The 57,474-nt window shown below is 75.4% G+C and carries 50 protein-coding genes (2 of these 50 cut by a window edge); 21 read left to right on the top strand and 29 right to left on the bottom strand.

What is annotated here, in order from left to right:
* From JOE68_RS25780 to JOE68_RS25810, 7 genes are all read right to left on the bottom strand, one after another.
* Positions 1 to 921, bottom strand: the 5' portion of a protein-coding gene (locus tag JOE68_RS25780) for an oligosaccharide flippase family protein (protein WP_204844870.1). Its footprint begins 486 nt before the window's first position; only the first 921 of its 1,407 coding nucleotides appear in the window; the start codon lies at positions 919 to 921; its stop codon lies off the left edge, out of view.
* Positions 918 to 2,357 (bottom strand): glycosyltransferase 87 family protein, encoded by a 1,440-nt coding sequence (locus JOE68_RS25785; protein WP_307819895.1) that lies wholly within the window; start codon positions 2,355 to 2,357, stop codon positions 918 to 920. The genes JOE68_RS25780 and JOE68_RS25785 overlap by 4 nt, the downstream gene beginning before the upstream one ends.
* Positions 2,358 to 2,701: 344 nt before the next feature.
* Positions 2,702 to 3,784, bottom strand: coding sequence for a hypothetical protein (locus JOE68_RS25790; protein ID WP_239562351.1), 1,083 nt, complete (start codon positions 3,782 to 3,784; stop codon positions 2,702 to 2,704).
* Positions 3,781 to 4,845: a glycosyltransferase gene (locus JOE68_RS25795; RefSeq protein ID WP_239562352.1), complete on the bottom strand. Its 1,065-nt coding sequence runs from the start codon at positions 4,843 to 4,845 to the stop codon at positions 3,781 to 3,783. The genes JOE68_RS25790 and JOE68_RS25795 overlap by 4 nt, the downstream gene beginning before the upstream one ends.
* Positions 4,820 to 5,998, bottom strand: a complete 1,179-nt coding sequence (locus JOE68_RS25800) for an O-antigen ligase family protein (RefSeq protein ID WP_204844871.1) — start codon at positions 5,996 to 5,998, stop codon at positions 4,820 to 4,822. Before JOE68_RS25800 ends, JOE68_RS25795 begins: the two co-directional genes overlap by 26 nt.
* Entirely contained in the window at positions 5,995 to 6,933 is a 939-nt protein-coding gene (locus tag JOE68_RS25805; protein WP_204844872.1) for a polysaccharide deacetylase family protein, read from the bottom strand. The genes JOE68_RS25800 and JOE68_RS25805 overlap by 4 nt, the downstream gene beginning before the upstream one ends.
* Positions 6,930 to 7,760 (bottom strand): hypothetical protein, encoded by an 831-nt coding sequence (locus JOE68_RS25810; RefSeq protein ID WP_307819897.1) that lies wholly within the window; start codon positions 7,758 to 7,760, stop codon positions 6,930 to 6,932. Before JOE68_RS25810 ends, JOE68_RS25805 begins: the two co-directional genes overlap by 4 nt.
* 445 nt (positions 7,761 to 8,205) lie before the next feature.
* Between JOE68_RS25810 and JOE68_RS25815 the strand changes: the two genes are divergently transcribed.
* Positions 8,206 to 9,645 carry a GMC family oxidoreductase gene (locus tag JOE68_RS25815; RefSeq protein WP_204844873.1) on the top strand — a complete coding sequence of 480 codons (1,440 nt, stop codon included), beginning with the start codon at positions 8,206 to 8,208 and terminating at the stop codon, positions 9,643 to 9,645.
* A 9-nt stretch (positions 9,646 to 9,654) separates the two neighbouring features.
* Here JOE68_RS25815 and JOE68_RS25820 read toward each other — a convergent pair whose 3' ends face one another.
* From JOE68_RS25820 to JOE68_RS25835, 4 genes are all read right to left on the bottom strand, one after another.
* Positions 9,655 to 10,977 (bottom strand): family 2 encapsulin nanocompartment cargo protein terpene cyclase, encoded by a 1,323-nt coding sequence (locus JOE68_RS25820; protein WP_307819898.1) that lies wholly within the window; start codon positions 10,975 to 10,977, stop codon positions 9,655 to 9,657.
* 112 nt (positions 10,978 to 11,089) lie between these two features.
* Complete coding sequence (locus JOE68_RS25825) at positions 11,090 to 12,571, bottom strand: sugar ABC transporter ATP-binding protein (RefSeq protein WP_204844874.1); 1,482 nt, start codon at positions 12,569 to 12,571, stop codon at positions 11,090 to 11,092.
* Entirely contained in the window at positions 12,571 to 13,617 is a 1,047-nt protein-coding gene (locus tag JOE68_RS25830; protein ID WP_204844875.1) for a sugar ABC transporter substrate-binding protein, read from the bottom strand. Before JOE68_RS25830 ends, JOE68_RS25825 begins: the two co-directional genes overlap by 1 nt.
* Before the next feature lie 26 nt (positions 13,618 to 13,643).
* Positions 13,644 to 14,669 carry an ABC transporter permease gene (locus JOE68_RS25835; protein WP_204844876.1) on the bottom strand — a complete coding sequence of 342 codons (1,026 nt, stop codon included), beginning with the start codon at positions 14,667 to 14,669 and terminating at the stop codon, positions 13,644 to 13,646.
* A gap of 147 nt (positions 14,670 to 14,816) precedes the next feature.
* Here JOE68_RS25835 and JOE68_RS25840 point away from each other — a divergent pair, with 147 nt between their 5' ends.
* A complete protein-coding gene (locus JOE68_RS25840) occupies positions 14,817 to 15,623 on the top strand; it encodes an SDR family NAD(P)-dependent oxidoreductase (RefSeq protein WP_204844877.1) in 807 nt (268 codons plus the stop codon).
* A gap of 110 nt (positions 15,624 to 15,733) precedes the next feature.
* Here the strand turns inward: JOE68_RS25840 and JOE68_RS25845 are convergent, their stop codons facing one another.
* On the bottom strand, positions 15,734 to 17,176 hold the full coding sequence (locus JOE68_RS25845) for a flavin monoamine oxidase family protein (protein WP_204844878.1): 1,443 nt from the start codon (positions 17,174 to 17,176) through the stop codon (positions 15,734 to 15,736).
* Positions 17,177 to 17,351: 175 nt separating this feature from the next.
* Entirely contained in the window at positions 17,352 to 19,115 is a 1,764-nt protein-coding gene (locus JOE68_RS25850; RefSeq protein ID WP_204844879.1) for a sigma-70 family RNA polymerase sigma factor, read from the bottom strand.
* Positions 19,116 to 19,280: 165 nt separating this feature from the next.
* Between JOE68_RS25850 and JOE68_RS25855 the strand changes: the two genes are divergently transcribed.
* The gene (locus JOE68_RS25855; RefSeq protein ID WP_204844880.1) at positions 19,281 to 20,075 is read left to right on the top strand and encodes a hypothetical protein; all 795 of its coding nucleotides are present in this window, start codon (positions 19,281 to 19,283) and stop codon (positions 20,073 to 20,075) included.
* Positions 20,072 to 21,241, top strand: a complete 1,170-nt coding sequence (locus JOE68_RS25860) for a helix-turn-helix domain-containing protein (RefSeq protein ID WP_204844881.1) — start codon at positions 20,072 to 20,074, stop codon at positions 21,239 to 21,241. The genes JOE68_RS25855 and JOE68_RS25860 overlap by 4 nt, the downstream gene beginning before the upstream one ends.
* A 42-nt stretch (positions 21,242 to 21,283) precedes the next feature.
* Here JOE68_RS25860 and JOE68_RS25865 read toward each other — a convergent pair whose 3' ends face one another.
* Positions 21,284 to 21,844: an HD domain-containing protein gene (locus JOE68_RS25865; protein ID WP_204844882.1), complete on the bottom strand. Its 561-nt coding sequence runs from the start codon at positions 21,842 to 21,844 to the stop codon at positions 21,284 to 21,286.
* A gap of 8 nt (positions 21,845 to 21,852) precedes the next feature.
* The gene (locus tag JOE68_RS25870; protein WP_204844883.1) at positions 21,853 to 22,902 is read right to left on the bottom strand and encodes a helix-turn-helix domain-containing protein; all 1,050 of its coding nucleotides are present in this window, start codon (positions 22,900 to 22,902) and stop codon (positions 21,853 to 21,855) included.
* A gap of 89 nt (positions 22,903 to 22,991) precedes the next feature.
* On the opposite strand from JOE68_RS25870, the gene JOE68_RS32285 reads away from it, so the two are divergent.
* Together JOE68_RS32285 and JOE68_RS25880 are read left to right on the top strand one after the other, a co-directional pair.
* On the top strand, positions 22,992 to 23,618 hold the full coding sequence (locus JOE68_RS32285) for a hypothetical protein (RefSeq protein ID WP_307819899.1): 627 nt from the start codon (positions 22,992 to 22,994) through the stop codon (positions 23,616 to 23,618).
* Between the two features lie 15 nt (positions 23,619 to 23,633).
* Positions 23,634 to 24,062: a hypothetical protein gene (locus JOE68_RS25880; RefSeq protein WP_204844884.1), complete on the top strand. Its 429-nt coding sequence runs from the start codon at positions 23,634 to 23,636 to the stop codon at positions 24,060 to 24,062.
* Between the two features lie 89 nt (positions 24,063 to 24,151).
* Here the strand turns inward: JOE68_RS25880 and JOE68_RS25885 are convergent, their stop codons facing one another.
* Positions 24,152 to 25,582, bottom strand: coding sequence for an APC family permease (locus tag JOE68_RS25885; protein WP_204844885.1), 1,431 nt, complete (start codon positions 25,580 to 25,582; stop codon positions 24,152 to 24,154).
* Positions 25,583 to 25,717: 135 nt separating this feature from the next.
* On the opposite strand from JOE68_RS25885, the gene JOE68_RS25890 reads away from it, so the two are divergent.
* A complete protein-coding gene (locus JOE68_RS25890) occupies positions 25,718 to 26,323 on the top strand; it encodes a TetR/AcrR family transcriptional regulator (RefSeq protein WP_204844886.1) in 606 nt (201 codons plus the stop codon).
* A 1-nt stretch (position 26,324) separates the two neighbouring features.
* Positions 26,325 to 27,398 carry a DmpA family aminopeptidase gene (locus JOE68_RS25895; protein ID WP_204844887.1) on the top strand — a complete coding sequence of 358 codons (1,074 nt, stop codon included), beginning with the start codon at positions 26,325 to 26,327 and terminating at the stop codon, positions 27,396 to 27,398.
* Positions 27,399 to 27,646: 248 nt separating this feature from the next.
* Here the strand turns inward: JOE68_RS25895 and JOE68_RS25900 are convergent, their stop codons facing one another.
* Positions 27,647 to 28,483, bottom strand: a complete 837-nt coding sequence (locus JOE68_RS25900) for a zf-HC2 domain-containing protein (RefSeq protein WP_204844888.1) — start codon at positions 28,481 to 28,483, stop codon at positions 27,647 to 27,649.
* A gap of 64 nt (positions 28,484 to 28,547) precedes the next feature.
* On the opposite strand from JOE68_RS25900, the gene sigC reads away from it, so the two are divergent.
* Positions 28,548 to 29,117: an RNA polymerase sigma factor SigC gene (gene sigC, locus JOE68_RS25905; protein ID WP_204844889.1), complete on the top strand. Its 570-nt coding sequence runs from the start codon at positions 28,548 to 28,550 to the stop codon at positions 29,115 to 29,117.
* A 35-nt stretch (positions 29,118 to 29,152) separates the two neighbouring features.
* On the opposite strand, the gene JOE68_RS25910 is transcribed toward sigC, so the two are convergent.
* The 4 genes from JOE68_RS25910 to JOE68_RS25925 all read right to left on the bottom strand — a co-directional run bounded on the left by JOE68_RS25910 (position 29,153) and on the right by JOE68_RS25925 (position 34,306).
* Positions 29,153 to 30,277: a hypothetical protein gene (locus tag JOE68_RS25910; protein WP_204844890.1), complete on the bottom strand. Its 1,125-nt coding sequence runs from the start codon at positions 30,275 to 30,277 to the stop codon at positions 29,153 to 29,155.
* A 483-nt stretch (positions 30,278 to 30,760) separates the two neighbouring features.
* A complete protein-coding gene (locus tag JOE68_RS25915; RefSeq protein ID WP_239562353.1) occupies positions 30,761 to 31,354 on the bottom strand; it encodes an HD domain-containing protein in 594 nt (197 codons plus the stop codon).
* Positions 31,355 to 31,404: 50 nt separating this feature from the next.
* The gene (locus JOE68_RS25920) at positions 31,405 to 32,970 is read right to left on the bottom strand and encodes a PH domain-containing protein (RefSeq protein WP_204844891.1); all 1,566 of its coding nucleotides are present in this window, start codon (positions 32,968 to 32,970) and stop codon (positions 31,405 to 31,407) included.
* A gap of 409 nt (positions 32,971 to 33,379) precedes the next feature.
* The gene (locus JOE68_RS25925; RefSeq protein ID WP_204844892.1) at positions 33,380 to 34,306 is read right to left on the bottom strand and encodes a TauD/TfdA dioxygenase family protein; all 927 of its coding nucleotides are present in this window, start codon (positions 34,304 to 34,306) and stop codon (positions 33,380 to 33,382) included.
* A gap of 319 nt (positions 34,307 to 34,625) precedes the next feature.
* Between JOE68_RS25925 and JOE68_RS25930 the strand changes: the two genes are divergently transcribed.
* From JOE68_RS25930 to JOE68_RS25960, 7 genes are read left to right on the top strand one after another with little or no spacing between them, the layout of a single operon-like run.
* The gene (locus JOE68_RS25930) at positions 34,626 to 35,816 is read left to right on the top strand and encodes an ROK family transcriptional regulator (RefSeq protein ID WP_204844893.1); all 1,191 of its coding nucleotides are present in this window, start codon (positions 34,626 to 34,628) and stop codon (positions 35,814 to 35,816) included.
* A complete protein-coding gene (locus JOE68_RS25935; RefSeq protein WP_204844894.1) occupies positions 35,813 to 37,372 on the top strand; it encodes an ABC transporter substrate-binding protein in 1,560 nt (519 codons plus the stop codon). The genes JOE68_RS25930 and JOE68_RS25935 overlap by 4 nt, the downstream gene beginning before the upstream one ends.
* Complete coding sequence (locus tag JOE68_RS25940) at positions 37,369 to 38,328, top strand: ABC transporter permease (RefSeq protein WP_204844895.1); 960 nt, start codon at positions 37,369 to 37,371, stop codon at positions 38,326 to 38,328. Before JOE68_RS25935 ends, JOE68_RS25940 begins: the two co-directional genes overlap by 4 nt.
* Positions 38,325 to 39,122 (top strand): ABC transporter permease, encoded by a 798-nt coding sequence (locus JOE68_RS25945; protein ID WP_204844896.1) that lies wholly within the window; start codon positions 38,325 to 38,327, stop codon positions 39,120 to 39,122. The genes JOE68_RS25940 and JOE68_RS25945 overlap by 4 nt, the downstream gene beginning before the upstream one ends.
* Before the next feature lie 16 nt (positions 39,123 to 39,138).
* The gene (locus tag JOE68_RS25950) at positions 39,139 to 41,427 is read left to right on the top strand and encodes an arylsulfatase (protein WP_204844897.1); all 2,289 of its coding nucleotides are present in this window, start codon (positions 39,139 to 39,141) and stop codon (positions 41,425 to 41,427) included.
* Positions 41,414 to 43,072, top strand: a complete 1,659-nt coding sequence (locus JOE68_RS25955) for a dipeptide ABC transporter ATP-binding protein (RefSeq protein ID WP_204844898.1) — start codon at positions 41,414 to 41,416, stop codon at positions 43,070 to 43,072. The genes JOE68_RS25950 and JOE68_RS25955 overlap by 14 nt, the downstream gene beginning before the upstream one ends.
* A gap of 17 nt (positions 43,073 to 43,089) precedes the next feature.
* Positions 43,090 to 43,344, top strand: coding sequence for a hypothetical protein (locus JOE68_RS25960; RefSeq protein WP_204844899.1), 255 nt, complete (start codon positions 43,090 to 43,092; stop codon positions 43,342 to 43,344).
* A gap of 197 nt (positions 43,345 to 43,541) precedes the next feature.
* Here the strand turns inward: JOE68_RS25960 and JOE68_RS25965 are convergent, their stop codons facing one another.
* Entirely contained in the window at positions 43,542 to 43,997 is a 456-nt protein-coding gene (locus JOE68_RS25965; protein WP_204844900.1) for a DUF4383 domain-containing protein, read from the bottom strand.
* Between the two features lie 224 nt (positions 43,998 to 44,221).
* The gene (locus JOE68_RS25970; RefSeq protein ID WP_204844901.1) at positions 44,222 to 45,526 is read right to left on the bottom strand and encodes a M28 family metallopeptidase; all 1,305 of its coding nucleotides are present in this window, start codon (positions 45,524 to 45,526) and stop codon (positions 44,222 to 44,224) included.
* A 530-nt stretch (positions 45,527 to 46,056) separates the two neighbouring features.
* On the opposite strand from JOE68_RS25970, the gene JOE68_RS25975 reads away from it, so the two are divergent.
* On the top strand, positions 46,057 to 47,244 hold the full coding sequence (locus JOE68_RS25975) for a PLL family lectin (protein ID WP_204844902.1): 1,188 nt from the start codon (positions 46,057 to 46,059) through the stop codon (positions 47,242 to 47,244).
* Positions 47,245 to 47,326: 82 nt separating this feature from the next.
* Here JOE68_RS25975 and ligD read toward each other — a convergent pair whose 3' ends face one another.
* Positions 47,327 to 48,271, bottom strand: a complete 945-nt coding sequence (gene ligD / locus JOE68_RS25980; protein WP_204844903.1) for a non-homologous end-joining DNA ligase — start codon at positions 48,269 to 48,271, stop codon at positions 47,327 to 47,329.
* A gap of 40 nt (positions 48,272 to 48,311) precedes the next feature.
* Positions 48,312 to 49,517, bottom strand: a complete 1,206-nt coding sequence (locus JOE68_RS25985) for an ROK family transcriptional regulator (RefSeq protein ID WP_204844904.1) — start codon at positions 49,515 to 49,517, stop codon at positions 48,312 to 48,314.
* A 163-nt stretch (positions 49,518 to 49,680) separates the two neighbouring features.
* Here JOE68_RS25985 and JOE68_RS25990 point away from each other — a divergent pair, with 163 nt between their 5' ends.
* Entirely contained in the window at positions 49,681 to 50,418 is a 738-nt protein-coding gene (locus tag JOE68_RS25990) for a GntR family transcriptional regulator (RefSeq protein WP_204844905.1), read from the top strand.
* A gap of 199 nt (positions 50,419 to 50,617) precedes the next feature.
* Here JOE68_RS25990 and JOE68_RS25995 read toward each other — a convergent pair whose 3' ends face one another.
* Positions 50,618 to 54,079, bottom strand: coding sequence for an indolepyruvate ferredoxin oxidoreductase family protein (locus JOE68_RS25995; RefSeq protein ID WP_204844906.1), 3,462 nt, complete (start codon positions 54,077 to 54,079; stop codon positions 50,618 to 50,620).
* A gap of 158 nt (positions 54,080 to 54,237) precedes the next feature.
* Here JOE68_RS25995 and JOE68_RS26000 point away from each other — a divergent pair, with 158 nt between their 5' ends.
* Positions 54,238 to 54,699: an Lrp/AsnC family transcriptional regulator gene (locus tag JOE68_RS26000; RefSeq protein WP_204844907.1), complete on the top strand. Its 462-nt coding sequence runs from the start codon at positions 54,238 to 54,240 to the stop codon at positions 54,697 to 54,699.
* A 9-nt stretch (positions 54,700 to 54,708) separates the two neighbouring features.
* Here the strand turns inward: JOE68_RS26000 and JOE68_RS26005 are convergent, their stop codons facing one another.
* Positions 54,709 to 55,278 (bottom strand): TetR/AcrR family transcriptional regulator, encoded by a 570-nt coding sequence (locus tag JOE68_RS26005; protein ID WP_239562355.1) that lies wholly within the window; start codon positions 55,276 to 55,278, stop codon positions 54,709 to 54,711.
* A 91-nt stretch (positions 55,279 to 55,369) separates the two neighbouring features.
* Here JOE68_RS26005 and JOE68_RS26010 point away from each other — a divergent pair, with 91 nt between their 5' ends.
* Entirely contained in the window at positions 55,370 to 55,633 is a 264-nt protein-coding gene (locus JOE68_RS26010; protein ID WP_204846401.1) for a hypothetical protein, read from the top strand.
* 84 nt (positions 55,634 to 55,717) lie between these two features.
* Here the strand turns inward: JOE68_RS26010 and JOE68_RS26015 are convergent, their stop codons facing one another.
* Entirely contained in the window at positions 55,718 to 56,233 is a 516-nt protein-coding gene (locus tag JOE68_RS26015; protein WP_204844909.1) for an OsmC family protein, read from the bottom strand.
* Positions 56,234 to 56,460: 227 nt separating this feature from the next.
* Here JOE68_RS26015 and cph point away from each other — a divergent pair, with 227 nt between their 5' ends.
* The gene (gene cph / locus JOE68_RS26020) at positions 56,461 to 57,282 is read left to right on the top strand and encodes a capreomycin phosphotransferase (RefSeq protein WP_204844910.1); all 822 of its coding nucleotides are present in this window, start codon (positions 56,461 to 56,463) and stop codon (positions 57,280 to 57,282) included.
* Here the strand turns inward: cph and JOE68_RS26025 are convergent.
* On the bottom strand, positions 57,273 to 57,474 hold the 3' portion of the coding sequence (locus tag JOE68_RS26025) for a hypothetical protein (RefSeq protein WP_204844911.1). The gene runs 29 nt beyond the window's last position; the window shows 202 of its 231 coding nt (coding positions 30-231); the start codon falls outside the window, past its right edge — the gene reads right to left on this strand; it ends in the stop codon at positions 57,273 to 57,275. The two genes, cph and JOE68_RS26025, sit on opposite strands and share 10 nt — an antisense overlap.

Consider the following 57,474-nt stretch of genomic DNA (forward strand, 5'->3'; position numbering starts at 1 on the left):
CACGCGGTCGGCCAGCGCCGCCGTCACGGTGTAGAGGCCGCCGGTCACGACCAGCGCCGCGTGCGTGAACCGGGCGTTGGCGGCCGGCAGCCCGGCCCGGTCGCCCTCGCGGATCAGCTTGGCGCACAACGGGAACACCACCCCGCCGAGCACCACCGCGACCAGGATGTAGGGCACCCAGGCGATCCGGTAGGCCAGCGAGTAGACGCCCACCGCCTCGGTGCCCAGCACGTGCCCGACGGCGAGGTAGTCGACGTTCACCAGCAGCACCGCCACCAGCGCGCCCGGCCCCACCACCGCGATCCACCGGGCCGCCTCCGCCGCCGCGCCCGCGTCCCACACCGGCCGCACCCGCACGCCCGCCACCACCCCGAGCACCGGCTGCGCGACGGCCGTGCACAGCAACCCGACCACCAGCGCGTGCGGGCCGGAACCCAGCACCGCCAACACGATCGTCACCACCGCGCCGAGCACGGCGCTGCCCGCGTCGGGCAGCAACCGCCGCCGGAAGTCCAGGTCCCGGTGCATCAGGCCCAGCTGCACGCCGCCCGCCGCCGTGAACGGCAGGCCGGCCGCCGCCAGCGCGACGAGCGGCGCGACGCCGGGCGCGCCCACGGCGGCGGCGACCCGGCCGGCCGCCGCGCCCAGCAGCACGGCCAGGGCGGTCCCCGCGCCGACGCTGAGCACCAGCAGCGTGCCCGCCACCCGGCGCGGGTCCAGCGCGGTCCGGCTGATCACGTCGTAGACGCCCATGGACTGCACGACCTGGCCGATGTTCACCACCGACACGGTCAGCGCGACCAGCCCGAGCCCCTCCTCGGTGAGGAACGCGGCCAGCACCAGCGTGACGGCCATCTGGCTGCCCTTGCCGACCACGTTGGCCAGGAACAGCCACAGCGAACCGCGGACCGCACCGGTCACGACGGTTCGGCGGTGGCGCGCCCGCGCCGTCGGGCGTGCACGACCAGCGCCACCCACGCGAGCACCAGCGCGACCCCGTCCACCGTCACGCTCGCCCGCGAACCCACCAGGTCGCGCACCGCCGCGTCGACGAAGTGCAGGTGCGCGAACGGCACCAGCAGCGCCACCACCGCGACCCCCGGCCACGCCCGCGGGTCCCGCCACCACGACACCGCGGCCAGGGCCAGCGCCGGCACGGCGATCAGCACGTCGCCGGGCTGGTGCACCACCGCCACCACGACGGCGGCGCACGTCAGCAGGTCCGCGACCGGCGACCGGCCGGCCCGGTCCAGCCGCCGGACCAGCACCGCGCTGACCGCCAGGACGGCCACCAGGGCGAACGCCTCCGCGCCGGGCGGCAGCCAACCGGTGAGCCGGAAGAAGACCGCGGCCACGTCGACGCGTTGCGCGGTCAGGGAGTCGACCGCGCCGTAGTGGGTCGCCGAGGCGTGCTCCAGGTTCGCCCGGACCACGTCGAGGAACGCGCCCACGCCACCGCCGCCGACGATCACCGGCGCCACCACGGCCAGGCTGGCGACCGCCGCGACGGCCGTGCCGCCCAGCGCCACCTTCCACGAGCCGCGCGCGAGCAGCAGCACCGCCAGCGGCAGCCCGAACTGCGGCTTGAGCCACGCCAGCGCCAGGGCCAGCGCCGCCCACCGGGGGTGGCTGGTGCGCGCCAGCAGCGCGCCCGCCGCGCCGACGGCGACCAGCGGGTTGACCTGGCCCACGTAGAGCTGCGCCTTGCCGACCTGGCTGGTGACCAGCAGCGCGCCGACCACGGCGGCGGCGGGCAGCAGCGGCGCCCGCAGGCGCCCGGCCGCCAGCACCGCCAGGAACACCAGCAGCAGCAACGAGACCACCGCGAACGCCACCGCGCCGAGCCGGTAGCCCGGCAGCGCGAACGGCGAGTGCAGCACCAGGTGGTAGGGCTGGTACAGGTTGAAGTTCTGCCGCACCGGCCAGTGCGCGAACATCGCGGCCGGGTCGTACGGGTTGCCGCCGGCCAGGAACTCGCGGATCGGGAAGTACAGCGCGTCGCGGAAGTCCTGCATCCGCTCCTCGGGCAGGTTCGCCGCCGTGGGCAGCGGGACCTCCCACGACGGCCGCAACGCCCGCCACGCGCCGACCGCGCCGACGACCGCCGCCATGAACGCGACGACCCCCTGCCCGCCACGACCGGCCCACCACCGCCCGCGCGGCCGGGGCGCCCGCTGCGGCTCCTCGGCCACCCGCACGGCGACCTCGCCGCCCGCCGCCGCGCCCCCGGCCCGGCCTTCGCCCGCCCCCGCGCCGACCGGCTCCCCGACCGCCCCCGCGCCGGCCCGCTCATCGCCCGTCAGGTCGCCAGGACCACCGGACCGGCTGCCGCGCACCGGGTCGTGGCCGCCCGCCACGTCGACCCCACCGGCCCGATCCTCGCCCGTCCCGTTCCCGCCCGTCCCGTTCCCGGCCGTGCCGTTGCCGGCTGTGCCGTTTTCGGCTGTTTTGCCGCCCGTCCCGTTCCCGGCCGTGCCACCGCCGGCCGTTCCGTTCCCGCTCGTTCCGTTCCCGCTCGTTCCGTTTTCGGCTGTTCCGTTTTCGGCTGCGCCACCGCTGACCGTTCCGCGCCCGGCTGTCCCGTTCCCGGCCGCCAAGTCGGCGGGTGGCTGGTCGCCGTCGGCCGGGAGGCCACCGCGCACCGAGCCACCGCCGGCCCGCACCGCCCCGTCCTCCGACCGGTCCTGCCGGATCTCCCGCGTCATACCAGCACCACCGCCACCACCGCCGTGCCGGCCGGCAGCGCGCCGACCACGCTCGCCAACCCGTCCTGCCGCCGGCCGGCCGGGGCCACGGCGATCAGCGCCTCGCCGGCGCCGGGCCCGGTCGCCCCGTCCGGCAACCGCCCCGCCAGCGCCTCCGCCCGCCCGACCAGGTCCGGCGCCACCGCCACGACCCGCGCAGGGCGCGTCGCCGCGGCGCAGAGCACCGCCAGCCGCGCCACGACGTCGGGGTCGTCGTCGCGCACCACGGCCACCGGGTGCGCCACGCCCGCCGCGGACAGCGCCGCCCGCACCCCGTCCACCACGCGGGTCCGCCGCAGGCGGACCGCCACCGCCGCCGCCGCGGCGGCGACCACCGCCGCCGCGAGCGCCAGCCCGAGCGCCAGCGGCCAGTCCGGCGCGACCCGGATCACCTCGGCCCGGTCCAGCACCCGCAGCTTCGCCGCCGGCGCGAGCAGGTCGGTCTCCACCACGGCCTTCGCCACCGCCGTCGCCTCCCGGCTCGCCTGCTGGGCCGACGGCGCCCGCACGGACACCCGCGCCAGCCCCGACGCGGGCACCAGCTCCACCGACACCCGGTCCGCCGCCGTCCCGGCCCGCGCCAGCACGGAGGGGCTGCGCGCCACCTCCACCAGGGCCGGCAGCGACAGCGCGACCACCTCGCCGTACTGGGGCGCGTCGGGGACGGGCCCCGCGAGCAGGCTCACCCGCCCCTGGTGCTGCTCACCCCTGAGGACCACCGCGAGCAGCACCAGCGCCCCCACCAGCAGCCCCGCGCCCGCGCACCCGCCGACCGCCCGCCACCGCACCGCCGCCCGCGCCACCCGGGCCCGCGCCACCCGGGCCCGCACCGCGGACCACGCCCCCCGCGCCCGCGCCGCCGACCTCCCCGACCACGTCCCCCGCGGCTCCACCGCCGGTCCCCCCTCCCGCGACCGCACCGCCGGCCCCTCCGCGCGCGCCCGCGCCGCCGACCTCTCCGCCGGCCTCTCCACCCGCGGCTTCACCGCCGACTTCCGCGCCCGCGACTTCACCGCGGACCTCCCCGCCTGGGACTTCACCGCCGACCTCCCCACCCGCGCAGCAGCTCGTCGTAGGACCGCATCAGCGCCCGCGGGTCGTGCGAGCGGGCCACCGACGCCCGCCCGGCCGCGGCCTCCGCCGCCCGCCGGGCGGGGTCGAACAGCAGCGCCCGCAACGCCTCCGCCGTCGCCGCCGGGTCGCGCCGGGGCACCACGACCCCGCCGCCGCCGGCCAGCGCCTCGCCGACGCCGTCCACGTCGGTGGCCACCACGGGCCGCCCGGCGGCCAGCGACTCCAGCACCGCGACCGGCATCCCCTCCCAGTCGCTGGTCAGCACGGTCACGTCGGCCGCCGCCAGCAGGTCCGGCGCGTCGGGCCGGTTGCCCAGGAACCGCACGCCCGGCAGCCGCGCCGCCCGCTGCCGCAGCGGCCCCGCCAGCGAGCCGTCGCCGGCCAGCCACAGCTCCGCGCCGCCGCCGAGCAGTGCCCACGCGTCCAGCAGCACGTCGTGCCGCTTCTGCGGCTCCACCCGGGCCAGGCACAGCGCCACCGGCACGGCCGGGTCCGCGCCCAGCGCCGCCCGCACGGTCGCCCGGTCGACCCGGGGCTCCTGCGGGAACACGGCGTTGGGGATGACCACCGGGTCCGGGGCGAGGCCGGCCTCCCGCAGCCGGGCCGCGGTCGCCTCCGCGACGGTCACCACCGCGCCCGAGGTCCGCCGCAGGATGCGCGCCGCGCCGGCGTAGTCGTCGTCGGCCACCCCGTGGAACACCGTCAGCAGCGGCACCCGCCGGGGCAGCAGCGCCAGCCGCGCGACCATGCTCGCGGACACGTTGTGCGCCAGCACGACCTCGGGCCGGAACCGGCGCACCGCCGACCGGGCCGCGGCCGTCGCCCGCAGGACGCCGGCCGCCCTGCGCCGGGCCACCGGCACCGCGAACGTGGGCACGCCCTGCCCGCGCAGCGCGTCCGCCCGGTGCCCGCCGCCGCTCGCGACGGCGGTCTGCCAGCCGAACTCGCCGCCTGCCCGGGCCATCCCGGCGACCAGGGCCTCGGCACCGCCGGTGCCCATCTCACTGATGACGTGCAGCACGCGCATCGGTTCCCCTTCGACGCAGATCGGCCGCGGCGACGACCGCGACCAGGGACCACAACGGCAGGTAGTACTGCTGGGACAGGAAGGTCGACGCCACCGCGACGGCGACCAGCGAGGCTTGCACCGCCGCCATCGGCCGCCGCGCGCCCGAGCGCAGCACCCGCTCGGAGGCCACCGCGGCGACCGCCAGCAGCCCCGCGAACAGCCCGAAGCCCGGCAGTCCCAGCTCGGCCGCCACTTCGAGGTACATGTTGTGCGCCACCGGGGTCTGCTCGTCGACCTCGGCGTCGTGCGAGGCGGCGGCGTACCCGCCGCGGAACCCGCCCGGCCCGACGCCGAGCACCGGGTGCTCGGCCACCATCCGCGCCGCGGCCTGCCACCGCAGCTCGCGGGTGTCCACGTTGGTCCCGGCAATGTGGGTCTTCTCCTGCACCGCCCGGTCCAGCGCCGGCCCGGCCAGCAGCAGCACGCCGCCGCCCAGCGCCAGCACCGCCGCGACGCCGACCGCCGCGGCCCGCACCGGCAGCGCGCGCCGCGCCACCAGCCACGCCAGGGCGGCGGCCAGCGCCAGGGCGCCGCCCCGGGAGAACGTCGCCGCCGCGCCCGCGACGAGCACCAGCGCGGCCGCGGCCAGGCCGAGCGCGCGCAGCCGGGAGGCGCCCGCGCCGGCCAGCGCGACCAGCAGGGGCAGCGCGGCGACCAGGAAGTAGGCCAGGTCGTTCGGGTCCTCCAGCGGCCCGGTGGCGCGCGTGCGGCCCTCGGCGACGAGGCTGTGCAGCGCTCCCAGCGCGGCCACCACCGCGCCCGCCACGGCCGACCAGAGCAGCGCCGGGAGGGGCACCTCGCGGGAGGCCACGTCCACCAGGACCACCGTGACGACCAGGAACGGCAGCCACCGCAGCAGGTAGTCCACCGCGTACGGCCCGCCCGCGTGCAGCGCCGCGGAGGCCAGCAGCACCACCAGCAGCAGCGCGAGCACCGCGTGCACCGGGTGCGGCGCGGGCGCCCGCCGTTCGCGCAACCGCGCCACCAGCCACACGGCGGTCAGCAGGGCCGGCGCGACCTTCGCGAGCTGCCCGTGCACCTGGAGCAGGTAGCCCTCCACCGGGGCCAGCGCGACGGTCGCGCACGCGAGCGCGCGCAGGGTCCGCGTCATCCCGCGCGGTCCAGCTTTCGCGCGCCCCGCAGGACCCCTTCCAGGCGGGCGACGTGCTCGCCGGTGCCCACCACGTCGAAGTGCCGCCGCAGCGCCGCGAGCACCCAGCCCAGCAGCTCGACCTTGCGCGCGGCCGGGACGCCCATGCCGGGGAAGAACTCCATGCCCGGCGCCTCCGCCGCGCCCAGCACGTCGGTCGGGTGCAGCAGCAGCGACGGCGACACCCCGCGCGCCCGGCACAGCAGCAGCGCCGCGCGGAAGTGGGCGCGCGCCAGCGCGGGGGAGACCTGGTGCAGCTGCAGCAGGTACGACCCGTGGATGGGCACGCGCAGCAGCGGCATCGTCGTCACCGGCAGCTCGACCAGGCCGTTGGCCCAGCGGTGGGCGCGGTTGGGCGCGAACACCCGGCCGAACCCGCCGAACAGCTCGTCGCTGTCCTCTGTGGAGGGTGCGGAGCGGTTGTGGTAGAAGCGGGCCAGGGGGCCGATCCAGGTCGGCAGGGTGCTCGCGTCGTAGCGGTAGCCGCGCTCGGCCAGCACGGCCAGCAGGTCGGGCGTCACGCTGTAGCCGGGGCCGCGGAACCCGACCGGGCGCGGCGCGCCGGCGGCGGTGATCGCGTCCTCGGTCCGCGCCACCTCGGCCGCGACCTCGGCGCGCGAGTAGCGGTGCAGCCAGGGCTCGTGGCCGAAGGAGTGGTTGGCGACCTCGTGCCCGGCGGCGGTGATCGCGGCGACGGCCGCCGCGCCGTCGTCGCGCACGGCGTCCGCGCCGACCACGAACACCGTCGTGGTCAGGCCGTGCTCGCCGAACACCTCCAGCAGCCGGGGCGTCGCGACGGGCAGGAAGCTGGGCATCCGCTCCCACCCGGGATCGCCGTGGGTCTTCAGGTACGCCCAGAGGTTGTCCAGGTCGAGCGAGACGCTGGCGACGGTCACGCCGCCTCCTGGCGCGCGGTGACCGGCGCGGGGGCCGACCGCGAGGCGAAACCCAGGGCCAGCACGCCGAGCACGACGAGCGCGACGCCGACCGCGACCCACCAGCCCCGGCCGGGCGCGACCCGGTCGCCCAGCGCCAGGACGCCGACCGCCGAGGTGACCACGACCGTCACCGAGTCCATGGTCGCGACCGCCGAGGTGGCCGAGCCCCGCTGCAGCGCGGCGGCCATGCCGGCCTGCCCGACCAGCGCCGCGGCCACCATCAGCCACGTCAGGGGGTAGTGGGGCAGGTCGAGCAGCGGCTCGTCGGCCAGCGACCGGCCGGCGATCGCGACGACGGCGTAGGCCAGGCCGGCCGCGACGGCGACCGGCACGGCGCCCCGGGCCCCGCGCGTCACCGCGAGCACCGCGACCAGCGGCGCGCCGAGCACCAGCAGCCCGGTCCCGACGGGGATCTCCTCGGCCACCGACGGGGTCGACGCGCCGGCCAGCAGCAGCAGGCCCAGCGCCATCACCACCAGCACGGCGACCTCCAGCGACCGGACCCGCCACCCCAGGGCGAGCACCCCGAAGAGGGTGGCCACGCCGACCGCGCACGACGAGCCCGCCTGCACCAGGTACAGCGGCAGCTCGGCGCGGGCGAGGAAGGCCAGCGCGAACCCGCCGACCTGGCCCGCGAACCCGACCAGGTAGAGCCGGTCGGCGGCCAGCCGGGCGAGCAGCCGCAGCCCCCGGCCCGGCTCGGCGCGGCGGGCGGCGACGGTCTGCGCCACGATGCCCAGCGCGTACATCGCCGTGGCCGCAGCGAGTGCGAGGTAACCGGGCACGCAACAACTCCTGGGAGAGGCGGGGTCGACGTGCGGCAGCGTAGGACCGGCGAATTCGCGTCCTGATCGGGCGATATTCCAATTACTCGAATGAGTGAAGAATGCTGATCCGGCACAGCACGGCGTCACCGCCCGGGGCCTGCTCGGGCGACGGCGGCCGGTGCGCGCGCCCGTCGGGCGCCCCCCGCTCACCGCGCCCGGAAGCGGGGCCGGAAGCGGACCGGGAGTGGGCCGGGAGCGGGGCCTGAAGCGGACCGGGAATGAAGCCGGGAATGGGGCCGGGAGCGGGCCCGGGGTCGTGCCGCGGTCGTCCGGGACCGCCCGACACCCGCGTGGCACGGATCCGGGCCGCAGTCCTGCGGTCCGGGTGGGACGATGCGCGGCCGGTCAACGGCCGTGCGCTGCGGTTCAAGGAGGCCGGCCGCCGGTTTGCTGGACTGGGCGCATGGTCGACGCGGACTTCGTGGTGGTGGGCGGGGGCACGGCCGGTTGCGTGCTGGCGCGGCGGCTGCTGGACCTCACCGAGGGCACGGTGCTGCTGCTGGAAGCCGGCGAGCGGGACACCAACCCGGCCATCCACGACCCGGCGCGGATGCACGAGCTGTGGGACAGCGCGCAGGACTGGGGCCTGCGCACGGTTCCCCAACGGGACGCGGCGAACCGCCCGCTGCACCTGCCGAGGGGTCGGGTGCTGGGCGGTTCGCACGCGCTGAACGCGATGATCCACGTCCGGGGCAACCCCGCCGACTACGACGGCTGGGCCGCCGCCGGCAACGCGGGCTGGTCCTGGGCGGACGTCGAGCCGGTGTTCCGGCGCATCGAGAGCGGCCCGCTGACCATCCTGCGCGACACCGCCCTCGACCCCGTCCAGGAGGCGATCCTGGCCTCCGCGCAGCAGGCGGGCGTGCCGTTCAACCCGGACTACAACGGCGCGGACCAGACCGGCGTGAGCCGGATGCAGTTCACCATCGCCGACGGCCGGCGCCACACCACCGCCCGCGCCTACCTCGCCCCCGTGCTGGACCACCCGAGGTTCACCCTGGTCACCAACGCCCACGTCCGCCGGCTGCTGATGTCCGGCGACCGCTGCACCGGTGTCGAGTGGACCGAGTACGACCGGGTCCGCCGCGCGCGGGCCGGCGAGGTGGTGCTCGGCGCGGGCGCGATCGGCTCGCCGCAGGTGCTGCTGCGCTCGGGCATCGGGCCGGCCGACGAGCTGCGCGCCCTGGGCGTCGACGTGGTCGCCGACCTGCCGGGCGTGGGCGAGAACCTCCAGGACCACTGGCTGGTGCCGACGGTGTTCAGCGCGGCCAAGCCGATCACGCACGCGCCGGGCCTGCCGCCCGCGCAGACGCACCTGTTCTGGCGCAGCCGGCCCGGCCTGCCGACGCCGGACCTCCAGCCGCTGCACTTCAGCGCCCCGCTGTACGAGAAGTGGATGTCCGGCCCGGACAACGGCTTCTCGCTGATGGCCGGCCTGATCCGCCCGCGCAGCACCGGCCGGCTCACGCTGTCGAGCCCCGACGGGCCGCCGGTGATCGACCCGCGCGTGCTCTCCGAGCCCGCCGACCTCGACGCCCTGGTGGAGGCCGTCCTGCTGTGCCAGGAGATCGGCCACGAGCGCGCCCTGGAGGAGTGGGGCGCCGACGAGCTGTACCCGGGCAAGCTCGAACTGCGCGACTACGTGCGCCGGTCCGTGGTCACCTACCACCACCAGGCGGGCACCTGCGCGATGGGCTCGGTGGTGGACGCGGAGCTGCGGGTGCGCGGCGTCGCCGGGCTGCGGGTGGCCGACGCCTCGGTCATGCCCACCGTCGTGTCCGGCAACACCAACACGCCCACGGTGATGATCGCGGAGAAGGCCGCCGAGCTGATGGCGGGCTGACCGGCGCGGTCAGCTCCGGTAGCGCGGGTTGGTGTTGTGCCACTCGAAACCGCCGCCCATCCACGCCCGCAGGCCGCGCAGGAACCGGTGCAGCTCGGGTGAGGGCAGCGCGGCCAGCTCGCGGTGGTCCGCCTCGAAGTCGCGGACCAGCCGGTTGTGCAGGTCCACGGCGACCTCGGTGGCCTCGGCGAGCGAGCACCGCCGGTCGGCGGCGACCTGGAGCACCAGGTTGCACACCTGCACCTCGTCGGCGGCGTCCTTGGCCACCGACATCAGGTCGTTGACGATCACCGCCGCGGTGCCGGCCCGGAACGCGGCCTGCCGCACCCGCGGGTCGTAGTAGAGGTTCGCGGGCAGCTCGTACCCGCCGACGACGTCCACCACCGTCATCGACGTGTAGAAGCTGTCGTGCTGCCGCGCGGCCAGGTACTCCCAGGCGGGCGGGTACTGCCCGGTGTGCCGCCAGGCCGCGTAGGCGTCCCAGCTGACGAACATCGCGAAGGTCGAGTAGCACACCCGCTGGACCTGCGCCGGGGTGCCGTGCCGGGCGAGGTGGTCGACCGCCGAGCGCAGCGCCACCAGCACCGGCTCCGAGCGCAGCGCCTCCTCCAGGGGCGCGGTGAACCGCCCGGTGGGCGGCACCGGGTCCATCGCCGACATCACCAGCGCGAGCCGGGGCGGCAGCGCGGCGGGCGTCGCGCCCATCCCGCTGTCGTCGGCGTAGAGGTCGTCGGCGGCCCACCAGGCGGCGTTGAGCCGGGCCGCGACCAGCAGCCGCTGCGGGTCGTCGGTGTCGGTGTGGGTGAGCACGGCCAGCCACCCGAACCCCGCGGCGCGCAGCTGGTCCAGCTCCTCGCCCCGGAAGCCGCACTCCCGCCCCCAGTCGACCAGCAGGTCCTCCACGACCTCGGTGAGGGCGTCGTCGACCCGCTCGGCCACCGGCACGTACAGCGGCGGGGCCGAGCCGTCGCCCCAGGGGCGCTCGGCGTAGGCCGGGTCGGTGACCGCGCCCACCGGCGCGGTCGGGGCCGTGGCCAGGGCCTGCGTGATCGACGCGGCCGACGCGCCGGGCAGGACCTGCGTGACCGGCACGGTCCGGGTGGGCGCGGTGATGGGCGCGGTCGCGGCGGCGGTGGCGGGCGGGGCGGCCGGCGGCTGCGCGCCGACCGGTGCCCCGGCCGGCGGCTCGGGCAGGGCCTGGGCGAACCGCGCCGCGACGCGGGCCGCGGAGGTGCCCAGCCCGCTCGGCGCGGTCCAGCCCGGGACCGGACCGGCCGCCTGGTCGGGGGTGCGGCCGTCGGCCGAGGGCGCAGCGGGGGCGGTGTCCGTCACAAGGGTCGAGGGTGGCAGCGCGCGCCCCGGCCGGCCATCCGCCAGCCGGGGGCGAGCCTCGCACCAACGAGTGGTTCCGACCGGCCGGCCGGGTGCGGCGCGTGAGGGCCGGTCAGAGCTGCCCGGTGTTCATCGTGCGCAGGATGGTGTGCTGGTCGATCCGGTCGCCGGTCAGCTCCGCGCACACCCGGCCCTTGTGGAACACCACGACCCGGTCGCACGCCGAGACCAGCTCGTCCAGGTCGGTCGAGCACATCACCACGACCTTGCCCTGCTCGGCGACGCTGCGCAGCAGGGCGTGGATCTCGTTGCGCGCGCCGAGGTCCACGCCGCGGGTCGGGTCGTCCAGCAGCAGCACCGACGGGTCGGCCGCGAGCCACTTCGCCAGCACCACCTTCTGCTGGTTGCCGCCGGAGAGCAGGCCGGCCCGGGTGTCCACGGTGGGCGGCTGGACGCGCACCCGCTGCGCCAGCTCCCGCGCCGAGTCCCGCAGCGCGCCGGTCCGCAGCAGCGGCGCGCCGGCCATCGCCACCGGCTTGACCTGGGCGATGTTCTCCCAGACCGGCTTGTCCAGCATCAGGCCGACGCGCCGCCGGTCACCGGAGACCAGCGCCACCCCGGCCGCGATGGCCGACCGGAAGCTGCGGGGCGTGCCGCCGCCGGGCAGGCTCACCGAGCCCGCGGTCGGCCGCCGGATGCCGGCGACGACCTCCAGCGCCGAGGTGTGCCCCGAGCCCGCCAGCCCGGCCAGCCCGACGATCTCGCCGCCCGAGCAGGTCAGGTCGACCTCGGTGAGCCGGTCGGGCACGCTGACCCGCCGCAGCTCCAGCTTCGCCGCCGACGGCGTGCCGGTGGTCCGCACCGGGGTGGGCAGGTCCTGGCCGAGCATGGCGTGCACGACGTCGCCGATGTCCAGCTCGGCGCGCGGCCGGGCGTCCAGCACGGTCCGGCCCTCGCGCAGCACGGTGATCTCGTCGCACAGGTTCATCACCTCTTCGAGGATGTGCGACACGAACACCACCGCGACCTGCCGGTCGCGCAGCACCCGCAGGACGTCCAGCAGGCGGCCGGAGCTGTCCTTGTCCAGCGCGGAGGTCGGCTCGTCCAGGATGAGCACCCGGGGCTCGACGATCAGCGCCTTGGCGATCTCCACCAGCTGCCGCTGCGCCAGCGACAGCGAGCCGAGCTTCGCGCGCGGGTCGACGTCGAGCCCGAGCTGCTCCAGCACCGGCGTCGCGCGGGCCTGCATCACCGCCCGGTCGACCAGCGCGCCCCGGCGCGGCTCGCGCATCGGGTAGAGGTTCGCCAGCACGTCCAGGTCGGGGAACAGGTTCAGCTCCTGCGACACCACGGCGACGCCGTTGGCCGCCGCCTGGGCCGTGCTGGCGAACGCGACGTCCGCGCCCGCCAGCCGCAGCGTGCCCGAGTCCGGCGCCACCGCCCCGGTGATCACCTTGATCAGCGTGGACTTGCCCGCGCCGTTCTCGCCGAGCAGCGCGTGCACCGAGCCGGGGCGCAGCGTCAGGTCCGCTCCGGCCAGCGCGGTGACCCCGCCGTAGGTCTTGGTGATCCCCTGCGCGGTGAGGGCGTGCATCAGTTGGCCTCTCCGATGGGCTTGATGTGCTTGGACGGGTCGGCCAGCTGCTTCTCGCCCTCGGCCTGGAAGGCGGCCTTGCGGGAAGCCTCGTCCTTCTGCCGCTCCATGATCTGGTCGATGTTGGCCGCGTTGACCACCAGCGAGCCGGTGTTCCACCAGCCCTTGGGCAGCTCCTTGCCGGTGCGCTTGTGGTCGGCCAGCAGCCGCAGCGCGATGTAGCCCTTCATCCAGTGCTCGGGCGAGGCCAGGGCGAACACGTAGCCGTCCTTGACCGCCTGCAGCGCCGCCACGTCCGGGTCGCACGAGCCCGCGAGGAACTTGCGGCCGGTGTTCTTCTGGATCAGCGCCAGCGACACCGCGTCCTGCGCGCCCACGCCGAGGTAGGCGATCGCGTCCGGGTGCGCCTTGACGATGTCGTTCCACTTGGTGAAGTTCGACGTGGGCTCCGAGCCGGAGTCGAACGGGCCGCTGATCGTCAGGTTCGGCCGCTTCTCCTTGATCACCGACGTCATGCCGTCCAGCCGCTGCTGCAGCAGGGTCAGGCCGGGGATCGCGTTGCCCAGCACGACCTCGCCGGTGGCGTCCTCCGGCACCTGCTTGACGAACTCCTCGCCGAGCAGCCTGCCCACCTCGGTGTTGCTGTTGCCGATGTAGAGGTCGACCTTGGTGCCGGCCGGGGGAGCGGTGTCCACCGCCACCACCGGCACCTTGAGGTCGGCCGCCTGGTTGAGCGGGCGCACGAACAGGTCCGGCGTCAGCGTCTCCAGCGCCACCCCGTCCGGCGAGTTGCGGATCGCCGACTGGAACAGCGAGACCTCCTGCGGACCGTCCACGCTGGACGGCGCGCTCAGGGCCAGGTCGACGTTCCCGGCGTCGGCCGCGCCGGCCTTCGCGCCGAAGGCCATCTCCTGGAACGGGTTCTGCGTCGAGGTGGCGTAGACGAACGCCATCTTGAGCGGGCCGTCGGAGCCGGACTCCGCCGTGCCGCAGCCGGCCAGCAGACCGGCGACGGCCAACGCCGCCACGTACCGATGGGGACGCATCAGGGACCTCTTTCCTACGCGGGGGTTCACAGGCCGAGCATCGATTCGCGCGCCCGCTGCCGACTGCGCAGCGCGCTGTCCACACCGACCGCCAGCAGGACGACCAGGCCGGTGGCGAAGCCGCTCCAGTTCGCGGGGATGCTGAAGTACACGAGCCCGCTGGAGACCACGCCCAGCAGGATCGCGCCGAACACGGCGCCGACCACGGTCGCGACGCCGCCGCGCAGCGGCGTGCCGCCGATGACCGCCGCGGCGATGGCCTGCAGCTCGAACCCGACGCCGATGTTCGGGTCACCGGAGGTGAAGAACGCCAGGCCGAGCACGCCGGCCAGGCCCGCGACCGCGCCGACCATCACCAGCACGTACAGCCGGGTGCGCGCGATGGAGATGCCGGAGAACGCCGCGGCGTCCGGGTTGGACCCGATGGAGCGCACCCGGTAGCCGAACGGGGTCCAGCGCAGGACCACGGTGAGCCCCGCGGTGACCGCGATGAGGATCCACACGCTCACCGGCAGCCCCAGCAGCTCGCCGCCGAGCACGGTGAAGAACGAGTGCTCCAGCGGCAGGCCGGTGACCTGCTGCCCGTCCCCCAGCGCCACCGCCAACCCCCGGTAGAGCTGCATCGTGGCCAGGGTCGCCACGAACGCCGGGATCGCGATGTGCTGCACCACCAACGCGTTCGCCAGGCCCAGCACCGCGCCCAGCACGATCCCCGCGCCGCACGCGAGCCACGGGTCGAACCCGTCGCGCATCAGCAGCGCCGTGGTGATCAGCGAGAGCCCGAACATGGCGCCCACGGACAGGTCGATCTCGCGCATCGCCAGCAGGAAGGCCATGCCCGCCGCCAGCAGCGCCACGTACACCGAGTTGTTGAGCACGTCCTTGAGCTGCCCGACGGAGAGGAACGTCGGTCGCAGCGCGCCGATGACGAGCACCAGCAGGATCGTCGCGATCAACACGCTGCTGGACTCCGCGCGCAGCACCCTCCTGCCGAACCCGACGACCCCGCCTCCGTCGCGCGCCGTCGTGATCCGTCGGTCCACCTCGGTCATGCCGCCTCCGTCCGCCCGGTACGGCCATCAGAGTGCGACGGCGACCACACCAGCGCTTGCCCGATGGCGAACACCCGTTGACCGCCAGCGCACCGGCTGTGGCCGAGCCCACAGCCGGTGGCCGGCCCCTCACTAGCGTCTGCGGGCATGGGCAGCATCGAGGGCAAGGTGGCGCTGGTGACCGGCGCCGGTTCGGGGATCGGCGAAGCGATCGCCCGCCGACTGGACGCGGAGGGCGCGCGGGTGGCCGCGCTGGACGTGGACTCGACCGGCGCCGAGATCACCGCGGGCCTGCTGACGCGCGGCATGGCGGTGGTCGCGGACGTGGCCGACTCCGCCCAGGTGGACGAGGCGGTGCGCTCGGTCGTCGAGACCTACGGCCGGCTGGACATCCTGGTCAACAACGCGGGGATCCGGGGCGGCCAGGAGGCCGACGAGGCGTTCGGGCGGCTCGCGACGCGGCTGGCGGAGACGGCGGCCGGCACGCCCTCGACCGCCCTGGAGGCGACGGTCAACATCAGCGATGAGGCGTGGCACCGGATGCTGGGAGTCCACCTGGACGGCACGTTCTACGGCACGCGCGCCGCCCTGCGGCACATGCGCGCCGGCTCGGTGATCGTCAACGTGTCCTCCGTCTGCGGCCTGACCGGCTGCGCGCACATCCCGCACTACTCGGCGGCCAAGGCGGGCATCGAGGGCTTCACCAGGGCGGTGGCCCGGGACGTCGCGCCGCAGGGCATCCGCGTCAACTGCGTCGCGCCCGGCTACATCGACACGCCGCTGGGCGACGTGATGGCGCCGGTGGTGCGGCAGGACCTGGAGCGGCAGATCGCGCTGGGGCGGTTCGGCCTGCCCGCGGAGATCGCCTCGGCGGTGGCGTTCCTGGTCGGGCCGGACGGCTCCTACCTGACCGGGCAGACGTTGAGCCCCAACGGCGGTTTCGTCATGGAGTGAGCGCCGGCGCCGACCCCGTCCACAGTGGACCGGCGTTCCCGCGGTGGTGACGCCGGTCCACTGCGGACCGAGTGGTCGGTGTGGTCGGGGTGGTCACACCCCCGCACCGGTCAGTCCCGCCACGGCATCTCGTCCCGCATCCCGGAGTGGATCGCGTAGGCGTTCTTGACCGCGGCCTTCAGCGCGCCCTCCACCCAGCGCCGGTGGCGGCGGTCGCAGGCGTCGTTGGCGAACCACACCCGGTTCACCGGCCGGATCACGTCGTCGTAGAACGACTCGCTCATCTCGTACGCCCGGAACAGCGGCCCGATGCCGCAGGCGAACCAGTCCAGCGCCCAATCCTTGTAGACGCCGTGCTCGAAGGTGTCCCGCGCCTCGGGGTGGATCTTGGTCAGGTCCTCCAGCGCCTGCGCGACGCACTCCTCGCCGGCCAGCGGCGTGTAGGGCATGCTGTCCTGCTCCCAGCAGTAGGACGCGATCATCACGCCCTTGCGGAACCGGGTGTCCTGCCCCGCCGGCGGGTAGACGATGTTGCGGATCGCCAGGTCGGTCACCGTCAACCCGTGCGTGATGCCGTACGAGCTCTCCCACCACCGCTCGCTGAACTGCATGAAGAGCTTGTGCGCCCGCCCGTAGTAGGTGTTGCGGATCGCGTACCACTTGTCCGGGTCCAACCCGCCGATCTCCATGTGCCGCAGGCTCGCGAACGGCACCGTCACGATGCACTCGTCGGCGACGACCTCGTAGGACCGGCGGCCCGCCCGGTAGTGCACGCGCACGTCGGTGTCGGACTGGTCGACCGCGTGCACCTGCGCGCCGAACCGGATGTCGTCCATCAGGTACGGCTCGAACGCCCTGGGCAGCGAATCGGCCCCGTCGGTGATGTAGACGAGTTGGCCGAACACGTCCTCGTAGTAGTGCGAGAACCACTCGACCAGCGAGAAGTGGTACCGGCCCTCCAGGTTGAACAGCGGGCCCAGCATGGCCAGCGCGCCGTCGCCGAGGCCGCGCTCCTTCAGGTAGCCCAGCAGCGTGTACTTGTCGTACTCGTCGAGCAGCCGGTGCCAAGCCTTGCCCTCGTCCTCCTGCTCCATGACGTCCACCAGCGGCTGCACGGTGTGCCGCAGCAGGTCGTGCGGCGTCCGGGACGCCTCGTCGGGGGTCAGGTCGAAGGCGAACGAGTCGGCCTGGAAGTCCCGCCGGCGCACCCCCTTGCCCTGCAGGTAGATGAAGGTGTCCTCGTCGTACATCGGGAACGGCCGGGTGTCCAGGCCGAACTTCTCCTGGATGAGCCACTGGGCCATCGGGTGCTGGAGCGGGAAGCGCATCGCCCCGAACTCGCCGTACATGTCGCCGGCGAAGTCGCGGTGGGTCAGGATGCGCCCGCCCAGCCGGTTCTGTCCTTCCAGGACGGTGACGTCGTGGCCGGCCTCCTTCAGCAGCAGGGCGGCGGTGAGGCCGGCCATCCCGGCGCCCACGACCACGATCCGGCGGCGGGGTGCGGCGGTGTCCGGCAGTCCTTCTCTGAGCAGCGCGAGGGCGTCGAGTTCCATGAGCAACAGTCGCCCCGCGTGAGACCGCGCCACAAGGCGCGCCCCTCGAACGACTGACGTTTTCGCTCGGTCCGGTAACGGTCCTCGGGACGGCTCGACACCCGATGACGCACCGCTGCCGGCGAGCTGTGACATCCGGGTGCCGATTTGTGCGGACACCGTCCCCCTGTCGGGTTCACCTCTTCGGCGTGATCGAGAGGGTCACCACCACCCGCGTCGCCGGGAGCGCGCCGGCCGTGGCCGTGCCGCCGATCGTGCCGCCGCCCGCCTTCGGCCCGGCGAGCAGGCGCAGGACGAACGTCACCGAGCCGCCGGGCGGCAGCTGCCGCTCGGCCGAGCAGGTCACCGCGCCCCGGCCCGCCGGGCACCCGACGGTGGGCGCCGCGCCGTCCAGGCGCAGCAGCCGGCGCCCGGCGAGGGCGTCACCGGGCCCGACCACCTGGACGCCGTCGGGCAGGGACAGCGTGAGCGTCGGCGCGGGGGCGGGTGCGCGACCGGTGTTGCGCAGGGTCACCGGCAGCTCGGCCGGGGGTCCCCCGGTGCGCAGGGTGAACGCCTCGGGCACGACCGGCTCCAGCGGTTCGGCCGCCGCCGGCGGCAGCGGGTCCGACGTGCCGGCGGGGGCCGGCGGGCCGGTCTCCCCGGTCGCGGCCCGCGTCGTCGCGCCCGTCGCGGGGTCGGTCGTGGCGCCGGCCGTCGCGGTGGTCGCGGTGGTCGCGCCGGCGCCGGTCGTCGGCGGGGCCGGTGCGGTGGTGCCGGTCGCCGGGCCGGGCACGGGCGGCTCGGCCCACGCGGGCGGCGCGCCCGGCTGCGGCCCCGCCCCGATGCTCCACACGGTGGCGGCCACCACCGCGGTCGCGGACGCCACCGCGCCGAGCCAGTGCCCGACCGGCCCCGCTCCCGAACCCGCGCCCGCTGTCGCGCCCGCTGTCGTGCCCGTCCCTGCGCCCGCCCCCGCGCCTGCTGTTGTGCCCGCCCCTGCCCCCGCCCCTGCGCCTGCTGTCGTACCCGCTCCTGCGCCCGCCGCCGCCCCCGCCGCAGCTCCGGCCTCCGCGGCCCCGGCGGTCGCGACCAGGTGGCCCGCCACGCCGGAGCCCAGCAGCACCGGCGCGACGACCGCGCGCAGGGTGCCGTTGACGTCGGCCAGCTCGGCCGCCAGCGCGCGGCACTCGCCGCACCGGTCGAGGTGCGCCTCCACCTGGGTGGTCTCCCGCCGGGCCAGGCCGCTGCGGGTCCACGCGCCCAGCCGCGCGACCGTCGCCCGGCAGCGGCCGGCCGGGTCGCGCTCCAGGTGCGCCTGGAGGTAAGCCTTCTTCAGGCCCTCGCGCGCCCGGTGCGCCAGCACGGCCACCCCGTTGGTGGTCAGCCCGAACCGCGGCGCCAGCTCGGCGGGCGACCGGCCCTCGACCTCGGTCTGCCACAGCACCGCCTGCCACCGCTCGGGCAGGCTCGTGAACGCGCGGCAGGCCAGCGACCGCTCCAGCGTCGCCACCGCCGGGTCCTGGAACGGGACGCTGGTGACCTCCTCGACGCCCGCCACCGCGCCCACGTCGTCGGCCAGCCGCAGCCTGCGGTCCCGCCGCGCCCGGTCGTAGGCGGTGTTCCGCAGCGCGGTGAGCAGGTAGGCGCGGAACGCCGTCTCCGGGCCGCCGCCCGCCCGCAGCGCGTCGAGCACCTTGGCGAACGCGTCCGCCACCAGGTCGTCGGCCTCGGCGGCGGAGCCGGCCAGCTGCCGGGCCAGGGCGCGGGCGGCGTGGACGTGCCGCTGGTAGAGCTGCCCGTAGTCCCGCACCGCGCCGCCCCGCACGGACTCCACCAGCTCGGCGTCGGAGGGCGGTCGCGGTCCGGCTGCCGGGCGCGGCGCCCGGTCGAGGTCGTCGGGCGGGGCGTCCGCGTCCCGCCACCGCTCGACGTCCTCCTCGTCGGGCTGCCCGATCACCGGACGTCCCCCTCCCGGTACGGTGTGTCAAGTGACGTGCGCGACCATATAGAAGGCCCGCGAGCCTGCCACCGGGGCATCCCGGGGGTGCGGCGCGGCGGCGCGACACGCCGGTCCGGTTCAGTTCCGCGCACGAATTGCTGGTTGCGGGGTAGGTTGGCGGCCATGACGGAACAGCAGCAGGTCATCGCGGACTTCGGGGCGGCCGGTGTGCTCGCGGGGCTGCGCTGGGCGTACCTGTCGGCGACCACCCGCGCGCTGGAGGACTACTCCGAGGCCGACGGCCACGACGCCGCCTGGCTGGGCAACACCCGGTTCACGCTGTTCCGCAACCGGTTGGACCGGGTCTTCCACTGCGAGCGCTACGCCGCGCCCGAGGAGCACTCGGGCCTGGACGAGCTGTACGCCCGGCTCTCCGGGCGCGACATCGACACGATGCCGCGCGTGCGGCCCGGCGCGGTGCGGCGGTCCAACCTGAACAACAGCCCCGGCTGGGCGGTCGGCGACCGGCGCTTCCTGCTCGCCGCGGGCGAGTTCGGCAAGCTCGACGAGCTGGCGTGGCTGCGGCGCAGCACCACCAAGCAGCGGGTGGCCCTGCAGCGCGAGCCGCAGCCGGCGCAGCCCTCGCTGTTCGAGCACCTGGCCGAGGAGGAGGTCGGCGGCCTGTTCGCGCTCGGCGCGCGGAGCCTGGACCTCGACACGTTCGTGGTCGCCCACAGCCTCGACCCGGTCAGCCGGCAGGCCGAGCTGGTCCTGGGCCGCGCCCGGCTCAACGCGGGCGGCGGCCCGGCGTGGGCGTGGCGGGTGGACGTCCTGCGGCTGCCCGCCGCCGGCGCGAGCCGCCGCGCCACCCGCGCGGTGCCCGTCGCGCCCGACACCGCGCCGGACGCCCCGGTGCGCCTGCGCGACCGCTCCGCCGAGCAGCCCGGCGCCGACCGGCGTGCCGGCGGTGGGCGTTGAGCCCTCGCACGCCCACGCGGGCGGCGGACGTCGCCCCGCTGTTCGACGGGTCCCGGCTGACGCTGGCCCGCAGGCTCGCCGGGCTGCGCAAGAGCGAGCTGGCGGGCCGGGTGGACAAGAGCCCGACGGCCGTCGCGGCGTGGGAGTCGGGCGCCAAGCGCCCCACGCCCGCGACGGTGGCGCAGCTGGCGCTGAGCCTGTCGGTCGACCCGGGCTTCTTCGCCGTCCGCGCCGACGACGTGGCCGCGCTGAGCACCGCGCCGCACTTCCGGTCGCTGCGCTCCACCAGCCAGCTCGCCCGCGACCAGGCGTTCGCCTACGGCCAGGTGGCGGTGGACGTGGCGGCGAGCCTGGAGCGGCACGTCGAGTTCCCCGAGCCGGACGTCCCGGTGCTGCCGGTGGCGGCCGACGACCCGGGTGGCGACGGGCCCGAGCGGGCCGCGCGACTGGTCCGCGAGCGGTGGGGCATCGGGCCGGGCCCGGTCGGGCACCTGGTGCGGCTGCTGGAGAACCACGGCGTGCTGGTGGTGTTCAGCCCGCCGCAGGCGGCGTCGGTGGACGCGTACTCGTTCGACAGCGGCCTGCGCCCCGTGGTGGTGCTCAACCCGGTGAAGCACGACTACTACCGCCAGCGGTTCGACGTGGCCCACGAGCTGGGCCACCTCGTCATGCACGGCGACGCCGAACCCGGCGGCCGGGTGGTGGAGGACCAGGCCCACCGGTTCGCCGCCGAACTGCTGATGCCCGCCGACCAGGTCCGCGACCTGCTGCCCGCGTCGATGGGCGGCGCGGTGTGGAAGTCCCTGGCGCGGCTCAAGGAGCAGTGGGGCGTGAGCCTCCAGGCCCTGCTCTACCGCGCCCGCTGGCTGGGCGCGCTCGGCGACGTGTCCTACCGCAACGCCATGGCCACCATCTCGGCCCGCGGCTGGCGGCGCAGCGAACCCGGCCTGGTGGCCGCGATCGAGCAGCCCTCGCTGCTGCCGCGGGCGGTGGAGCTGCTGGCGCAGGAGGGCGTCGACGACACCCTGCTGATCGACCAGTGCCGCGTCCCGGCCCCCCTCTTCCACACCGTCACCGCCCGCACCCCGGACCCGAACCGGGCCGGACCGGGTCCGGCCGGCGCGCGAGTGATGTCCATTTTGGACCGGAAGCCGCCGGAGGGGTGAGGCCCGCGCCGAGCGGGCACCAGGCCGGCGCCGGTGCAGCGGCTACCGGTTGCGCCACGCGAGTGGCGACGTCGTGACGGCGGCCTCCGCGATGCCCCGCGCGGTCGCGGTCTTCAGGTCCTTGCGGGCCGAGTCGATCCAGCCCTCGACCCGTTGGACGCCCACGTCCCGGTACTCGACTGCTTGGAGCAGCATCTCCAGCTTGTCCGCGTCGCCGGCGCACAACGCCTCGGGGGACCGGGCGGCCTCGTACTCCTCCACCGCGTTCCGGACGACCTCGCGGGACCGTTCCGGGAGGTCGGCCGTCTGGTCCGCCGTGATCCGCCGTGGGTCGGGTTTGGCGAGGTAGCCCTTCACGGTGTGCGGGAGGTCGCCGGTCCTGGTTTCCTGCGTGTCGTGCCAGAGCGCGAGGAACGCGGCCCGTGCCGGGTCCGCGCCTTCCTCGGCCGCGATCAGCGCGGCGAGTTGCGCGACCCTCGCCGTGTGCTCGGCGACGGATTCCGGATCGCGCACACCGGCGTGCCACCACCCCGAGCGGCGAACCCTCTTCAGCACCCCGAGTTCGTAACCGAACGCGGCTAGCTCAACGGCCTCGTCTGACACGTGTGCTCCTAGTGGTTCGAGATGCGCAACGCGTAGTTGAGCATGTCGACGTGACTGCTGCCGAGACGGGTAAGAGTACCGCTGGAGGCCAGTCGGTCCAGCGCGCGTGCGAGCTTTTCCTGCACCTGGGGCCCGCTTTTGAGCAGGGCGGGTCGTGACGCCACGAGTACCTGCAAGGTGTGCAGGTTCAGCGGCAGGTGAGGTGAATTCGGGTCCAGTCGACCGGTGAGGTGGGAAAGCAGGCGCACACCTGTCCACGCTCGCCTGTCCTGGGCGAGCATGAACGAGTCGTCGGTTCGCGTCCCGTCGAGTTCGCCGACCCAGTGCGCCCAGTAGTTCAGGTTGGCGAGTTCGGCCTTCGTGTCGTTCGTCTTGACGACGAAATCATGGACGTGGTCGCCTTCGCCTGCCGAGGCGAGGGCCACTGAAGCGGAGCGGGCTTCGAGCAGACCCGTCACGTCGTCGGACCGGAAGGTTTTCCGTCCGGCGCGCTGCCACTCCGCGCGGAGCCAGTCGACCACTTCGCGCCGTTGGTCGAATCCGAGCAGGTACACCGCTTGCCTCCGCAACAGCGCGTCCTCGGCGTTCCTGCTGTGGTCGGCGACCAGTTGCAGGTGGTCGAAGAACCTGTTCCGCTCATCGGCGCCGAGCGACGGGTATGTCGCCGCCGGACCGCGCCTCGGGCGTTTCGGGATGAACGCCGACAGCTGTGGCGGCGTGCTCCGGGTGAACGGCCAGGTGATGAGGTTGGTCAAGCTCTTGCGGTGGACGCAGGCGGCGAGGGGGTGCAGGTCCGGGTCCACCCGACCGCGACCGGCTTCGACTCCGGTCGAGAGCACCAGGTCGGCCTCGACCGCCTCGCGCAAACAATTCCCCGTGGAGGCCGGGGCGCCTGCTCGGACCAGTCGCGCGGCTATCCGCATGAAGTCGCCGGTCCCTATCGCGGACATGGGGCGGCGGCCCGACTCCCACCCCTGGACCGTCGTGACGTCCACGCCGAGGAGTTCGGCCAGTTGTTCTTGGGTGAGGCCGGCGGCGTGCCGACTCGACTTCAACACGGAGCCCGAGACGATCCCGATTGATCGCCGACCCTGACTGCGGGTCGGGGTTGTGGCCCTGCTCGCCATGGTTGCCTTCCGGAGCGGCCGTGATCGGTCGCGACACTCGCACCACCGGTCAGTTCTTCCCGATCAAGGCTGATCGTAGCGTTGCCGCCAAGCGTTCCACACGCCCGTGGACGCTCGAACGAGGCGAGATGGCCAGTGGGTGTCCTGTTTTCCACGTCCTCGACTGCTCGACCACTGTCACGCGGGACCGGCGAGCGCGATCGGGCTCGGGCGCGGTGGCGTTCGCATTCTCGGCTGGGCGCACGCCTGGCCGACCAGGCACTCGCGCCGGCTGTCCGGAGGTGCTGATGTCGTACACGGTGAGACTTCGTCTCAAGGCGTTCGAGGAAGGATCGTTGTCGGCGGGCTTCACCTCTGATTACGGGCTCGCCCGTGCGATGGGTCTCAACCGTTCCACCGTGGGGAGGGTCAGGGGCGGCGGACTCCAGCCGGGCCCCGCGTTCATCGGGGGTGCGCTGATCGCCCTCGCCCCCATGGGGTTCGAGGAACTGTTCGAGGTCATCGAGTCCGAGAACGAGGAAAAGTGCCACGAGCGCACTTCGCCGGCCGATCGGCCCATCGGTCCAGCGGCGTGGCGGCCCGCGCGCGCAGCGGCCCCGTCGGGCATCGGGCCTCGCGCGATTTTTCGTGGGAAAACCGAGAAGTGAGGAGTGGTGCCAGGTATGGGAACGAACTCCGCGCCCGTCGGCGGCAGCTTGCGGGCTGCTCCCGACCACGCCCCGTCGGTAGCCGCGCGGGACGGGTCCCGGTTCGGCGACCCGATCACCGCGGAACCGCGGACGACCGGCGCCACCGACCCGGAACCGCTGTGGGACGCGGCCGGGTTCATCGCCTTCCTCGAAGGGCTCGCCACCGACGACGCTCCCCGCCTGTTCGCCATCGCAGTGGAGTACGGCTGTCGCCACGACGGCTACATCGCGGCCTACGGCATGGCCTTCGACGACCACGCCGAGGTGGTGTCGAGGAGCGGCGACTTCCGGGCGCTGGTCGTGGAGCCGGGATCCGCCCTGCGCTACTTCGAGGAGGGGAACGGCACCAAAACCCACCTGCTGTGGCTGACCGGCGAGCCGGGAGCGTCACCCCGACCGTGACGACTCGGGCCGGGGACGGTCGGTTCCCTCTCCGCGGTGCCGAGTACCGAGTGCCGGTCGGTGGGTGGTTCGCCGACCGCGACCGCGGTTCAGGCGTCGTCCTCCGCTCCCTTCAGCTCCCACGCCCCGCGTCGCCGCACCACCAGCAAGTAGTACAGCGCCGACACCACGCCGATGCCCGCGGTGATGGCGAGGCTCGGGCGGCCGACGGCCGGGTCCAGGGCGTTCTGCCACACGACGTAGGCGAGCGCGGCCAGGGCCAGCAAGGGGGCGAGGGGGAACCACGGCATCCGGTACGCGGCGTGCGCGGTGGACCTGTTGCGCCGGCCGTTGAGCACCGCCAGGCACAGCGCCGCGTACACGGCGACGATCGACGTCGCGGTCACCACGAGCAGGAAGTCCTTGTCCGCGAAGCACAGCGCGGTGGCGAAGGCTCCGGTGACCAGGGTGGCGACCCATGGGGTGCCGGTGCGCGGGTGGATGGCGGCCAGCGCCCGGCTCACCGCGCCCGGCCACGCCGCGTCCCGGCCGGTGCTGAAGACCATGCGCGAGGTGATCAGGATGATCGCCAGCACGGCGTTGAGGATGGCCAGGGCGACCGCCAGGCTGATCACCGCGTTCACCGTCGAACCGGCCTGCGCGGTGACGAAGTAGCTCATCATGTTCTCCGCGCCGAACAGCTCCTCCAGCGACGGCGCGCCCAGCAGCACGGCGGTGACCGGGATCAGCTCCGAGGCCACGGTGATCGCCAGCGCCCACAGGATCGCTCGGGCGATGCCCCTGTGCGCGTCGTCGGTCTCCTCGCCGAAGTACACCGCGGAGCCGTAGCCGTTGTAGGAGAAGATCGCCACGGCCGCGGCGCCGGCGATCAGCCCGAGCGCGGCGGGGCCGACGACGCCGTCCGGCGACGCGGCCACCGGCGAGGTCAGCAGCTCGCCCAGCGGCCGGGCCGGGTCGACCAGGCCCAGCGCGCTCACCACGGCCAGCGCGGCCAGCTCGATGACCAGGAAGACGCCGGTGATCCAGGCGTTGAGCTTGACGTCGAACACCGCGAGCACGGTCGCGCCCACCGTGGTCACGGCGGCCACCACGGGTCCGGGCAGACCGGGGACCAGCACCTCCAGGTAGGCGCCGACGCCCAGCGCGATCACGGCGATGATCAGCAGCTGGGTGATCATCAGCAGGCCGAGCGTGACGAAGCCGGGCAGCTTGCCCAGCGTGCGGGCGACGATGGCGTACTCGCCGCCGCTGAGCGGGTAGGCCGAGGCCAGTTCGGCGTAGACGAACGCCATGAACACGCCGACCACGGCGGCCAGCAGGAAGCTCCACAGGGCGCCGCTGCCCGCCTGCCCCACCACGCCCGGCGCGATGATGAAGACCGAGGACGCGGGGGAGATCGCGGACAGCGTGATCAGCAGGGTGCCCAGCACCTTCAGCCCCCGGCGCAGGGCCGGGGTGGAGGGCGCGCGGCCGTGCTGCGGGCTCGTGGGGGAGGGGGAGGACGACGACGGATCCGGCATGGCGGTCTCCTCGGTCGGTTCTTTGACTGGCCATCAAAGAACTCGACCGGCCCCGCGTCAATACCATGTTGGGCTACGGGTGGGTTCCGGTGGCCCGCACTTGCGTTCCTTGACGCTCGGTCGAAGAATGGGGCCATGCCGAGACCCAGCCGGGCCCACGAGAAGCGCGGTGAGCTGGTCGCCGCCGCGCGCCAGGCCGTCCTGGACCGGGGCGTGCTCGACCTGCGCCTGCGCGACGTCGCCGACCAGGCGGCCATGTCGACCGGGTCGGTGCTGTACTACTTCCCGACCCTGGGCGACCTGCTCTACGAGGTGCAGCGGGAGGCGATCGAGCGGTTCTGCGTGGCCCGCGAGGAGGCGGCGCGGCGCGAGCCCGACCCGAGGCGCCGGCTGGTCGTCACCATCCGCGCGGGCCTGCCCACCGGCCGGGACGACGAGCTGTGCGTGCTGATCTACGAGCTGGGCGCCCACGCCCGCCGCGACCCGGCCTACGCCGCCCAGCACATCCGGCTGTGCGAGCGCCAGGTGGCGCTGTACACCTCGATCCTGGAGGCGGGCGCGGCCACCGGGGTGTTCGACCTGACCCGCGACGCGACGACCATCGCGCGCGGCCTGGTGGCGCTGGAGGACGGCCTCGGCCTGCACATCACCCAAGCCGTGCCGACGTTCACCACCCCGCAGGCCGAGGCGGTCCTGCTGGCGCACGCGGCCGATGCGACCCGATGCAACCTGGAGGCGTGAGATGCGCGCACGTGACCACGGACTGCGGCTGACCGGGCAACCGGGGCCGCACAACGCGATCACCGACGTGCCCGGCGTGGAGGTCGGCTACACCACCCTGGTCGAGGGCGACGCGGTGCGCACCGGCGTGACGGCGATCCTGCCGCGCGGCCGGGCGGACTTCGACGTGCCGTGCGCGGCGGGCTGGTTCTCGCTCAACGGCAACGGGGAGATGACCGGCACGGCCCTGCTCAGCGAGACCGGCGCGCTGCGGCTGCCGGTGCTGATCACCAACACGCACGCCGTCGGCCCGTGCCACCGGGGCGTCGTCGACTGGGTGGCGCGGGAGAAGCCCGCCGTGGCCGACCAGTGGCTGCTGCCGGTCGTCGCGGAGACCTGGGACGGCTACCTCAACGACATCAACGGCCCGCACGTCCGGCCCGAGCACGCGGTCGCGGCCATCGACGCCGCCCGCCCCGGCCCGGTCGAGGAGGGCTCGGTCGGCGGCGGCACCGGGATGAACTGCTACGCGTTCAAGGGCGGCAGCGGGACCTCGTCGCGGGTCGTCCGGTACGGGCCGGACTCCTACACCGTCGGCGTGTTCGTCCAGGCGAACTTCGGCTCGCGCCGGGAACTGACGGTGTGCGGCGTGCCGGTGGGGGAGGCGCTGGCCGACGACAACCCGATGGAGGACGGCGACTGGGCGACCCCGCCCGGCGCGGGCTCGGTGATCGCCGTGGTGGCGACCGACGCGCCCCTGCTGCCCGGCCAGTGCACGGCGCTGGCCCGGCGCGTGCCCCTCGGCCTGGCCCGCACGGGGACCACCGGCTCCCACTTCTCGGGCGACATCTTCCTGGCCTTCTCCACCGGCAACGCGACGACCCAGACCCCCTCGGCGTTCCCGCGGGGGGAGCCCGGCTACGACACCCTGCGCCACGTCCCGTGGAACCGCACGGACGACTTCTTCGCCGCCGTGGTGCAGGGGGTGGAGGAGGCCGTGCTCAACGCCCTGCTGGCGGCGGAGACGATGGTGGGCCGCCACGGCCGCCGCTCGCCCGCCCTGCCGGTCGACCGGCTGCTGGAACTGCTGCGCTGAGCCGGCCGGCGCGGCCCGGGCCGGTCGGTTCGGACCCCGGTCGCGCGGCTCCGGCGCGGTCCCGGCCCTCGGGTCGATCGGCGCGGCTCCCGGTTACGCGGCTCCGGTCGTGAGGGTCGGTCGGCGTGGTCCCCGGTCGGTCGGCGCTGCCCCGGGCCGGCGGTCACGCGGCCCCCGGTTCCGGATCGCGCGGCCCCCGGTTCCGGATCGCGCGGCCCCCGGTTCCGGATCGCGGCTCCCCGCGGTGCTCAGGCCGCGCGTCGCCGGCTGACCGGTCGCAGGCGCGGCCGGGTGGCCGGGGCGGGGTCCTGCTCGGGGGCGGGCGCCGCGGACCCCGTCCCAGCGCTGTCGGGCGCCTCCGGCAGCGGGTCGGCGGCCCGGTCGCCGCGCGGGTCGCGCCGGCCCCGGTGCACCACGACCAGCAGCAGCAGCCCGAGCACGAGGATGGCGTGCGACGTCACCCGCTGGACGGTCGCCTGCCCGGCCGCCAGGTCCTGCGCGGAGAACGCCCCGAGCACCACGACGAACCCGCTGAGCACGGGCAGCATCCCGGTCGTGGCGCGCGGGCGCAGGGCGGTCCACAGCAGCCCGAGCCCCAGCGCCAGGTTCCACGCGGTGCTCTCGTTGAACAGGTGGCTCCCGCCGACGACCCCGTGCGCCCCGTGGCCGTCCGCGCCGGACCCCGTGCCCAGCACCTGCGCCAGCCCCAGGGTGATCTGCGCGACCGCCACCCCCGCCAGCGCGGCCCGCGGGTACCACCCCCGCGTCGACCCCGGCCCGGTCCCGCCGCGCGCCGCCGCGCCGTCGGCCGGCCCACCCGGCTCCCCGGCCCCGCCCGGGACCGCCCCGCCCGGGGTTCGGGGCGCCCCCTGCGCCGCCGCGGCGCCCAGGACGGCGTCCAGCAGGTCGGGCGTGGCTTCGGCGGGCCGAAGTCGCAGCGACCGGGTCAGCGCCGCCGCGTCGCCCTGCCACGCCCGGCAGGCCGCACACCCCGCCACGTGCGCGTCCACGTCGCCGGCGGGGGCCGGCTCCGCCTCGCCGTCCAGCCTCGCCGACAGGGCCTCCCGGCAGGTCTCGCAGTCCACGGTCACATTGTCGGCCAAGTGGCCCTGGGAGTTCCCGGTACCCGGTGCACTAGCCTGATCAATCGTGTCGATCTCACGCGGTGACGACGACGCGGTCACCACGTTGGCGCTGGCCGCCGGGTCGGGTGACCGCGCCGCGCTGGAGCGCTTCATCCGCGCCACGCAGCGCGACGTGTGGCGCCTGGTGGCCCACCTGACCGACCCGGGCCGGGCGGACGACCTGGCCCAGGAGGTCTACCTGCGCGCGCTGCGCAGCCTGCCCTCCTTCGAGGGCCGCTCCTCGGCCCGCACCTGGCTGCTGTCGATCGCCCGCCGGACCGTCGTGGACCACCTCCGCGCCGCCGGCTCGCGCCCGGCGATCGCGTGGTCGGCCGACGTCCAGCAAGCCTCGGACGCCCGGCGCTCCGCCGACCGCTCCGCCGGCTTCGAGGACGTCGTCGAGCTGAACCTCCTGCTGGCCGACCTCGCCCCGGAACGCCGCGAGGCCCTGCTCCTGACCCAGGTGCTGGGGCTGTCCTACGCCGAGGTGGCCGAGATGTGCGGGTGCCCGATCGGGACGGTGCGCTCGCGCGTCGCGCGGGCCCGCGAGGACCTGCTGCGGGGCCGGGGCAACGAAGGCGCCAACACCGGCTGAGGGGCCGGCGGCCCCTCAGCCGGGGCGGGTCGCGCTCAGCGGCGCCCGGAGACCTGCCACCGCACCGCGTGCTGGGTGCCGTCGGCCTTGGTGGCGTGCCCGACGACCACGCCGCGCTCGTTCAGCGCCACCGGGTAGCTGGAGGCGCCGCCCAGCGCGCCCAGCTCGACCACGCGCCCGTGCCGCCACAGGAAGGCCCGCCACTGGCCGGTCGACGAGCTCCAGCCCACGACGTCGCCGCGGTCGTTGACGGCCACCGCCTCGGACGGCCCCGGCACGTCCAGCACCACCGGCTGCCCGCCGCGCCACACCGTCGCCCGCCGGACCCCGTCGGCGTCCTGCGTCCAGCCGACGACGTCACCGCGCTCGTTGATCGCCTGCGCGTTGCGCGCCACCGCGCCGACGCCACCCGGCAGCACGGTCACCGAGTCGCCCTCCCAGCGCAGCGGCCGGTTGTCCCGGGTGCCCACCACGACGCCCGACTCGTTGGCCGCCGACACCGCGTACGACCCGGAGCCGGGCGCGGCGGGCAGGCGCCCGCACGACGTGCCCTGGCAGCGGAAGGCGTAGCTGTCGGTCCCGAACATCGGCAGGTGGGAACCGGCCACCAGACCGCCGTCGGTGATCGCCGAGACGCTCAGGTGCGCGCCGCCGCCGACGTCGAGCCCGCGCAGGGCGCCGTCCTTCCACAGCGCGGCGGCCTCCTGGTGGTAGCCGTAGGGCGACCGCGAGTAGGTCATCGGCACGTCGCCGCCGGCGTTGATCGCCTGCGCGACCACGTAACCGGAGCCGGGCGGCGTGATGTCGGTGGCCGTGCCGTCGTGCCAGATCCGCGGGCGGCGCACGTAGGTGCCGCCGCCGCTGCTCGGCGCCTCCACCACCAGCACCTGGCCGTGCCGGTTGAGCGCCACGGCCTCGCCGCCGCCCAGGTCGGTGGTCCGGCCGCGGTGCCACAGCACGGCGTGCTGCGGGCCGTTGCCGGTGCTCGCGCCGATGGCCCGGCCCAGGTCGTCGACCGCGGTCACGCGCGCGGCGGTCTGCCCGGGCAGGGCGGGCAGCTCGGTGATCCGCACGCGGTCGGCGGCGTGCGCGGCCGGCGTGCCGAGCAGCGGCAGCGCGACTGCCAGCAGTAGGGGAACCAGCAGACGGGAGTGGGGCATGGTCGCTCCGATGCGGGGGACGTTGGCGGCCTGCGCCCGGACGCTATCCGCGCGCGGGCGTCGGCTGCGTCGGCCGGACAGCGGAATGTCGCCGCGCGGGGTGGAATGCCGGCCGCGCCGTGCGCCGATCGGCCGAGCGCCCTGCGCCGAAGCGCTTCCCGGGCCGCGCCGGCCGCTTCGCCGGACCGCAGCCGGGTTCCGCGGGGCGCGGGTTGCGCGGGGCGTGGACTGCGCGGGGCGTGGGGTGGGCGCGTTGCGAGCGCGGGGGAGGGTTCCGTGCTGCGAGCGCGGGGTGGGCGCGGATCTGCACTGGGAGCGCGGGGGTTCCGTGCTGGAAGAGTGGGGTGGGCGCGCGGGGTGGGCGCGCGGTGGGCGCGCGGGGCGGGAGCGGGTTCCGCGCTGCGCGCCGGGCGGCCCGGCGAGCGGGTGCTCCCGCCGGCCGGAACCCCGTCCCGGGGGCCGCGCGGGCGCCCGGGACCGGCCCTAGGGCTCGTCCAGCGGGTTGGCCAGCACCCGCTCCGGCCAGTCGCCGCGCACCAGGTCGGCGGCGGCGCACGAGGGCTTGCGGTCGGCCTGGTCGCGGAACCGGTCGAGGAACGCCGGCGCGAAACCCAGGCGGGGCCAGCGCTCCAGCAGCTCGGCGCGGAACCCGGCCGGGAACTCGTCCAGCCGCCGCCCGGAGACGTCGGCGCTGACCGCGACCTGCAGCAGGTGGCTCTCCGGGTCCTCCTCGGCCGCCACGTCCTCGCGCATGTGCAGCACGATCACCTCGCCCAACCGCTCCCGCCGCACCGGACCCCACCCGGCCCCGGCGGCGAAGACCGCGGCCAGCCGCGCGCCCGCCTCCTCGAAGGGCAGCGCGTGGCTGTCGAACGCCGGCACGAGCGCCAGGTCGTGCAGGACGGCGGCGACGTAGAGCAGTTCGCCGTCGTACTCGACCCGGGTCGCCGCGCCGTAGGCGGCGGCCCAGGAGTAGGCGCGCAGCGAGTGGTTGCGCAGCCACGGCTCGGCGTGCTCGTCGCACACCGCGAGCGCGGCCTCGGCCGCCCTGCTGTCGGGTCGGGAGAAGAAGTCCACGGGCGCGAGCCTAGAGCGCGCCGCGGCGCGCCGGCCACGGGCGCGGGCGGCTACGTCAGCAGCAGCACCGCGGCGGCGACCAGGGCGAAGCACAGGGCCGCCGGGAGGGCGCCGCCCGGGCGCGAGGTCAGCTCCCCGCCGTGGGGCGCCAGGTCGTGCAGGCGGCGGGCGATCGCGCCCAGCTCGGCGACCGGGCGCGTGCTCTGCGCCAGCGTGAAGCGCGCGCCCGACTCCAGTTCCAGCACCAGGCGCTCGCCGTCGCGGCGGATCGAGGTGACCTCCGACCACGGCACGCGGTAGGTGCGCAGCCACGAGCGGACCGACGCGTGGTCGTGGTGGAAGACCGCCGACGGCCGGCCCCGCACCCAGCCCGCCACCGCGCAGGTGCCGGCCGACCACAGGGCGGTGAGGACGACCGGGCCGTCCAGGTTCGCCGCGCCCGCGGTGAGGAAGGCGGCGGCGGCGAGCAGCCAGCGGCCGGCCACCACGTCCCGGCGGTGCGGCGGCACGGGGAACGGCAGCGGCGGCACCTCCAGGGCCACGCCGAGCAGTTCCTCCCCCGGCCCGTCGCGGCGGGGCAGCGCGCGGTGGTGGGGGCGCAGCGGCCGGTTGGGCAGCAGGACCCGGTCGGGGGTCACCAGGACCACCCAGCCGCCGTGGCTCAGGTCGCCCACCGCCGTCATCCGCCCGTCGTCGAACGCGCCGGTCACCGCGATCGAGCCGAACGGCCGGCCGTCCACCGCGTGCAGCACCGCCCGGCCCCGGCCGTCCGCCCGGACCAGCACCTCCACCGAGGGCGCCGGGCCGCCCAGGAAGCGCTGTGCCGCCCGGCGGCCGGCCACGTCCCGCAGCCGCAGGAACACCGCCATGCCGAGGGTCAGCGCCATGACGGTGAGCGGGAGCGTCACGTCCCGCGGCTCGGACACCAGTTCGGCCCACTGGCCGTCGACCAGCACCGGCACGTCCATGCCCACCGCGTACGACTCGGGCGCCAGCACGTCGAACGTCCGCTGCGAGGACTGCAGCTCCACCGTCACGGCGAACTCGGCGACCGAGACGACCGTCCCGTTGACCCGCACGGCCGCGGTGGTGTGCTCGGTCACGTCGGCGGAGTCCACCACGTACTTCACCAGCGCCAGCCCGCCGACCACCAGCAGCAGCGCCGCCGCGACCGAGCGCCCGGTGAACCGGGCCGGCGCCGCGCGCCGCACGACGGTGGGCGCGCTGATCTCCCCGAACACCCGGTGCTGCGCCCGCCGGGCCTCGACCAGCCACAACCCGACCAGCGCGCACGCCAGGCCGTGCAGCCCGAACGCCACGCGGATGCCCTCGTCCGCCTCGAACACCACCTCCAGCAGCCCGAACGCGGCCCCCAGCGCGCAGCCGACCACCGGTTCGCGCCACAGCAGCACCGGCGTGGCCAGCAGCGCCGCGGCGAACACCGACAGCCACGGGTCCGGTTGGCACGGCGAAGCCGGCGAGCAGGTGCTCGCCGTGGCGGCGGAGTAGCCGAAGGCGACGACCCAGCCGACCAGCAGCACCCCCTTGCAGACCCAGGCCGGCACGGTGTGCGCCTCCCAGCGGCGCAGGTCCTCGGCGGTGAACGGTCGGCTCATGCCCAAGATCCTGCGGCACGCCGCGCCGCCGCCCACCGGCAGCCCCGGATGTCGCCACCGCGGGCGCGCGGTCGCAGAACCCAGCGTGATGATTCCGCTACCGCAAGGGAAACGGAAGGCCAAGAGCCGGTGACGGCGCAGAGGTCGGCGCGGGGGCCGGCGCGGGTCCGCTCCGCCGCCGATCCGGGGAACGGCCGCCGACGGGTCGCCCCGCCGTGCGGCGCCGGTCCTCCCGGGCCACCCGCGGCGACGCGGGCGACCCGTCGGCGACCCCGCAGACCCGCCGCGCCGTCCGCGGGGGCCACCGCTCCGGTAGGCCCTGCGACCCGGTCACCGGTAGGCGTCACCGCGGCACGAACGCGTCAGTCCCTTGTGGACCACCGTGCCGGGCGCTGCGGCGCTGCGGCCGTCACAACGCGGAGTAGTGCGCGGCGTCGCCCTTGCGCACGACGCTGGGCGTCCCGTCCACGCTCACCGGGACGTCGCCCGCCAGCGTGATCCGGTGCAGCCGGCGCGCCTGGTCGTCGTAGTCGGCCACCGCGTAGTGCTGCGTGGCCCGGTTGTCCCAGATCGCCACGTCGCCCTCCTGCCAGTGCCACCGCACGGTGTGCTCCAGGCGGGTCACCCGCTGCTGGAGCAACTGGAACAGCGCCTGCGACTCGGTCGAGGTCAAGCCCACCAACCGCTTGACGAAGTGGCCGAGCAGCAGCGCGCGTTCGCCGGTCTCCGGGTGCACGCGCACGACCGGGTGCTCGGTCTCGTACAGGTCGGACACGAACTCCTTGCGGTATTCCTCGGTCTTGACGTCCACGCCGCCGATGCGCAGCTCGTCGACGTTGGCCGCGTAGTCGTAGGCGTTGGTGTGCACCGCCCAGAGCTGGTCCACCAGCGCCTTGAGCGCGGGTGGCAGCGTCTCGTACGCGGTCGCGGTGTTGGCCCACGTCGTGTCGCCGCCGTACGGGGGCAGGCGCACGGCGCGCAGGATGCTGATGGCGGGCACGCGGTCCACGAAGGTGACGTCGGTGTGCCAGCTGTTGGCCTTGCCGTAGTCGGAGTCGATCGGCAGCACGTTGGCGTTGGCCCGGCCGCGCACGGTCGGGTGGGCCAGGGTCGGTGTGCCCAGCAGGCCGCCGAACGCGAGCTGCTCCGCGTCGTCCAGGTGCTGCTGGCCGCGGAAGAAGACGACCTTGTGCGCGAGCAGCGCCGCGCGGATCCCCGCCACGGTCCCGGGGGAGAGGTCGCCGCCCAGTCGCACGCCGTCGACCCGGGCGCCGATGGCCGACCCCAGCCGCACCACCGACACGTCGGTTCCCACGTTCTGCACGGACAGGCTCACGGTGTTACCTCCAGGTGGGGTTGACGGGGAGCGGGCCAATCCGGCGTGGACCCGGGACGGGGCAGCGGGCCGCCCGCGCTTCGACGGTACGAACCGCCCTGCCGCGCAACAAGGTTCCGTCAAGCCCTGAAATCAACTGGCCGCCGGCGTTCCACATCCCGGACGTCGTTGACTTCCGAAGTGGACACACGGAGTCTTCGGCTGTGCGCCGCTGTCGTTGACCTCCGCCGCCGGCCGATCGGCCACTCCCCGGACTTTTCCCCGCCCGTTGGCACAAAAGCGGGCTTCCGAGCACGCCCGCACCCCCGAGAGGTTCCCCGTGACCGAGATCCCGCGCGCGGTCCGCCCGAGCGTCCGCGCCGCCAACGCCGCCGCGGTGCTGGCGGTGATCCGCCGCGAGGGGCCGCTGTCCCGCGCGGCCATCGGCCGGCGCACCGGCCTGAGCCTGCCCACGGTGAGCAGGCAGGTCGGCGCGCTGGTGGACCTCGGCCTGCTGCGCGAGGACCCGGACCTGGCGCCGGCCGGTGCGATCGGCCGCCCGCGGGTGCCGATCACTCTGGACGAGACGGTGTTCGCGGCGTGCGGCGTGCACATCGGCGTGAGCACCACCACCTACGGCCTGGCGGACCTGCGCGGCACGCTGCTGGGCGCGGAGGAGGTCCCGACGCCGGGCGGCGGCGCCGAGGACGCGCTGGCGCACGTCGCCGGCCGGGTCCGGGCGTTCCTGCGGCGGTGGCCGCGCCGCGCGGTGGTCGGCATCGGGCTGGCCTGCGGCGGCCTGGTCGACCCGGTGCGCGGCCTGCTCGACCACGACCGGCTGGGCTGGCACCGGGTGCCGGCCGCCGACCTGCTGCGCCGCGCGACCGGCCTGCCGGTGCGCCTGGACGACCACGTCGCCGCGATGGCCAACGCCGAGCTGCTGTTCGGCCGGGGACCCCGGGTGTCCAGCCTGCTCTACTTCTACGCGCGCGAGGTGGTCGGCGTCGCGCTGGCCGTCGACGGCGCGCTGCACCGGGGACCCGTCGGCGGGGGCAGCGTCGCGCACCTGCCCGTCGGCGGCGACGCGCGGTGCCCCTGCGGCGCGACGGGCTGCCTGGAGGCGACGGTGGCCGACCGCGCCGTGGCCGAGACCGCCGTGCACGCGGGCGTGGTCGCCGAGCCGGACATCCGGCTGGTGCGCGCCGCCGCGCGGGCGGGCGACCCCGGCGCCGGCCGGCTGCTCGCCGACCGGGCCGCCGCGCTGGGCCGGGCGGTCGGGCTGCTGCGCGACGCGTTCAACCCCGACCGCGTGGTGCTCGGCGGGCAGGCCGTCACCGACCCGGCCGAGCGCCTGCCCGACCTGCTGCGGGCCTACGCCGACACCACCCGCCTGCCCGGCGCGGACATCGTCTCGGTGACCCGCCTCGGCCCCGACCTGCAGGCCACCGCCGCGTGCACCGGCCTGCTCAACCGACTCTTCGACCACCCGCTCGACCTGCTCGACGACGCCAGGAAGGCACCTGCCCGATGAACCTGACCAGACCCCTCAAGGCCCTCGCCGCCGTGGCGCTGCTGCTGGCCGCCACGGCCTGCCAGTCCGCCGTGGACGCGCAGACCGCCGCGGGCGACGCGTCCTCCCCACCGCGGCGCGGCGGGGTCGCGGAGGTGGGCGTGAACCTGGACCTGGTGCCCGCCAACGTGTTCACCAACAGCAACGTGGCCATCACCACCCTGGTCGGCCTGGTCTACGACACGCTGGTCCGCCACGACCGGGAGGGGCTGGACCCCCGGCCCGCCCTGGCCACCGCCTGGCAGGCCGCCGACGACGGCCGCACCCTGACCCTGGAGCTGCGCCAGGGCGTGAAGTTCCACAGCGGGCGGCCGTTCACCTCCGCCGACGCCAAGTTCTCCCTGGAGTCCTACCGGGACCCCAGGTGGAACGGCCAGCTCCTGAGCACCGCCGAGGTGATCACCGCCGTCGAGGCGCCCGCGCCCGACCGGCTCGTGCTGCGCCTGGAGCACCCGGTGAGCAACCTGTTCGACCTGCTGGCCACGGTGCCGGTCATCGACTCCGAGTCGGTCGCCGACATCGCCACCGGCAAGCGGTTCGTCGGGACGGGGCCGTTCGCTTTCACGTCGTGGCGGCCCAACACCGACCTGTCGTTCAGCCGCAACGCCGAATACTGGGACGGCCCGCCGCACCTGGACGGCGTGCACGTGCGGGTCATCCCGGACGGCCAGTCGCTGCTGGCGGCGGTGCGCTCGGGGCAGGTGCACCTCGCGCGCGGCATCGGCTACCGCGACGCGGAGGCCGCGGCCGCGACGCCCGGCCTGCGCGCGGTCCAGCTCGACGGCGCGGAACTCCAGGCTTACGTGGGGCTCGACACCACCGCGCCCGGCCTGTCCGACCCGAGGGTGCGCCGGGCCGTCGCCCACGCCCTGGACCGCGACCGGATCATCGAGGAGGTGTTCCGGGGCAGGGGCTACCCGACCTCGCTGCCGTGGCCGCGCACCAGCCCCGCCTACGACGAGGGCCTCGACGGCCGCCACCGCCGGGACGTGGGCAGGGCCAAGGCGCTGCTCGCCGAGCACGGCGCGCCGCTGCCGGAAATCCCCCTGACCTACGTGGGCAACGACCGGGTGTTCACCGCCATCGCCCAGATCGTGCAGGCCAACCTCGCCGAGGTGGGCATCGCGGTGAAGCTGGAACCGGTCGACTCCACGCAGTTCGTCAAGCAGCTCATCGGCGCGCAGTTCACCGGGCTGTGGACGACCAACCACTCGTGGGCGCAGCTCTCGCCCGCCACGCTGACCGTGAGCGCCTACCCGTTCAACGCGCGCCGCAACGCCTCGCACTTCTCGTCGCCGGACTACACCGCCGCCGCCGAGGCCGCGTGGAAGCTGCCCGCCGCGACCGGGCCGGCGGCGACCGCCGCCTACCGCGCGGTGTCCGAGCAGCTGCTGGCCGGCGGGTTCCTGGCGGAGATCGGGGTGGTGTTCGAGCAGGTCGTCGTGCGCGACGCGCTCCAGGGCGTCGACTGGACGCGGCGGCGCGAGCTGGACCTGGCCGGGGCGCACCTCCGGTGACCCGCTACCTGCTGCGCCGGGCGCCCTCGGCGCTGGTCGTGCTGTGGCTGGCCTCGGTGCTGGTGTTCCTGCTGATCCGGGCCATCCCCGGGGACGCGGCGGCGGTGCTCGCCGGCGCCGACGCCCCGCCCGGGGCGGTGGCCGCCATCCGCGCCGACCTCGGGCTGGACCGGCCCGTGGTCGAGCAGTACCTGCGCTGGGCCGGCGACCTGCTGACCGGCGAGTTCGGCCGGTCCTACCTGATCGGCGGCGACATCGGCGAGCTGGTCGCGGACGGGCTGGGCAACACCGCCGCGCTGGCGCTGTCGGCCCTGCTGCTGGCCGTGCTGACGGCGCTGCTGCTGGGGCCGCTGTGGGCGGCGACCCGCAACCGGTGGGTGGACCGGCTGCTGACCGCCTTCCACACCGCGTCGGTGGCGCTGCCGACGTTCGTCACCGGCGTGCTGCTGATCCTGGTGTTCGGCGTGCTGCTGCGCCTGCTGCCGACCGGCGGCGTGCCGCCCGGCGGCCTGCTGGACCGGGTCGACATCACCGCCCAGTACCTGGTGCTGCCCGCCGCGTGCCTGGCGCTGCCGGTGGCGGGCGTGCTCACCGGGTTCCTCGCCGAGGCGCTGCGCGGCGAGCTGCGGCAGGACTACGTGACCACCGCGCTCGCCGCCGGGGTGCGCCGGCGGGACGTGGTCGTGCGGCACGCCCTGCGCGGCGCGCTGCCGGTGGCCGTGACCACCCTGGGGCTCCAGACCGGGACCCTGCTGGGCGGCGCGGTGCTGGTCGAGTCGATCTTCGCGTGGCCCGGTCTCGGCCTGCTGGTGGAGCAGGGCATCACGCGGCGGGACTACCCGGTGGTGCAGGTGCTGCTGCTGCTGTCGGTGGCGGTGTTCGTGGTGGTCCAGCTGCTGACCGACGTGGCGCACGCCCTCCTGGACCCCAGGGTCCGGTTGGGCGGTGGGCGGTGAGCGCGCTGCGCCGCGGCCGGGGGCTGGTGGGGTTGGTCCTGGTGGCGCTGGTGGCGCTGGCCGGGCTCGTCGGCCCGCTGCTGGTGCCCTGGGACCCCTACCGGCAGATCGAGGGCGCGAACCTGCTCGGCCCCTCGTTCGCGCACCCGCTGGGCACCGACGACCTCAACCGGGACGTGCTGGCCCGCCTGCTGGCCGGCATCCGGGTCGACCTGCTGATCAGCTTCACCGCCGTGCCCGTCGGCGCGCTGCTGGGCTGCGCGGTCGGCGCGCTGGCGACGGTCGACAACACCCTGGACGTGGCCGTGCAGCGGCTGTTCGACGTGCTGCTGGCGTTCCCGCAGCTGATCCTCGCCGTCGGGCTGGCGGCGGTGATCGGGCCCGGCACGTGGTCGGTGGCGATCGTCGTGGTCGCGGTGGAGGTGCCGGTGTTCGGACGGCTGCTGCGGACCGCCGTGCTGCGGGTGCGCGAGGCGCAGTTCGTCACCGCCGCCGAGGTGGTGGGCGCGGGGCGCGCCCACGTGCTGCGCACCCACGTGCTGCCCAACTCGCTGGCGCCGGTCGTCGTGCAGCTCGCCCTGTCCATGTCGGTGGCCGTGTTCATCGAGGGCGCCATGAGCGTGCTCGGCATCGGCGTCAGCCCGCCGCACCCGTCGCTCGGCGCGGTGCTCACCACCTCGTTGCGCTACCTCGACCTCAACCCCCTGTCCGCCCTCGGGCCGCTGGCGGTGACCGCCGCGCTGGTGCTGGGCTTCCAGCTCCTCGCGCAGGCCGCCAACGCCGCCCGGGGCTGAGAAAGGACCGCTCCCGATGACCCTCCCCCCGAGCTACCGCGACTTCGCGGGCCGGGTCGGCCGCACGTTCGCGCGGTCGCGCCCCGCCTGGCCGGCCGAGCGCCGGTCGCGCGGCCCCAACGTCGTCGTGGTCCTGGTCGACGACCTCGGCTACGCCGACATCGGCCCGTACGGCGGCGAGGTGGCCACGCCGCACCTGGACGCGCTGGCGGCCGGCGGCCTGCGGCTGACCAACTACCACACCACGCCGCTGTGCTCGCCGTCGCGCGCGGCCCTGCTCACCGGGCTCAACCCGCACCGGGCCGGGTTCGCGGTGCCGGCCAACTCCGACCCGGGCTACCCGGCGTACTCGTTCCACCTGCCCGACGACGCGCCGTCGCTGGCCGAGTCGCTGCGCGCGGCCGGGTACGCGACCTTCGCGGTGGGCAAGTGGCACCTGACGCGGGACGCGGCGAGCCACGACGCGGCCGACCGGTCCTCGTGGCCGCTGCAGCGCGGGTTCGACCGCTACATCGGCAGCCTGGAGGGCCTGACGAACCTGCACCACCCGCACCGGCTGGTGTGGGACAACAGCCCCTACGACGTCGGCGACTTCCCGGACGGCTACTTCCTCACCGACGACCTGACCGACCGGGCCGTGCGGATGATCGACACGTTGCGGGCCAACGACCCGGACAAGCCGTTCTTCCTGTACTTCGCGCACCACGCCATGCACGGCCCGCTCGGGGCCAAGGAGGAGGACCTGGCCCGCTACCGGGGCCGCTACGACGAGGGCTGGGACGTGATCCGCGAGCGCCGGTTCGCCAAGCAGCTCGCCGAGGGCCTGTTCCCGCCGGGCACGCGGCTGCCGCCGCGCAACGGCGAACCCGGCCGGGACGTGCTGCCCTGGGCGGAGGTCCCGCGGTCGCGCCGCGAGCTGTTCGCCCGCTACATGGAGGTCTACGCCGCCGCTCTGTCCAATGTGGACGTGAGCGTCGGCCGGGTCGTGGAAGCGCTGCGGCGGCACGGCGAACTAGACGACACCATCATCGTGTTCACCTCCGACAACGGCGCGACCGCCGAGGGCGGCGCGGAGGGCACGCGCAGCTACTTCAGCCGGTTCGCGCACGTGCCCGGCGTGCCGGAGTCGTGGGAGCGTGACGTCGAGCGGGAGCTGGAGCTGCTGGGCGGGCCGCGCACCACCATCCACTACCCGCGCGGGTGGGCGCAGGCGTCCAACACGCCGTTCCGGCTCTACAAGTCCGACACCCACGCGGGCGGGGTGCGCACGCCGTTCATCGTGCACTGGCCCGCCGGCCTGGGCACGGGGCTGCGGCACCAGTACGTCTACGTCACCGACGTCGCGCCCACCCTGCTCGACCTCGCCGGAGTCACCAGGCCGGCCGACCGGCACGGCGTGCCCGCCGTGGAGGAGGACGGGGTCAGCGCGGCGCCGGTGCTGCGCTCGCCGACCGCGCCGAGCGCGCACACCGAGCAGTACACCGAGACCGGCGGCAACCGCGGCTACTACGCCGACGGCTGGAAGCTCGTCACGCGGCACCGGCCCGGAACCCCTTACGACGACGGCGAGTGGGAGCTGTACCACGTCGGGAGCGACCCCACCGAGACGACGGACGTCGCCGCGCGGCACCCGGAGAAGCTGGCCGAGCTGGCCGCCGCCTGGGAGCGCGCGGCCTGGCGCAACGCGGTGTTCCCGCTGACCGACCACGGGCCCGCGGCCGGCCTGCGCAGGCCGGCCGACGAGCGCCTGGAACGCCCGGTCGACCTCTACCCGGGAACCCCGCTGCTGGAGCGCTACCGGTCCGCGCGGCTCGTGCAGTTCCGGTCGTTCGCGGTGACGGCGTGGGTCGAGCACCGCCCCGGCGACCGGGGCGTGCTGTTCGCGCACGGCGACCAGGGCGGCGGGTACGTCGTGCACGTGGCGGACGGGGCCGCCCGGTTGACCTACAACGCCTACGGCGAGGTCCACCGGACCGACCCGGTGCCGCTGGCCCCCGGTCCGGTGGAGGTCGTCCTGCGGGTCGCGGCCCTGCCGGAGTTCCGCTGGGACCTGGTGCTCGACACCGGTTCGGGGGCGGCGAAGCTCGGCCCCGTGCCGCAGATGATCGGGCTGGCCCCGTTCACCGGCATCAGCGTCGGGGCGGACCTGGGCGGCCCGGTGGACTGGGACCTGCACGAGCGGGAGCGGACGTCCCCGTTCACCGGGGCGCTCTCGCGCGTGCGCTACGAGCCGGGCGCCCCGGCCGACTACGACCCCGGGCTGGTGGCCCGGCTGTGGGCGGAGGCCGAACGTGTCTACGACTGACCTGCTCACGATCACCGACCTGGCGGTCTCCTTCGGCGAGGCCGGCGGCGCGGACGAGGTCGCGGCGGTGCGCGGGGTCGACCTGGCGGTGGCGCCCGGCGAGATCGTCGCCCTGGTGGGCGAGTCCGGCTCGGGCAAGTCCGTGACGGCGCGGGCGGTGCTGGGCCTGCTGCCGCCGACCGCGCGCGTGCGCGGCAGCGCGCGGCTGGACGGGCGGGAGCTCGTCGGCGCGGGGGAGGAGGCGCTGCGGGCCGTGCGGGGCCGTTCGATCGCGATGGTGTTCCAGGAGCCCGCGACCGCGCTCAACCCCGTGCAGTCGGTGGGCAGGCAGATCGCGGCCGTGCTGCGGGCGCACCGCAGGCTGTCCCGGGCCGACGCGCTCCGGGAAGCCGTGCGGCTGCTGGACCTGGTCGGCGTGCCGGACCCGCGGGCGCGGGTCCGGCACTACCCGCACCAGCTCTCCGGCGGGCAGAAGCAGCGCGTGGTGATCGCCCTGGCCCTGGCCAACTCGCCACGGCTGATCATCGCCGACGAGCCGACCACCGCGTTGGACGTGACCGTGCAGGCCGAGGTCCTGGCCCTGCTGCGGGACCTGCGCGACCGCCTCGGGACGGCGATCCTGGTCATCACGCACAACATGGGCGTGGTCGCCGACCTGGCCGACCGGGTGGTCGTGCTGCGCCGCGGCCGGGTCGTCGAGCAGGCCCCGGTGGAGGACCTGTTCGCCCGGCCGTCCCGCGCCTACACCAGGGAGCTGCTGGCCGCCGTGCCGCGGCTGGGCCACCGCGACCCCGCGCCGCCGCACACCTCGCAGGACGCGTTGCGGTTCACCGACGTGACGCTGCGGTACGGCGGGTTCACCGCCGTGGCGGAGGTCGACCTGCACGTGGGGCGCGGCGAGGTCGTCGGCCTGGTGGGGGAGTCGGGGTCCGGCAAGTCGACCCTCGGCCGGGCGGCGGTGGGGCTGCTCGCCCCCGCTTCGGGCGCGGTCACCGTGCTGGGCGGCGACCCGCGCACGCGGGCCGTGCGGCGGCGGGTGGGCTTCGTGTTCCAGGACCCGGGCGGCTCCCTCGACCCGCGGATGTCCGTCCGGGACTGCGTCGGGGAGCCGCTGCGCGTGCACGGGCGGACCGACCGGTACCGGGAGCGGGTCGCCGAGCTGCTGGACGCGGTGCGCCTGCCCGCCGACTGCGCCGCGCGCCGGCCGCGCGAGCTGTCCGGGGGGCAGCGCCAGCGCGTGGGCATCGCGCGCGCCCTGGCGCTCGGCCCCGACCTCCTCGTCGCCGACGAGCCGACCAGCGCGCTGGACGTGTCGGTGCAGGCGGCGGTGCTGGACCTGCTGACCGGGCTCCAGCGGGAACTCGGGTTCGCGTGCCTGTTCATCAGCCACGACCTCGCGGTGGTCGACTCCCTGGCCCACCGGGTGGCCGTCCTGCACCGGGGGCGGGTGGTGGAGCAGGGGCCGCACCACGAGGTCCTGCGCGCGCCGACCGCCGAGTACACCAGGAGGCTGGTCGCCGCCGTGCCGCTGCCCGACCCGGTGGCCCAGCGGGCCCGGCGCGCGAACCCGGCCGGCGCCACCGCCCGACCGGGCCGGGGCGCCGGGCGGTTAGCCGCGGTCGGAACCGGCAAACCCCGGACCTGACGACCGAGGAGGAGCGGATGACCACGCCAGAGCACGACGACGACGTGTCCCGGACCGCCGCGTCGGGTGTCCCGGACATGGTGGACCCGGAAGCGGTGGACCAGGGGGCGCCGGGAGCCGGCCGGCCGGGCCTGCCGGAGCCCGACCCGAAGGACCTGGAGCGCACGCAGCACCTCATCGACGAGGCGCAGGCCACCGCGCGGGAGCTGCGGGAGACGACGCCCGACCCGTTCCCGGACTCCGACCGGGCCGAGCGCTCACCGGGGTCCTGACACCCGGGACCACCGGGGCGCGCGGGACCGTCCACGCGGGACGGTCCCGGTGGGCCGGAGCCCCGAACGCCGCCCCGGGTCGTGCCCGACCGGTCGGGCACGACCCGGGGCGGCGTTCGGGCGCGAGCAGGACGGGGGCGCGGTCGTGCGCTCCCCGGAGCGGCCGGTGCGCGCTCCGCGGCGACGGTCCGCGGTGGTCACCCGCGCTGTTCGGCGCCCGGGTACTGGCCTCGGGAGCGCTCCAGCGCCGTGGTCACCACGCCGAGCAGGATCATGCCCGCGCCCAGGCCCAGGTGCAGCCAGTTGTCGGCGTTGTTGACCGGCAGCGGGCCGCCCTCGTGGATGAACGAGCCGTAGACCCACAGCAGCAGGTACAGGCCGCCGCCCACGACGAGGAACATCCGGGACGCGCCGCGCCACGCCGACGCGACCAGGCCGAGCACCCCGAACAGCAGGTGCACGAGGTTGTGCAGCACGGACACCGCGAACACGCCGAACAGCAGCGCCCCCGTGTGCGGCCCGGCGAACGCCAGGTCGCCGGAGGTCGCGCCGGGGATGAAGCCGAGCACCCCGACGGCCAGGAACACCACGCCGACCAGCAGCGCTGCGGCCTGCACCGGACGTCGGGCGGTGCGGGTGGTTGAGGTCGCCATCATCCGTCCTTCCGTTGCGTTGTTGATCGGATACCCGTCGGCGTGCCGGGAAACCTGGGACCGGTGAAGTGGGAACGCGCCGCCGGCGTGCCCGCGCACGGGCCGCGGGCGGCGCGGACCACCCGGGACCGGGCGGTCCGCGCCGCCCGCGGAATCCGCTGTGGACGGCCCGGCGGCGGGGTCGCGGAGGACCCCGCCGCCGGGCGCCGTCGTGCGTCAGGACCTCAGAACTGCAGGTACCAGCTGTTGAGCCGGCCGACGTCCTGCGGGCCCGCGTCGCGGATGCGCAGCTTCCACACGCCGTTGGCCGCCTCGCCGGAGGCGTTGACCGTGTAGGTCGTCACCAGGTTGTCGCCGCTGTCGCTGCCGGAGTTCTTCACCCGGAACGCCGTGCCGTCCGGCGCGACCAGGTCGATCACCAGGTCGCCCCGGTAGGTGTGGGTGATGTCCACGCCCACGACCAGCGCCGCGGGCGCGTTGCCCGAGACGCCCGAGACGGTGATCGAGCTCTCGACGGTCGCCTGGTCGGGCAGGGCGAGGTCGTCGTCGTTGACGAACTTCTGACCGCCCGGAGTGCCGTCGGAGCCCGCCAGCGTCCACAGCGCGTAGCCGATGACGTCGCTCATCCGGTCCAGCGCGGTGGTGTCGATGTTGCTGATCGTGTCGCACGCGCGGTGGTAGCACCGGTCGAACGCGACACCGGCCTGGCCGCCCCACTTCGAAGCCTGGGCGGAGGTCTTGGTCGTCTCGGCCCCGGTGAACAGGCCGCCGACCGGGATGCCCGCCCGCGCGAACGCCGCGTGGTCGGACCGCCCGCCGACCGAGGTCAGCTCGGTGGCCACGACGCCGCTGAACCCGGCCTGCAGCACCTGCTGGAGCTGGGCCGACCCGGAGGGCTGGCCGCTGGCGCTGTAGACGAAGTAGCCGGGGTTGGGCGAGCCGGTCATGTCGAAGTTGAGGTACGCCTTGATCCTCGACTTCTCGGCGGCCGGCAGCTGGTTGACGTAGTAGTTGGACCCGACCAGGCCCAGCTCCTCCGCGCCCCACCAGCCGAACCGCAGGTGCTTCTTCGGCTTGAGGTTCTCCCGCGCCACGGTCAGCGCGACCTCCAGGATGCCCGCCGAGCCGGTGCCGTTGTCGTTGATGCCGGGGCCCGAGGTCACGCTGTCCAGGTGGCCGCCGAGCATCAGCACGTCGTTCGGGTCGCCGCCGGGCCAGTCGGCGATCAGGTTGTAGCCCGTGGCGCCGCCGTGGCTGAACTGCTGGACCGAGGTCGTGTAGCCCGCCGCGTCGAGCTTCGCCTTGACGTAGTCGATCGACGCCCGGTAGCCCGGCCGGCCGTGCGCCCGGTTGCCGCCGTTGTTGTTGGCGATCGTCTGGAAGCTGTTCAGGTGGGCTTGGACGTTGGACAGCGAGATGTCCGGCACGGCCAGGGCGCCGGCCGGCGCCGCGGTGACCGCGGGCGGGCTCAGCAGGGCCGCGGCGAGCAGCAGGGCGCTCGCCACCGGGGTCGTCCTCTTCAGGGACATGGCTGCCTCCGCAGGGATGTAGGGAAAGCCACGATGAGCCTGGGGGCTCGCGCAGCGCGGCGGTAGCGACGTTCGTCGTGGCACGTTCGGACGCAAAAGCGGCAATATGATTTATTCTATGACTTCAGTGCAGACTGGAATAACATATCGGTAGCCGGTTGCCCGCACGGCACGACGCGACGCGCCCGCGAGCAGGGACCCGGTGACTCGCCGGGCCCGGCTCCGACAAGTCCGTCCCCGAATCAATTCCGGGCCGGAGATCGCCGGGCCGCGGTGCTCGGGCCGGGCGCCCGGGTGGTCATCACCCCGATATCGCGATCACCGCGAAACAATCCTCGGCAGTGACGAAAAGCGCTGTGCTTCGTCCACCGTCCGGGTGTCCCCTCAACGGACGCTCGACACGCTGGACGGGCACTGCCATCGTAGGCCCGGCCGGAATGCCCCGCGTCCGGTCGACCATCCGCAGAGTCCCTGCCGCTCCGCGCATCGCCCGTATTTTTACGGAATTCGGCATGGAAAGGAAATCGACCATGGCAGGTCGACTCGTCACACGACTGCTGATCGGCGCCACAGCCCTCGTCACCACCGCGGTGGTCGGCGGGGCCGGGATTTCGGCGGCGAGAACCGCGCCGGCCGACCCGGCCGCCGCGCCGCCCGCCTCCGCCGCGCCGTTGACGTCCCCGCAGGCGGTGGGCCGCAACGCGGACGGCCGGCTGGAGGTGTTCGCGCGCGGCACGGACGGCGCGCTGTGGCACATCTGGCAGACCGCCCCGAACAACGGCTGGAGCGGCTGGGCCAGCCTGGGCGGCTACTTCTCCGGCACGCCGGTGGTGCGCAACAACGCCGACGGCCGGCTGGAGGTCTTCGTCCTGGGCGGTGACAGCGCGCTGTGGCACATCTGGCAGACGGCCCCCAACAACGGCTGGAGCGGCTGGGCCAGCCTGGGCGGTTACCTGACTTCCTCGCCCAAGGTGGGCAGCAACGCGGACGGCCGGCTGGAGGTCTTCGCGCGCGGTGGTGACAACGCGTTGTGGCACATCTGGCAGACCGCCCCGAACAACGGGTGGAGCGGCTGGGCGAGCCTCGGCGGCTACTTGACTTCCGCGCCCGGGATCGGGAGCAATGCGGATGGCCGGCTGGAGGTGTTCGTGAGCGGTGGTGACGGCGCGTTGTGGCACATCTGGCAAACGGCTCCCAACAACGGGTGGAGCGGTTGGGCCAGCCTGGGCGGTGTGATCACCACCCTGCCCGCGGTCGGCCGCAATGCCGATGGCCGGTTGGAGGTGTTCGCGCGCGGCACGGACGGCGCGCTGTGGCACATCTGGCAGACCGCTCCCAACAATGGCTGGAGCGGTTGGGCGAGCCTGGGCGGCGGGTTGAGCAGCGCGATTTCGGTGGGGAACAACGCCGATGGTCGGCTGGAGGTGTTCGTTCGCGGCAATGACGACGCGTTGTGGCACATCTGGCAGACGGCCCCCAACAACGGGTGGAGCGGTTGGGCGAGCCTGGGTGGCGTGATCACCAGCAGCCCGGCGGTGGGGAGCAACGCCGATGGCCGGTTGGAGGTGTTCGCGCGCGGTGGTGACAACGCGTTGTGGCACATCTGGCAGACCGCCCCGAACAACGGCTGGAGCGGTTGGGCGAGCCTCGGCGGCGTGCTCACGTACGGCCACGACGCCACAGCCGCGGCGGAGTCCGGGCTCCTCCTGACCGCGTGAGCGGAGCGGGTCGGTCGGCGTCCGGCGCGGGGTCGCGCCGGACGCCGACTCCTGCCGTGCCCCCTGCCGTGCTCCCCGGTGGTCAGGAGCGTCGTTCGCGGGCCCGGCGCTTGCCCTCGTGCATCGCGACGACCCGGGCGACCGGGATGTCGCGGCCCTCGGCGACCAGGTCCTCGGGGAGGGCCTGGGGCGCGGGCAGCTGCGCGGCCCACGGGTCGGCGTCGGCGAGCAGGGCGGGGGCGGTGCGGATGGTGAAGTCGCGGGGGGAGATGTCGTCCAGCTCGTCCCAGGGCACCGGGAACGACACGGGGGCGCCGGGGCGGACGCGGGGGCTGTAGGCGGCGACGACGGTGGCGCCGTGGGCGCGGGTGGAGTCGAGGAAGACCTTGCCGCCGCGCTCCTCGCGCAGGTAGGCGGTGGTGGCGGTGGTCGGGTCGAGGCGGGCCGCGCGGGCCGCGAGCGCCCTGGTGGCGGCTGCCGCGTCGTCGTCGCCCGCCGAGATCGGCACGAAGACGTGCAGCCCCTTGGCGCCGCTGGTCTTCACCGCGCCGGTGAGGCCGGCGTCGGCGAGCGCGCGGCGGACGAGCCGGGCGGCGGCGACGACCGCCGCGAAGTCCGCGCCCTCGGGCGGGTCGAGGTCCAGGACGAGGTGGTCCGGGCGGTGGCCGTCGTCGGCGCGGGACAGGGTGGTGTGGTACTCGACGGCGCGCTGGTTGGCGAACCACAGCAGGGTGCGTCGGTCGTCGCACAGGGCGTAGTCGATGCGCCGCCTGGACGCCTCGGCCCACACCGGGGTGGTGCGCACCCAGTCCGGCGCGTGCTTGGGGACGTTCTTCTGCATGAACGGCTCCTGGCCGCGCAGCGCGCGCACCACGGACAGCGGGCGTCCTGTCAGGACCGGCAGCAGCCGGTCGCGCACGGCGTCGAGGTAGTCGACCAGGTCGCGCTTGACCGCGTCCGCGCCGTCGAACAGCGGCTGGTCGAGGTTGGTCAGGGGGACGCCGTCGCGTTCTTCGGCTGCTGCCACGCCCACACCCTCCCCGGTCGGGGGCGGGCGGGCAAGCGGGTCACAGCAGGGCGGTGAGGCGTTGTTCGACCTGGTCCAGCGCCATGCGGACGGCGCCGAGGGCCACGTTGCCCGCGCCGAGCGCGGAGACCAGCAGGTCGACGGGCACCAGCACCTGCCGGCCGAGGCGCCGGCGGACGGCGTCGAAGAGCACGTCGCCCGCCCGGGACACGCTGCCGCCGACAACGACGCGCTGCGGGTCCATGATGAGCAGCTGCACGGCCAGGCCGCGGGCGAACCGGGTGGCGATGGTGTCCACCACGGACAGCGCGGCCGGGTCGCCGGCGACGGCGGCGTCGAACAGCGGCGCGATGTCGTCGGACGCGGCGAGCCGGTCGCGCAGCGGGCTGTCGCAGCGCTGGGCGCCCAGCCGCCGGATCTCGCCCGCGCCGACCAGCCGCTCGAACGCGCCCAGGCCGTCGGCGGGGGGTTTGGGCTCGTCGTCCAGGTCGGTGACGAGGTCGATGAAGCCCAGTTCGCCGGCCGCGGAGGACGCGCCCCGGTAGGGCTTGTCGTCGATGACCATTCCGGTGCCGATGCGCTCGCCCCACTGGACGAACAGCAGGTTGTCGCCGGCTTCGCCGCGCCACCGCTCGGCGAGCACGGCGAGGTTGACGTCGTTCTCCAGGCCGACGGGGCAGCCGAGCCAGTCGTGCAGCTCGGCGATGACCGGCAGGCTGCTCCAGCCGGGGATGCTGGGTGCGAGCACGACCTCGCGGCGGTCGTGGTCGACGATGCCGGGGGTGCCGACGGCGACCGACCACAGGTCGGTGGGCGCGAGGCCGGCTTCGGCGGCGGCCCGGACGAGGGTGGTGCGCAGCAGGGCCGCCAGGTGCGGGCCGGTGGGGTCGGCGGGGGTGGTGGCGCGGCGCTGGGCGAGCACGGTGCCGGCCAGGTCGGCGATCATGACCAGGACCCGGTGGGGCCCGATGTCGATGCCGGCGACGTGGCCGAGCTCGGCGCGGAAGCGGGCGCGCTGGGCGGGGCGGCCGATCTGGTGCTCGGTGGTGCCGGCGTACTCGGCGATGCCGGCCTCGGCGAGGGTGGTCAGGGCCCGGGTGACGGCGGGGCGGGACAGGCCGGTGGCGACGACGAGGTCGGAGACGGTGGCGGTGTGGCCCCGGGCGTCGCGCAGCGCGTTGAGCACGGCGGTGGCGTTGATCCGCCGCAGCACGTGCGGCCCGGTGGCCGCTGATCCCGAAGACACCACGCCTCGCTTCCGCCGGCAGGTGGCGCGCACGCCAGCCGCGAAGACTAACAGAGCCAAGAGCTTGACAAGTGGTCCAGACCATAGCAGAGTATCGAACGGTTCATTACTAAGTGCGCCCAGCTCACGTCCCTGCGGTGAGATCGGCTCAGGGGAGGCGGCAGTGGAAGACGTGAAGTACCGGCTGATCGCCGATCACCTGATCGGGGCGATCGACCGCGGGGAGTACCCGGTCGGGAGCGCGCTGCCGACGCTGCACGAGCTGATGAGCCGGTTCGGCGTGGCCCGCGGCACCGCCCGCGCCGCCGTCGCCGTCCTGGTGGCGCAGGGGGTGGCGACGTCGAAGCAGGGCCTGGGGACCCTGGTGTGCGGCACGACCACCCCGCCGGAGCGGCAGCTGCCGCGGATGCTGCCCGACGGCGCGACCTACCCGAAGGTGGTGCTCAGCGGCTGGACCGCCGCCGGCCCGGAGGTCGCCGGGCGCTTCGGCCTGGCCACCGGCAGCCTGGTGGTGCACCGCATCCGCCACCACCACACGGGCCCGCGCGTGACCGGCATCGACCAGCAGTGGCTGCCCAGGGCCGTGGCGACCACCATCGAGCAGCACACCGGCCACGACATCTCCGACCGCAACGACACCCCGCACCCGGACCTGACGCCGCTGCTGCGCAACGCGGGCCTGGACCCGATCGTGGCGACCGTGCAGCTCGACGCCCGGCTGCCCAGCCGCGCCGAGGCCGACACCCTGGACATCCCGGCCGACGAGCCGGTCCTCGTCGTGCACCGCATCACACACGGCTCGTCCGGCACCCCGGTGGAGGCCACGACCACGGTGTCCAGCACGGGGGTGGCAGCGCCGAAGTTCACCATCCCGCTGACCGGCCTGACCCTGGCAGGCTGAACCCCGCGGGCACCGGTGGGCCGGCGCGGGCCGGCCGGCGCAGGTCGGACACCGGTCGGCCGGCGCGGGAGGGGTGACGCGCACGGACCGGCGCGCACGGGCGGCGACCCGTTCGGCGCTGGGCGCGGCGGTCGGCGGTCGTCGCGAGAGGGGCCGCCGCCCGCCGCGCAGCCCGCGGGCGTGACCGCCGGCAGGGCGGTCACCCCGCGTCGCGGGGGCCTGCGCTCGCGGTGGGCACGGTGGCGGGCGCCAGGCCGGCCAGGATCTCCGCCTGCCGCCGCCGGTAGCGCCGGACGTTGGCCAGCTTCACCTCCTCGTACCCGCGCACCAGGTCCGGCAGCGCGGCCAGCTCCGCGACCGCCGCCGGGTCCGCGCCGGCGGACGGGAGCGCCGCGAGCACCGCGGCCCGGTACTCGCCCACCAGCTCCCGCTCGACCCGGCGCACCCCGGCGTAGCCGAAGACGTCCAGCCGGGTGCCGCGCAGCCGGCGCAGCGCGTGCAGCAGCCGGAACACCGGGCGGAACCACGGGCCGAGCGCGACCTTGCGCCGCACCCCCAGCGCCCGCAGCACGGGCGGGTGCAGGCGGTGGGCGAAGCGGGCCGCGTCGCCGAACTCGGCCTTGATCCGCCGCTCCAGCCCGGGGTCCAGCGACAGCCGCGCGACCTCGTACTCGTCCTTGTAGGCCATCAGCTTGTGGAGGTGGCGCGCGACCTGCTCGGTCACCCGCGTCGGGCCGCCCTCCAGCACCCGCACCCGCTCCACGAACCGGGCGTAGTCGCGGGCGTAGCGCTCGTCCTGGTAGGCCACCAGGTCGGGCACCCGGACGTCGAGCAGGCGGGCCAGCTCCGAGCCCGGCTCGGCGCGCACCAGCGCCCGGACCCGCGCGGCGGCCGGCCCGTGCGCCGCCGGCGGCTCCGCCACCGCCGGGACCGGCGCGGCCGGCGGCGCGGCCACCAGCCGGCGGCCGTGGCGGAAGGCTTGCACGTTCTTCGCGACGGCCACCCCGTTCAGCTCGATCGCCCGCTCCAGCGCCGAGGCGGTCAGCGGCAGCGCCCCGGTCTGGTAGGCGACCCCCAGCAGCAGGACGTTGGCGAACTGGCCGTCGCCGAACAGCTCCTCGGCCACCGCGCGGGCGTCCAGCGCGACGGTCCGCGCGGTCGCCGACTCCAGCGCCGAGCGCACCCGCTCCGGCTCGGGGAACGACACCGACGTGTCGACCACCATGCGGCCGGTGGGCACCTCGGTGGTGGACACGACGGCCGTGGTGCGCGCCGGGTCGGCCGCCGCCAGGTGCGCCGGGTCCGCGCCGACCAGCGCGTCGCACGCCAGGTACAGGTCGCACTCGCCGGCGGCGAGCTTGGGCGCCCGGTCGACCGGGACCTCGCCGACCTTCACGTCCGACACCACCGCGCCGCCCTTCTGGGCCAGGCCGGTCTGGTCGAGGGTGCGCACGTGCCGGCCGTCCAGGACCGCCGCGGTGGCCAGGACCTGCCCGACGGTCACCACGCCCGTCCCGCCGATGCCGGTGACGCGCACCGCGAAGTCCACCCCGGGCCCGCGCTCGGGCTCGGGCGTGGCGTCCGGGCCCAGTTCGGCGGACTCCGCGCGGGGCCGGGCGCCGCCGGGCACGACCGTCACGAACGAGGGGCAGTCGCCCTCCAGGCACGAGTAGTCCACGTTGCACGACGACTGGTGGATCGCGGTCTTGCGGCCGAACTCGGTGTCCACCGGCTGCACGGACAGGCAGTTGGACTTGGCGCCGCAGTCACCGCACCCCTCGCACACCCGCTCGTTGACCACGACCCGCGTCGCCGGCGCCTGCTGCTCGCCGCGGCGGCGCTTGCGGCGCTTCTCCGCCGCGCACTCCTGGTCGTGGATCAGCACCGTGACACCGGGGACCGCGGCCAGCTCCTGCTGCGCGCGCAGCAGTTCCGACCGGTCGCGCACCTCCACGCCGGGCGGGAAGGACCGGCGGCGCAGCCTGCGCGGCGCGTCGCTGGTGACCACGACCTTGCGCACGCCTTCGAGCAGCAGCAGCGCGGCGATCCGCTCCACCGGCAGCCCGCCGACCGCGTCCTGGCCGCCGGTCATCGCGACCGCCGAGTTGTGCAGCAGCTTGTAGGTGACGTTCACGCCCGCCGCGACCGCCGCGCGCACCGCGAGGCTGCCGGAGTGGGTGAACGTGCCGTCGCCGATGTTCTGGGTGAAGTGGTCGGCCTCGACGAACGGCGCCATGCCGATCCACTGCGCGCCCTCGCCGCCCATCTGGGTCACGCCGACCACCGTGCCCACCTGCTCGGGCTCCATGAACAGCGCCATGGTGTGGCAGCCGATGCCGCCGCCCACCAGCGTGCCCTCCGGGACCCTGGTGGAGGAGTTGTGCGGGCAGCCGGAGCAGAAGTAGGGCGTGCGGGCCAGCAGCGGCACCGCGATCCGCTCCCGCCGCCCGCGCCGCCGCCACGCCTCGACCGGCTCGATCCCCAGCGGGGCCAGCACCCGGGCCAGGCCCGCGGCGATGCGCTCCGGGTCCAGCTCGCCCGCCTCGCCGAACAGCGCGCGGCCGTCCGGCCCGGTCTTGCCGTGCACGGCGGGCGCGCCGGTCCGGCCGTAGAGCAGGTCCTTGACGGCGGCCTCGACGAACGACCGCTTCTCCTCCACGACGACGACCTGCTCCAGCCCGTCGGCGAACTCCCGCACGACCCCCGGCTCGACCGGGTGGATCACGCCGAGCTTGAGCACGCGCACGCCGTGCCGGGCCAGGGCGGCGTCGTCCAGGCCGAGGTCGCGCAGCGCCTGGCGGACGTCCAGGTAGGACTTGCCGGCGGTGATGATCCCGACCCGGTCGTGCGGCGTGCGGCGCACGACCCGGTTCACGCCCGAGGCGCGCACGTACTCCAGCGCCAGCGGCAGCCGCACGGTGAACAGGCCGCGCTCCAGCGCCGCCAGCTCCCCGCCCAGCAGCCGGGAGGTCGGCCGGTGCCGGTAGGCGCCCTCCGGCAGCGCCGGCGCGGCCCACCCCCGGCGGACGGTCGCGGTGCCGGAGGCGTCGGCGACGTTCGCGACCACCTTCAGCGCGGACCACACCCCGGCGGCCCGCGACAGCTCCACCGCGTGCAGGCCGAAGTCCAGCACGTCCTGCGGGTCGGCCGGGAAGAACACCGGCACCGCCAGGTCCGCCAGCGCCTGCTCCGAGGCGCACGGCACGGTGGAGGACTTCGCGTTCGGGTCGTCGCCCACCAGCGCGACCGCCCCGCCGCGCGGGTCGGCGCCGGCGAGGTTGGCGTGCCGCAACGCGTCGGTCGCGCGGTCCAGGCCCGGCGCCTTGCCGTACCAGACGCCGGTCACGCCGTCGTAGCGGCGGCCGGGCAGCGTCGCGGTGAGCTGGCTGCCCAGCACGGAGGTGGCGGCCAGCTCCTCGTTCAGGCCCGGCCGGTGCACCACGTCGTGCCCGGCCAGCAGCGCCGCCCGGCGGGCCAGCTCCAGGTCGTAGCCGGCCAGCGGCGAACCCTCGTAGCCGGACACGAACACCGCCGTGCGCGACCCGGTCGCCCGGTCGTGCCGCACCCGGTCGAACAGCAGCCGCACCAGCGCCTGCACACCGGTGAGGTGGACGACGCCCTCCTCCCGGAGGTAGCGGTCCTCCAACGTGAACGCCTCCACGACCCCTCCGCCCAGACGTGCCTGCGATGCGGGTCACACCACACGACCGGCGAGCCCGGGCGCAACATCGAGCCGCGTTCTCGCGCCGTCGACGCAAAGGAAACCGGGTTATCGCCGGCCGGCGGCACTTCCTTTGCGCGCGAACTACCCTGCGGGCCATGCCCGAACCGCTGGTGGACGCCATCGACCACGAGATCCTGGCCCTGCTGCGCGAGGACGCCCGCCGGACGCTGTCCGACATCGCCGGGCGCGTCACCCTCTCCACGGCCGCGGTCAAGCGGCGCATCGACCGGCTCCAGCAGGTCGGCGTGATCACCGGGTTCACCGTGCAGGTCGACCACGCCAAGCTGGGCTGGGGCATCGAGGCGTTCACCGAGCTGAGGTTCGCGGGCACCACCAAGGTCGCCGACATCCTCGGCACGACCACGCGGATGCCCGAGGCGCAGGCCGTGTTCACCATCGCCGGCGACCCCGACGCCCTGGTGTGGCTGCGCGTGCGCGACATGGCGCACCTGCAGCGCACCATCGACGAGATCCGCCGCCACCACCAGGTGACCGGCACGAAGACGCTGATAGCGCTGGACTCCTGGGCCCGCGGCCAGGACCGGCCGACCCGCTGAGCGCGCGGCTCAGCCCGGGGGCCCCGCCGGGAACAGGGTCTCCAGGACGTCCGCGGTGACGGCCGCGGCGTCGACCTCCCGGTCCACGCAGCGGCGCAGGGCGAGGCCCGCGCCCAGCGCTCCCAGCACGACGACGGTGCGGTCCGGCGGCAGGGCGGACCGCACGCCCAGGCGGTCGCAGTGCCGGGTCAGCAGCGCCGCCAACTCCTCGTCGTGGCGCCGCTGGGCGGCGACCACCGCCGCCGCGGTGGCGGGCTGCCGGGCCGTCGCCGCCAGCACCTCCGCCGCCGCCGCGCTCCACCGCGCGGCCTCCTCGTCCGGCGGGCCGGGAGGAGCCAGGGCGGCGAGCAGTTCCGCGCGCGACGACGCGCCGTCGAACGCGGCGCGCAGGGCCGAGAGGTGGGCCTGCGCGCGGGCGTCGAGGACGGCCTGCCACAGCCCCTCCTTGCCGCCGAAGTGCTTGTAGAGCGCCCCGCGCGTGTAGCCGGCCTCCGCCGCGACCTCCTCGACCGTCGCCGCGAGGTACCCGCGCCGCAGGAACACCACCCGGCCCGCCGCCACCAGCCGCTCGCGGGTCAACTGCTGCGACTGCGCGCGCGTGGGCCTGGCCGGCCGGCCGGTTCGGTGACGGTCTGTTTCCGGATACACGGTGTTACCGTACCGTGGGTCCGTGACCGTTCTCGTGTCGTCCTTACCGGCCCTCGTGTTCTTCGCGGTCCTGGCGGGCTTCGCCTGGCTGGCCGAGCGGGCGCGCCGACGCGGCAGCGGCCACTCGCTCATGGCGCCGTTCGAGGAGATCTGGGACCCCGGGGCGCACCGGACGCACATCGAGGTCCAGGTCCGCGCCGAGCGCAGGTCGCCCGCGCCGTCGCCCGGCGACCCGCCCGACCTGCCCGACCTGCCCCCACCCGCGCGAACCCGCCCGACGCCGTAGCCGGTCCGGTCGTGTGCCGTGGCCGTCGTGCGCCGGGGCCGTCGTGCGCCGGGGCGGGCCGCCGGCGCGACCCGCCCGCCGCGCTCAGACCCGCTCGATGCTCACCGGCACCGCGCTGCCCAGCGTGTGCCCGACGGGGGAGGAGGCCACCACCCTGGCGTGCAGCGCATCCAGCTCGGCCTGCGGCGCGTCCGACACGAGCCGCACCCTCGCCGTGATCGAGTCGAACCCGGCGTGCCCCTGCGCCAACCCCAGGAACACCCGCAGGTCGATGTCGCCGCGCACGTCGACGTCGAGCCGCTCGATCGCGATCCCGGCGGCCGTGGCGTTGGCCGCGTACCCGACGGCCAGGCAGTTGCCCAGCGCGCCGAGCAGCTGCTCCACCGGGTTGGCCGCGCTGTCGCCGCCGCCGAGCGCGGTCGGCTCGTCGGAGGGCGTGGGGGCGAACCCGCGCACCTTCGCCTCCGACCGGAACCCGCCCCGCCAGCCGACGTGCGCGGCCCACGTGGTCTTGGCCTTGGCCTCGTCCTGCGCGACGGCCGCGACGAGCGCGCCCACCGCCTCGACGTCGACGTCGTTCAACCTGGTCCCGACGGTCATCGCGGGTCCTCCTCCGGATCACGGCGCGGCGCGGCGGGCCCGCGCGAGCAGTGGGCAGTGTGCGCCGCCGGTCGGCCCGCCGACAGGGGCCACCACGTCCTGGGACGGCGCCGCCGCGCGGGAATGCGCCGGCGCCGCCCACGACGTGGACGGCCACCGCCCAGCCCTCGAACGCCCCGCGGGAAACCGCTCGCCAGGCCCGCGCGGCCACGACACCATGTCCGGGCATGACCCCGCCCCGCCTCCTCGACGTCGTCCGGCGCGCCCACCCCGACCTCGACCCCGGTGACGTCGCCTTCCGCAGCGGCCAGTCCCACGACGTGCTGATCACGCCCGACCGGGTGTTCCGGTTCGCCAGGACGGCCGAGGCCGCCGCCGGGCTGCCCCGCCGCGCCGCCCTGCTGGCCGCGCTGGACCGGCTCGACCTGGGCGTGGCGGTCCCGGCCCCCGTCGCGCCGGCCGGCGACGGCTTCCTGGTGCTGCGCCGGCTGCCCGGGGCGCCGCTGGACCGGCGGGCGGCCACCGCGGCGGCCGGGCGGGTGGCCGCCGAGTACGCCCGCCTGCTGCGGGCACTGGCCGCCCACCGCCCGGCCGACCTGCCCACCGCGGACCCGCACCGGTGGGCGCGGTTCGCCCGGGACGTCCGGGCCGAGCTGTCCGGCCTCATGCACGACGCCGGCCGGGAGCGCGCCGAGCGCGAGCTGTCGGCCGTGCTCGACCTCGACCACGTCGCCACCGGGCTCGTGCACGGCGACCTCGGCGGCGAGAACGCGCTGTGGCGGCTCGACGGCGCCGGGCCCCGGCTGACCGGCGTCGTGGACTGGGACGACGTCGCCGTCGGCGACCCCGCCGAGGACCTCGCCGCGATCGGCGCGAGCTACGGCCCCGACCTGCTCGACCGGGTCATCGCGCTGCTCGGCGCCGACCGCGCGCCCACCTGGCGGCGGGTCAGGGCCTACCAGGGCACCTTCGCCCTGCAACAGGCGCTGGCCGGCGCGCGCGACGGCGACGACGGGGACCTGGCCGACGGCCTGGCCGGCTACCGCTGAGCGGGCGGCGCGGCCGTCCCGGCGCGGGCGGCGCGGTCACCGCCGGGGTGCCCCGGACCGCGCCACCCCGCGCCGCCGCCGCGCCGACCAGCCCCGGCCGCCGACCAGCCCCGCCCGCCGACCGCGCCGGCCTCCGGGCACAGCCGGTCCTGGTCGTCGACCGCGCCCGCTCCACCACCGTGCCGCTGCCCC

Source organism: Saccharothrix algeriensis, assembly GCF_016907655.1.
GTDB lineage: Bacteria > Actinomycetota > Actinomycetes > Mycobacteriales > Pseudonocardiaceae > Actinosynnema > Actinosynnema algeriense.

Coding starts and splice junctions, on each gene's coding strand:
- JOE68_RS25795 (WP_239562352.1), bottom strand. CDS start 4,845: ATGCGCGTGCTGCACGTCATCAGTGAGATGGGCACCGGCGGTGCCGAG.
- JOE68_RS25800 (WP_204844871.1), bottom strand. CDS start 5,998: ATGACGCGGACCCTGCGCGCGCTCGCGTGCGCGACCGTCGCGCTGGCC.
- JOE68_RS25815 (WP_204844873.1), top strand. CDS start 8,206: ATGGTCGACGCGGACTTCGTGGTGGTGGGCGGGGGCACGGCCGGTTGC.
- JOE68_RS25825 (WP_204844874.1), bottom strand. CDS start 12,571: ATGCACGCCCTCACCGCGCAGGGGATCACCAAGACCTACGGCGGGGTC.
- JOE68_RS25830 (WP_204844875.1), bottom strand. CDS start 13,617: ATGCGTCCCCATCGGTACGTGGCGGCGTTGGCCGTCGCCGGTCTGCTG.
- JOE68_RS25835 (WP_204844876.1), bottom strand. CDS start 14,669: ATGACCGAGGTGGACCGACGGATCACGACGGCGCGCGACGGAGGCGGG.
- JOE68_RS25840 (WP_204844877.1), top strand. CDS start 14,817: ATGGGCAGCATCGAGGGCAAGGTGGCGCTGGTGACCGGCGCCGGTTCG.
- JOE68_RS25845 (WP_204844878.1), bottom strand. CDS start 17,176: ATGGAACTCGACGCCCTCGCGCTGCTCAGAGAAGGACTGCCGGACACC.
- JOE68_RS25855 (WP_204844880.1), top strand. CDS start 19,281: ATGACGGAACAGCAGCAGGTCATCGCGGACTTCGGGGCGGCCGGTGTG.
- JOE68_RS25880 (WP_204844884.1), top strand. CDS start 23,634: ATGGGAACGAACTCCGCGCCCGTCGGCGGCAGCTTGCGGGCTGCTCCC.
- JOE68_RS25885 (WP_204844885.1), bottom strand. CDS start 25,582: ATGCCGGATCCGTCGTCGTCCTCCCCCTCCCCCACGAGCCCGCAGCAC.
- JOE68_RS25890 (WP_204844886.1), top strand. CDS start 25,718: ATGCCGAGACCCAGCCGGGCCCACGAGAAGCGCGGTGAGCTGGTCGCC.
- JOE68_RS25895 (WP_204844887.1), top strand. CDS start 26,325: ATGCGCGCACGTGACCACGGACTGCGGCTGACCGGGCAACCGGGGCCG.
- JOE68_RS25910 (WP_204844890.1), bottom strand. CDS start 30,277: ATGCCCCACTCCCGTCTGCTGGTTCCCCTACTGCTGGCAGTCGCGCTG.
- JOE68_RS25920 (WP_204844891.1), bottom strand. CDS start 32,970: ATGAGCCGACCGTTCACCGCCGAGGACCTGCGCCGCTGGGAGGCGCAC.
- JOE68_RS25935 (WP_204844894.1), top strand. CDS start 35,813: ATGAACCTGACCAGACCCCTCAAGGCCCTCGCCGCCGTGGCGCTGCTG.
- JOE68_RS25950 (WP_204844897.1), top strand. CDS start 39,139: ATGACCCTCCCCCCGAGCTACCGCGACTTCGCGGGCCGGGTCGGCCGC.
- JOE68_RS25960 (WP_204844899.1), top strand. CDS start 43,090: ATGACCACGCCAGAGCACGACGACGACGTGTCCCGGACCGCCGCGTCG.
- JOE68_RS25965 (WP_204844900.1), bottom strand. CDS start 43,997: ATGGCGACCTCAACCACCCGCACCGCCCGACGTCCGGTGCAGGCCGCA.
- JOE68_RS25970 (WP_204844901.1), bottom strand. CDS start 45,526: ATGTCCCTGAAGAGGACGACCCCGGTGGCGAGCGCCCTGCTGCTCGCC.
- JOE68_RS25975 (WP_204844902.1), top strand. CDS start 46,057: ATGGCAGGTCGACTCGTCACACGACTGCTGATCGGCGCCACAGCCCTC.
- JOE68_RS26000 (WP_204844907.1), top strand. CDS start 54,238: ATGCCCGAACCGCTGGTGGACGCCATCGACCACGAGATCCTGGCCCTG.
- JOE68_RS26015 (WP_204844909.1), bottom strand. CDS start 56,233: ATGACCGTCGGGACCAGGTTGAACGACGTCGACGTCGAGGCGGTGGGC.
- cph (WP_204844910.1), top strand. CDS start 56,461: ATGACCCCGCCCCGCCTCCTCGACGTCGTCCGGCGCGCCCACCCCGAC.